This is a genomic window from Streptomyces sp. NPDC016845 (assembly GCF_044332585.1).
Taxonomy (GTDB): domain Bacteria; phylum Actinomycetota; class Actinomycetes; order Streptomycetales; family Streptomycetaceae; genus Streptomyces.
Window position 1 is genome coordinate 1 of record NZ_JBIRPI010000031.1, and the last position, 56529, is coordinate 56529.

A 56529-nucleotide genomic window follows, 5' to 3' on the forward strand; every position below is an offset into this window, starting at 1 on the left:
ACCAGCGGGGCACCGGCCGCGATGGCCATGTCCATGATCTTGTGGATCTTCGTGGCGTGGGCCTCGCCCAGGGCGCCGCCGAAGATCCGGAAGTCGTGCGCGTAGACGAAGACCGTCCGGCCCTCGACCGTGCCCCAGCCGGTGATCACACCGTCCGTGTAGGGCTTCTTGGCCTCCAGGCCGAAGCCGACCGCGCGGTGGCGGCGGAGCTGCTCGACCTCGTTGAACGACCCCTCGTCAAGCAGCAGCTCGATGCGCTCGCGCGCGGTCAGCTTGCCCTTGGCGTGCTGGGCCTCGGTTGCCCGGTCGCTCGGTCCGCGCAGGGCCTGCTCACGGATCGCGTGCAGCTCGGCCACGCGCCCACGGGCGTCGGTGGGCTCGTCCCCGGGGGCGGAGGCGGTGTCGTCCAAAACGGTCATGTAGTGACCATACGAAGCCGACCAAGGAAAACGGGCCGTCGACTTCGCACAGTCTCCGGCTCGTTTTCCTGGTAGCCCTGAACAGAACCGGCGCCTCATGCAGCCATAGTCACTGCTCAGGCCCCTGTTCGCTTGTAGGGGTCGCACAAAGACGGTCGGCTTCGGAGGGTGAGAGGCCCGTCACACCACCGCCGTCACACCACCGCCGTCACACGACCGCCGTCACACGACCGTCGGCGCGTAGACGGCGCTCGCGCCCAGCTCCTCCTCGATCCGGATGAGCCGGTTGTACTTGGCGGTGCGGTCCGAGCGGGACAGGGAGCCCGTCTTGATCTGGCCGCAGCCGGTGGCGACCGCGAGGTCCGCGATGGTCGTGTCCTCGGTCTCGCCGGAGCGGTGTGAGATGACGACCGCCCAGCCGGCCCGGCGCGCGGCGGAGACGGTGCCGAGCGCCTCGGTCAGCGTACCGATCTGGTTGACCTTCACCAGTACCGCGTTGCCGACGCCCGTCCGGATGCCCTCCCTGACCAGCGCCTCGTTCGTGCAGAACACGTCGTCACCGGTGAGCTGGCAGCGGTCGCCGACGCGGGCGGTCAGCTCGCGCCAGCCGTCGAGATCGGTCTCGGCCATCGGGTCCTCGACGGAGAGGACGGGGTAGGCGTCGATGAGCTTGGCGAGGTAGTCGACCTGTTCGGCGGAGGTGCGGCGGACGCCTTCGCCCGTGTACGCGTAGACGCCGTCGCGGTGGAACTCGGAGGACGCCGGGTCCATGATCAGGCCGATGTCGGCGCCGGGCCGGTAGCCGGTGCGTTCGATGGCGGCCATGACGAAGTCGAGCGCTTCCTCGGCCGTGCGCAGCGCGGGCGCGAAGCCGCCCTCGTCCCCCACGCCGGTGGAGTGCCCGGCGGCAAGGAGGTCGCGGCGCAGGGTGTGGAAGACCTCGGAGCCCATCCGGACGGCTTCGGCGAAGGTCGTGGCGCCGACCGGCGCGATCATGAACTCCTGGAAGTCCAGCGGATTGTCGGCGTGGGCGCCGCCGTTGACGATGTTCATCATCGGCATGGGCAGGGTGCGGGCGTCGGCGCCGCCGAGGTAGCGGTAGAGGGGCAGCCGGTGCGCGGCGGCGGCCGCCTTCGCGGTGGCGAGCGAGACGCCGAGCAGTGCGTTGGCGCCGAGCCGGGATTTGGTGGGGGTGCCGTCGAGGGCGGTCAGGGCCGCGTCGAGACCGGCCTGGTCGGCGGCGTCGCGGCCGATGACGGCCGCCGCGATCTCGCCCTTCACGTGCTCGACCGCGCGGTCGACACCCTTGCCGTGCCAGCGCGCCGGGTCGCCGTCGCGCAGTTCGACGGCTTCGCGGGCGCCGGTGGAGGCGCCGGAGGGGACGGCGGCGCTGCCGAGGGAGCCGTCGGCGAGGACGACGTCGACCTCGACGGTCGGGTTACCGCGGCTGTCGAGGACGGTGCGGGCGGTGACGGAGCGGATGGCCGTGGAGCCGGTCATGGAGTGCATGGGGTGCGTGGAGTGCATGGGGTGCGTGGAGTTCACGGAGTTCCTTCGCTCGGAACGGTGCGGGCCCCCGGCTGCGACGACGCTGGCGCTGAGCCCGACAGGACGGAACTCTACAGCAATGCTGTTCAGTTGTGCTGTTCAGTTCGGCTGCATACTTCCCCACGGGGCCGCGTACGCCGGTGACCTGCGGGTTAGAGTTCCGTATGCCCACCCCGGAAGCCGCCGCCGTCGCCGCCGAACTGCGTACCGCGATGGGCAAGCTCACGCGGCGCGTGAAGCACGAGGACCGGATTCCGCTCGGCCAGGTGGCCGTGCTCGGCGCCCTGGACCGGGACGGCGCCATGACCACCAGCGACCTCGCCACCGACCAGCGCGTACGGCCGCAGTCGATGGCCCGCGCCGTGGGTCTGCTGATGGAGCAGGGCCTGATCACCCGCCGCCCGCACCCGACGGACGGCCGTAAGTCCCTGGTGGAGCTGACCGACGCCGGGCGGGCCGCCCTGGAGACGGAGCGCGGTCGCCGGGCCGGCTGGCTGGCGCAGGCCATCGAGGACGAACTCACCGACACAGAGCGGGAGTTGCTGGCGCGCGGCGCGGCACTCCTGGAGCGCCTCGCCGCGCGCTAGACCTACCTCTGCGGGCGGTCAGCAGCCGCCGCAGTTGTAGTAGAGGACGTCCCAGTGGTTGCCCTCGTCGGCGTAGATGTTGCCCGACCCGGACTTGTACTGGGGTGCGCCGTCGCCGCGCAGCCCTATGTACGTGAAGGTGTTCTTGATGTAGTTGGTGACGCAGGTGTTCTTGCCGTAGTCGAGCTTGTAGCCGTTCCAGTGCGAGTACGTGCCGCTCGCGTGGCCGGTCTCGGTGCCGCCGGTGATGTTGAGGGCGCAGCCGGTGGCGCGCTTGAGGGTCTGGGCACCCTGGGCGGTGGCCAGGTTGAGCTGGTCGAAGGATGTACAGGTGCTGACGTTGCGGTTCGAGCAGCCGCCCGAGGACGACCAGGTGACACCGACCGAGCTGAACATCGAGGTCGCGGTGGAGTGACTGATCTTGGTGGCGGCGGACGCGTCGGTCGCCGAGACGAGGACGCCGAAGCCGGGGGCGGCGAGGGCGCCGGTGGTGAGCGCGAGCGCGGTGAGCGCGGAGCGGATGCGCATGGGGTTTCCTTCCTGCCGGGCGTGGGGTGGTGCAGGGGGAACAGGAAGATGGTCCCGGGTTCTACGCGCGTGGGGTAGTGCGCCTTCAAGATCCACTCGATGTAATCGGATGAACACTCGGCGCATGATGTTGAAAGTTGAACATCATCGCGCTACAGTCGCACTCAGTTGATAGTTCAACATTCAACATCGAGCGGCATCCACGTGCCGACCGTCCCCAAGGAGCACGTCATGGGCATCTTCAACCGCAAGAACGAGACCGGCGCCGACACCACCCCGGCCACCGTCGACCCGGAGCTGGCCGCCGTCACCGGTGACTACACCGTCGACCCCGCGCACACGACCCTCGGCTTCGTCGCCCGGCACGCCATGGTGACCAACGTCAAGGGCGGATTCGCCGACTTCACCGGTGAACTGCACCTGGACGGTTCGGACCCGGCCAAGTCCACGGCCTCGTTCGACGTGCGGATGGCGAGCATCGACACGGGCAACGCCGACCGGGACGGCCACCTCAAGAGCGCCGACTTCTTCAAGATCGACGAGTTCCCGACAATGACGTTCCGTACGACGTCGGCCGAGTCGCTCGGCGGCTCCGACTACCGCGTCACCGGCGACCTCTCGATCCTCGGCACCACCAAGCCGATCACCATCGACCTGGAGTTCAACGGCTCCGCGAAGGACCCGTTCGGCAACGAGCGCGTCGGCTTCGAGGGCAAGGCCGAGCTCCTGCGCTCCGAGTGGGGCCTGACCTGGAACGCCGCACTCGAGACCGGCGGCGTCCTGATCTCCGACAAGATCAAGCTGAACTTCGACATCTCGGCGATCAAGAAGGCCTGAGCCGGCACGGGGGCATCAGCGAGTTGAGGCGGTCACGAGTCGCGTGGCCGCCAACTCGGCGTACAGGGCGCCCCGTTCGAGCGGTTCGGCATGGGTGCCCTGGGCGCGGGCCCGCCCGTTCTCCAGTACGACGATGCGGTCCGCGTCGACGACGGCGGACAGCCGGTGCGCGATCACCAGGACCGTCGGGAGCAGGTTGTCGCGCAAGGTGCCGGCGAGCTGTCCTCCGACCTGAAGTGGGTGTCGTTACCGCCGGTGAACCGATCGCTACGGCGAGCGTGACCTGCCTCACAAAGCGGCCGTGCATGTCACATCCGGCCCCTCCCCGACTGTCACGACAGTGAGCACCGACGGGAGGCAGTCATGTCCGACAGCACCACCCGCGCCGAGCGTCCTCCGGCGCCCGCGGCAGGCGAGCGCGTCGCCGACTGGGTCGACGGCCGGCTGGGGATCTACGGTCTCGGCCGTAAGTACCTGCGGAAGGTCTTCCCCGACCACTGGTCGTTCCTGCTGGGCGAGGTCTGCCTCTACACGTTCATCATCCTGATCCTCACCGGCGTCTACCTCACGCTCTTCTTCCACCCGTCGATGAACGAGGTGACGTACCAGGGCAGTTACGTGCCGCTCAAGGGCATCCGGATGTCCGAGGCGTACTCCTCGACGCTCGACATCAGCTTCGACGTACGCGGCGGACTGCTCATCCGGCAGATCCACCACTGGGCGGCGCTCATCTTCGTCGCGGCGATGTTCGTGCACATGATGCGGCACTTCTTCACGGGCTCGTTCCGCAAGCCGCGCGAGCTGAACTGGCTGTTCGGCTGGCTGCTGCTGTTCCTCGCCCTCTTCGAGGGGCTGCTCGGCTACTCGCTCCCGGACGACCTGCTGTCGGGCGCGGGCATGCGGCTCATCGAGGGCATGACGCTGTCGGTCCCGATCGTCGGGACGTACCTGTCGTTCTTCCTCTTCGGCGGCGAGTTCCCGGGCGACGACATCGTGGCCCGCTTCTACTCGATCCACATCCTGCTGCTGCCCGGCATCATGGCGGCGCTCGTGGTCACCCACCTGATCCTGGTCTTCTACCACAAGCACACCCAGTTCCCGGGGGCGGGCAAGACCGAGAAGAACGTCGTCGGCCAGCCGTTCTTCCCCGTCTACGTGGCCAAGGCCGGCGGCTTCTTCTTCCTCGTCTTCGGGGTCGTCGCGGCGATCGCGGCCATCGCGTCCATCAACCCCGTCTGGCTCTACGGCCCCTACCGCCCCGACCAGGTCTCCACGGGCGCCCAGCCCGACTGGTACCTGGGCTTCGCCGAGGGCCTGGTCCGGGTCATGCCCGGCTGGGAGATGGTGTTCTGGGGGCACACCCTCAACCTCGGCATCCTCGTCCCGTTCCTCGCGTTCCCGCTCTGGCTCGTCCTCATCGGCGTGTGGCCGTTCGTCGAGGCGTGGGTCACGGGCGACCGCCGCGAACACCATCTCCTCGACCGGCCCCGCGATCGTCCTGTGCGGACGGGGCTCGGGGTGGCCTGGATCGTCGGCTTCCTGGTGGCCATGGGGGCGGGCGCGAATGATCTCTGGGCCACGCACTTCCATCTGTCCGTGAACGCCATCACGTGGTTCGCGCGGGTGGCGCTCTTCGCCGGTCCGGTCCTGGCGTTCATCGTCACGAAGCGTGTGTGCCTCGGGCTGCAACGCCGCGACCGCGACAAGGTGCTGCACGGCCGTGAGACCGGGCTCATCAAGCGGCTCCCCCACGGGGAGTACGTGGAGGTGCATGAGCCCCTGCCCCGCGAGGAGGTGTACCGGCTCACGCAGCACGAGGAGCCGGTCGCCCTGGCGGGCGGGGGTGAGCGCGGGGTGCGGCCCCGGGTGCGGGTGGTGTTGTCCCGGTGGATGTACGGGGACGAAGCCCGCATACCCAAGCCCCGCCCCGAGGAGCTGGAGTCCGGGTCCTCCTCCTCACATCACTGAGGCCCCGCGCTCGAACTCGCACCACACGCTCTTGCCCGGGTCCCGCGCCTCCGTGCCCCACTTGTCGGCCAGCGCGGCCACCAGGAGCAGGCCCCGGCCGTGCTCCTGCTCGGGGCGCGGTTCGTCGGCGGCCACCGCGCCGTCGCCGCTGTCGTGCACCTCGATCCTGATCACCCTGTCCGCACCCATCCCGATGTGCAGTCGGAAACCTCGCCCAGGTGGCACGCCGTGCAGCAGCGCGTTGGTCGCCAGCTCGCTCACGCACAAGAGTGCGTCGTCAAGGCGTTCGGTTGCGCGCCAATCCCGCAACGCCCAGGCTGTGAACGTGCGGGCCGCCGGGACAGATTTGCGTTCGCGGCGGTAGAACGCCTCGCGCTGGTACGGCAGTTGTTCCATGACGCTCACTCTTGTGCGGGTGCGATGTGTGGGGGCAGCGCGACAGGTCGTACATCTGCGTTTGTACGAGTTCGCTCCGCTCGGGGTGGGGTGAGGATGGGCAGGGTGCGCGTATGAAGAAACAGGTCACTTCGTGGCATGCGATCGGGGCGCAGATCGCGCACTTCCGGAAGTACGCGGGGATCACGCAGACGGGTCTGGCGGACCGGTTGCACATCAGCCCGGACAAGATGGCCTCCATCGAGCAAGGGCGGCGGCCGCTACGTATGCCGCTGGCGGCGGAGATCGATGAGGTCCTCGAAACGAAGGGGGCGTTGGAGGTCGCCGTGAACAAGATCCCGGCGCGCGAGAAGCATCCGGTGGTCGTAGCGGACCTGGTGGAGTTCGAGGAGAGGGCGCGGGCGATCCTGTCGTACGAGACGCTGACGGTGCCTGGGTTGGTGCAGACCGCCGCATACGCGCTGGCCAGCTACGAGTATCGGCACCCGCCCCTGCCCGACGAGACCGTGGACGACTGGGTCACCGGCCGAATGGAGCGGCAGCGGATCTGGAAGCGACCGCATCCGCCCTGGTCCACGTTCATCCTGGAGGAGTCGATCCTGCGTCGGCCCATCGGCGGCTTGGAAGTCATGCGAGGCCAGCTCCGCAGGCTGCTGGAACTGAGCGAGCTCCCTTTCATGGGCATCCAGATCATGCCAATGAATCAGGTGCCGCACGCTGGGCTCGCTGGGCCGATGACGTTGCTTCAGAACCCCGACAACGACTTCGCCGTCTACGCCGAAGGCCAGGGCGGGAGCGCAGTCATCGAGGATGCGGACGAGGCGAGTGTCTACCTGGAGAAGTATGGAATGCTGCGGTCGCAGGCACTATCTCCAGTAGAGAGCGCTCGCCTGCTGGACGGACTGCTAGGAGCCACATGAACACCGCAGCACGACCGCACGGCCACGCGTCCAGGGAACTCGCGTGGTTCAAGTCCAGCTACAGCACTGACCAGGGCGGGAACTGCCTCGAAGTCGCCTGCGACTGGCGGAAGTCGACGTACAGCAACAACGAAGGCGGGAATTGCGTCGAGGTCGCCGCACACGCCACCGCCATCCACATCCGCGACTCCAAGAACGACCCCGCCACCGGCGCCGTCCTCACCGTCAGCCCAGGCACCTGGAACACTTTCCTCCGCACACATGCCGCCCGGCCCTGAGAGACGGTGAGGAGCCTCATGAGCGTTGCCGGACCCGCCTGGTTCAAGTCCAGCTACAGCGGTGATCAAGGCGGCAATTGCCTCGAAGTCGCCTGCGACTGGCGGAAGTCGACGTACAGCGGCAGCCAGGGCGGCGACTGCGTCGAGGTCGCCACACACGCCACCGCGGTCCACGTTCGCGACTCCAAGAACGACCTCGCCACCGGCGCCGTCCTCACCGTCAGCCCCCACACCTGGAACCAATTCCTCCGCACACATGTCACCCGGCCCTGAGCGGAGCGTCGACGCCGCGCGCGTCAGGGAGCTGATCCTCGACCCGGACGCCGGGTCCGAGCCGTACGTGCTGCGCGACACCCACGTACGCGGCGCACTCGCCCTGGACGGGGCCGAGATCAGGCGGCTCGTGCGGTTCGAGGGGTGTCGGTTCGACGGGCCGATGACGTTGGAGGGGGCGAGCACGCTCGCGTTCTCCGTGACCGACTGCGAGCTGCCCGGGTTCATGGCGCCGACCGCGCAGATCGGTGGGCGGCTCGATCTGCGGGGGTCCAGGATCACGGGTGGGCGGCGGGGCGCCGTGAACGTCACGCTCACCCACATAGCGGGCGGGCTGATCCTCGACCGGGCCCATCTGATCGCCGCGACGGACGGCATCGCTCTGCACGCGGGCGGTCTGATCATGCAGGGCGGCGTGTTCTGCAAGAACGGGTTCGTGGCGGAGGGGCAAGTACTGTTCCCCGGCGCCGAGTTGCCCGGCGGGCTGTGGATGGACGGCGCTCACCTCACCGGTACCGCTCCGCAGGAGGTCGCCTTCAACGGGGACGCGTTGCGGGCCTCCACCGTCCGGCTGCATCAGGGGTTCCGGGCCGAGGGACGGGTGCGGTTGCGCGGGGCGCGGATCGACGACCTGCTGTCGTTCCACGAGGCCGAACTCCTGGGCACGGGTGGGTCGTTGATGATCGTCGGGGCGCAGGTGGAGGCGCTCGACCTGCGGTTCGCGCGACCGCCCGCGGGCGGTGTGAACCTGGGCAACGCGCGCGCGACCCGCCTCCAGGACCGGCCGGCCACGTGGCGCGCGCCGCTGGGCCTGGACGGGCTGACGTACGACTGGATGGAGCTGACCGCGGCCACCCAGCGCGAGGACACGGCGAACCGGCTGGCTTGGCTGAGGATGCAGTCGGCGTTCACACCCCAGCCGTACGAGCAGCTGGCCGCGTACTACCGGAAGCTGGGCCACGAGGACGAGGCGCGGCGGGTCCTGCTCGTACGGGAGCGCAGGCGGCGGGCGACGCAACGGCCGCTCGGCCGGGTGTGGGGGCTGCTTCTCGAAGCGACGGTCGGATACGGCTACCGCCCGTGGATCGCCGGAATCTGGCTCGCCGTGCTGACGATGCTGGGCTCCCTGGTCTTCCACACCCACACACCGCTCCCCAACAAGCCGGGCGAGGGCGCCCCCTTCAACCCCGTCGCGTACACCCTCGACCTGCTGATCCCGGTCGGCGGACTCGGCCAGCGCGACGGCTGGTACTGGGCCGAGGGCAGCGTGCAGGGGCTCGCGTACGCGCTGATCGCGCTCGGCTGGGTGTTGACGACGACGGTGCTGGCCGGGGTGACGCGGGCGCTCAGCCGTTCCTAGTCAGGCTCTAAGGGGTCAGGACGTCGCGGGCGGCGGTGAGGGCACCGACCGCGCGGGGAAAGTCCTTGAGCTGGTCGAGCAGCGAGTCGAGGGCGGGGAACAGGCACCACGGCGGGACGTCGCGGGCGGCCAGGATGTCGGCGGTCCACGTGATGAACCGGGTGAACAGGTGCGGGTCGTCGACGTAGACGGCCGTGGCGAGGTGGCCGACGATGTGATCGATGTCCTCGACGGTGCGCTCCCGCTGGTAGTCGCTGTACCGGCGCATCTCGGGGAAGCCCTCCTCGACGTCGAGGAGGGTCTGCTTGGTCAGCTGCCGCCTGGTCCGGCGGACCATGGTGTACTCCTGGTCGCCGAGGTGCGGCAGGTCCAGTTCGGGCGGGTGGGCCGTGTGCGCACCGGATCCCGTCAGGTCCTGCCTGCCGAGCAGGGTGGCCGCCGTGGACGCGTCCTCGGCCCATTCAGCCCGCAGCAGGCGCGCGTAATGACCCCCCGGGCCGAACGCGGCTCCTCCGGCGAGTACCGGAACACCGGCACTCCGGCATGCGGTGATCGCGTTGTGGGCGCCGGGCAGCAGGGTCGGGATGGACGAGGACAGCAGCACCGCCCGCGCACCTGTGCGGCGCACGTGCGCGACCAGATGCTCCGTGGGGACGTGCGCCCCGAGGTAGTCGACACGCCAGCCCCGCAGCCGCAGCACCTCGCTGAGCAGGCGTGCGGGCAGGGCGTGCCACTCGCCGTCGACGCACGCCACCAGGACCCTGCCGACGGCAGCGGGGGCGGTCGCGGGCGCGGCGGCGTCGGCCACCGCCGTGACGCACCGGTCGCTGATCGCCGTGGCGGCGTGCTCCTGCGCCACCGTGATGTCATTGGCCGCCCAGGCCAGACCCACCCGCTTCTGGGTCGGTGCGATCAGTTCGAGCAGAACCCGCTCGCCCGCCGCGGCACGAGGCTGTTCAGCGGTCGTGGTGCCCACGGCAGGCACCTGTTCGGATGCGGCCGTCGCCATCGCGTGACGCACGACGGCGAGGGCACGGGCCTCGTCACACTCCTCGAGTGCGCGCCACAGTTGCTCACGCGGCTCTTCGAGCAAGTCGGTGTCGCTTCCAGCGTTCACACCGTTCACCTTCTCCGGTTCGGCTCGTTCAGCGTTGTCGGTCGGTGGTCGTGGGGCGCGCCGATCGCCAGGACGGCCATGTCGTCGTGGCGTCCCTCCCCCACCCACTGGGCGACGATCATCTGCACGCGTTCGGTGATCACCTCGGGTGGCATCCCGGCGCACTGGGACAGCACGGTGCGCAGCCTGTCCTCACCGAACATCACGTCCCCCAGCGGCCCGCCGCGCGCTTCGGTGATCCCGTCGGAGAACAGCAGGCAGGTCTCCCCCGGCTCCAGGGTGACCTCGGCGGTCTCGCACTCGAAGCCGGCGAACGCGCCGATCAGTGTGCCGTGTGTCCGGGCCTCCTCGACCCGGCCGGTGGTGCGCACGACGAGCGGGGCGGGGTGGCCGGCGCTCGACACACGCAGGCGTACCCGGATGTCCTCGCGCACCGCGGTGGCCAGGGCCAGTGTCACGAAGGGCGGCTGCTCCGAGGAGAGGAGCGCGCTGTTGAGGAGGGTCAGCAGGCGCGTGTGGTCGGCGGCGAACGGCACCAGCGCCTTGAGCGCGTTGCGGACCTTGCCGGCGGTGACCGCCGCTTCCAGCCCCTTTCCGCAGACGTCGCCCAGGACCGCGACGGTCTCGGCCTCCGGCGTGTCGGCGGGGTGCAGATCGTAGAAGTCGCCGCCGACGCGTTCGCCTGCCACCGAGGCGCGGTAGCGGGCGGAGAAGCAGATGCCGTGCACCCGTCCGAGGTCGGGCGGCAGCAGGTCCCGCATCAGCACTTGGGTGACGCGCGCCTGGCGGGAGTGGCTGCGGGCGATGGACAGGGCGGCGCCCGCGCGCGCGGCGAAGAGCTGGGCGAAGGACTCCTCGCCGGGGGTGAACGTCGCCTCCTCCCGGCGGCGCAGCAGGATGAGGCAGCCGGCCGGTGCCCCGTGGCCCGGCAGCGGCACCACGGCCACCGACCCGATGTCGGCGGCGGCGTCGGCGAAGCCGTCCGGCACCGCCCAGGGCGGTGTCTGCCGGGGATCGATCCAGCGGGAGGACACCGCGGGAAGCCCCGACAACGCCTCGGCCAGGCCCGGCAGTTGCCCGGGGTCCAGGGTGACGCGCTCCCGCACCACCGGCCCGTCGGCCGTGCACCGGGTCACGGGGTAGCCGTGTCCGTCCCCGGGACCGACGATGACCGCCGCGTCCGCCAGATTCCGCGCCGCCCGCCGCGCGGTCACCTCCATGCAGCGCTCGACGTTCACCGAGGCGAGCAGATCGGAGGAGAGCTCCTGGAGCAGACCGGCTCTGGCCCGCTCGCGCGCCAACTCCAGGGCGGCGGCGGCCGGAGCATGGACACCGACCAGCCACCAGGTCACCGTGGCGTTCACGCACGGCCCGGCGAGCGCGTTCACCCGGCCCCCGCCGAGCCGGCCGGCGGCGCACGCGGAGGGTTTCCCCGCCTCGTCGCCGACGTGCCGGAGGTGAGCCTCGACCAGCCAGGCGGGGGCGACCGCGGCCAGCGCGACACCGACGGCGATCCCGGCCAGCAGCATCGCGGCCTGTTCGTTGTGGGACAGGACGACGCCTTCCGCGTCCGCTGTCACCACGGGGTACGGGTCGGATTGCTGTGCTGCGGTTCTGACACCACGAGAACTGTTCCGCTCCGGCAACGAGACCATCGACTCGGAACCCGCCGACGCGGGTTCCCACCACCTATCCGCTCGCTCGAAGGCAGGTGAGTCGGCCACGTTACCGGCGGCATATGACTATGGGCAGCGGATCGTCATTCCCGGGACAAACTCCTGCCGCCTGGTGAACAATCCGCCCAGCACTCAGCCAGTCGGCCGACAGAACCGGTCGGAGCGGCCGCGATCAGAAGTTGCCGCCGCCGAAGTCACCGCCGCCTCCGCCGAAGTCCCCGCCTCCCCCGAAGTCGCCCCCGCCGCCGAAGTCCCCGAAGTCCGACGCGTCGAAGTCGGCTCCGGAGTAGTCGCCGCCGGTGAAGTCCCCGCCGCCGAAGTCGCCGTAGCCGGAGCCGTAGTCGGCGGCGTAGGCGGGGCCCGACATCATCGAACCGAGCATGGTGCCGACGAGGAGGCCGGGGAGCATGCCACCGCCGAAGTAGCCGCCCGCCCAGGGGCCGTACATGGGCCCGGCGTCGTAGTAGGGGCGGCGCTCGCCCGCACCCGCGTCGACCGTGCGGATCATGGGCTCGGCGCCGTCACGGAGGCGCGTGGCGTCGGCGGCGCAGACCGGGACCTCGCGAGGCGATCCGCCCGGCGGGGTCCACTCCGCGTCCTCGACCGAGGGGCCGTGGCGCGGGTCGAAGAAGCAGGGCGCGCGGCGCTCGGGCAGCGGGCGGCCCTCGCGGCGGGCGGCGAGCAGGGCGAGCGAGAACCGGCCGTCCTCCAGGGCCTGCGTGACGCCGCGCACCTCTTCCGGGCGCTGGGCCGCGGCCATGAACTGCTTGGCCTTCTCGTACGCGTCGAGCGCCCGCTCGTAGTCCGCGCGCATCGTGTCGTCGGCGCCCGCCTCCGCCGGGTGGAAGTCGAGGCGGTCCAGCTCCTCGCCGAACGCGGTGATGTCCTCGTCGACGACGACCCGCAGCCTGTCGAGGGCCTCGCGCCGCTCCGCCTCCTTGCGGCGCCGGTTGCGGCGGGCCAGCGCGTAGATGCCCGCGCCGCCGACCACGACGACCGCGCCGACGCCGATCAGCGGGCCCGCCGAGACGCCGTCGCTCGTGCCGCCCGCACCGCCCCAGGACGAGGGCGCCGACCCCCTGGCCGTGCGGACCGCCGTGGAGACGAAGTCGTCGAGCTGCTCGCTCAGCGGTTCGCCGCGCACGCTCGTCGTCAGGTTCTGAACGGCGGAGTTCGACATGGCCTGGTGGTCGGCGCGCGCTTCGAAGGCGTCGCCGAGCCGCACCCCGTACACGCCGACGACGCCCGTCTTCGTACGGAGGTCGCTGAACAGGTCCTTCTTCGGGAAGTCGGCGGGTAGCACCGCCACCATCACCGGCTTGTCCGCGTTCTTGATCTTTCGTTCGAGCGCGTCGACGTCCGCCGAGGTCAGCTCGGTGGACACGGCCGGATCGACGTACACCGGGCTCTTTTCCAGGGCGTCCGCCACCGTGGAGACGTCCGACGCGGCGAAGGCGGTGGGCGCGGCGGCGAACGTCGCGGCCAGGGCGAGGAGCGGGGCGGCGACGGCCGCGAGGAGAGGCCTCATACCTTGACGCTAACCCGGCCGGGGTGTGAATGGCGGGTCGGGGTGTTCGCGACGTGAACTCTTGACGTGGGCATGGAAGCGCCATTTACTCACGACTTGAACTAAGCCATGAGAGTGCACTGTTGGGACACAGGAGGCATTCGTGCGCACCCCCACACCCCTGCTCCGGCTGATACTGGCCGGGGCGCTCACCACCGCAGGGCTCGCCGGGATCGGGCTCGGCGCCGGTGCCGGTCCGGCACACGCGGCCGGTGAGCAGGTCACCGTCCATCTCACCACCACCGACGACAGCGGCGGCCGCCACGTCACGCGCGGGCTGCAACAGCAGGCCCCGGTCTCCTTCCACGCGGGCGCCGGCGGCAGCGGCACCAACATCGCCGTCGACGAGAACACCCGCTATCAGACGTTCACCGGCGGCGGCGCCTCGTTCACGGACACCGCGGCCTGGCTCATGAACAGCAGCGGCGCCCTGTCGTCGGCCACCCGCGACGCCACGATGAAGAAGCTGTTCTCGCCGGGCGAGGGCATCGGGCTCTCCTTCATCCGCAACCCCATGGGCGGCTCCGACCTCGCCCGCTTCGGCTACACGTACGACGACGTGCCGGCCGGACAGACCGATCCCTCACTCTCCAAGTTCTCCCTCGCGCACGACCAGGCCGACGTCCTGCCCCTCACCAAGCAGGCCAAGCAGCTCAACCCCGCCGCCACGGTCATGGCGTCCCCGTGGACCGCGCCCGCCTGGATGAAGGACAGCGGGCAGCTCAACGGAGGCTGGCTCAAGGCCGAGAACTACGGCGCCTACGCCGATTACTTCGTGAAGTACGTCCAGGCGTACCAGGCGGCCGGCGTCCCCATCGACTACGTCACCGCGCAGAACGAGCCGACCTGCTGCTCGGGCTACCCCTCGATGAGCTGGAACGGCTCCGGGCTCGCCTACTTCACCAAGAGCGAGCTGCTGCCGAAGCTCGCGGGCGCCGGCGTCAGGACCAAGGTTCTCGCCCACGACTGGAACTGGGACACCTACGACGCCTACGCCGCCCCCACCGTGGACGACGCCGCCGTGCGCTCCCACCCGAACTTCGGCGGCGTCGCCTGGCACGGCTACGGCGGCGACATCACCAAGCAGACCGAGGTCCACGACAAGTACCCGCAGCTGGACGCCTTCCAGACCGAGCACTCCGGTGGCACCTGGATCGCCAACCAGCAGCGCGAGGACATGATGAACATCATCGACTACACCCGCAACTGGGCGAAGTCGGTGACCAAGTGGTCCCTCGCCGTCGACCAGAACCGGGGGCCGCACAACGGCGGCTGCGGTACGTGTGACGGGCTCATCACCGTTCACAACGGTGACAGCCGCTCCGGGCAGGTCGACTACAACATCGAGTACTACACGATGGGGCATCTGACGAAGTTCGTCCGGCCCGGGGCTTCGAGGATCGCCTCGACCGGTTCCAGTGCCGTGCCGAACGTCGCCTGGCGCAACACCGACGGGTCGAAGGCCGTCATCGCCTACAACGACACGTCGAGCGCGCAGAACGTCACTCTCAACTGGGGCGGGCAGCACCTCACGTACTCTCTGCCGGGCAGGACATCGGCGACCTTCACCTGGAGCGGGACGCAGGCCGGGGGCGCGGACCGGGTCGGGGCGCTGCGCGGGCTCGGCGGCAAGTGCCTCGACGTGCGGGACGGGTCCACCGCGAACGGGGCCGTCGCGCAGATCTGGTCCTGCGTCGCCGGGTCGCGGAACCAGACCTGGACGGTGAAGGCGGACGGGACGGTGCGGGCGCTCGGCAAGTGCCTGGACGTGAGCGGGGGGTCCACCGCCGACGGGGCCAAGGTGCAGCTGTACGACTGCAATGGGACCGGGGCGCAGCAGTGGCGGTACGAGTCCGGGTCCGGGGATCTCGTGAACTCCGCCTCCGACAAGTGCCTCGATGTGACCGGGAATTCGAGTGCGGACGGGGTCGCTACGCAGCTCTGGTCGTGCACGGGGGCCGGTAATCAGAAGTGGGCCCTGTCGTAGGTGGCCGTCACGGGGCTCCGCCCCGGACCCCGCTCCTCAATCGCCGGAGGGGCTGATTGGTGCCGGTGGGGCCGCGTGGCGCGGTCCCACCGGCAGTGTCGTCACTCGACCGGCTCGACGCCCGCCTTGAGAAGCCCGTACGTGTACGCGTCCTCCAGCGCGTCCCACGACGCCGCGATCACGTTCTCCGCGACGCCCACCGTCGACCACTCCCCCGCGCCGTCCGTCGTGGAGATGAGGACGCGGGTCGTGGAGGACGTGCCGTGCTTGCCCTCCAGGATGCGGACCTTGTAGTCGACCAGTTCCATCTGGGCGAGCTGGGGGTAGATGCGTTCGAGGCCGACGCGCAGGGCCCGGTCGAGGGCGTTGACCGGGCCGTTGCCCTCGGCCGTGGCGACGATGCGCTCGCCCTTGGCCCAGAGCTTCACGGTCGCCTCGTTGGCGTGGGTGCCGTCGGGGCGGTCCTCGACGATGGCGCGCCAGGACTCGATGCGGAAGTAGCGGCGGGCGCGGCCCTCGGCCTCCTCGCGCAGGAGGAGTTCGAAGGAGGCGTCGGCAGCCTCGTAGGTGTACCCCTTGAGCTCGCGGTCCTTGACGCGCTCGACGACGCGGCCGACCAGTTCGCGGTCGCCGGAGATGTCGACGCCGAGCTCCTTGCCCTTGAGCTCGATGGAGGCGCGGCCCGCCATGTCGGAGACGAGCATGCGGATGCGGTTGCCGACGAGGTCGGGGTCGATGTGCTGGTAGAGGTCCGGGTCGACCTTGATGGCGGAGGCGTGCAGGCCCGCCTTGTGGGCGAACGCGGAGACACCGACGTAGGGCTGGTGCGTGGACGGGGTCAGGTTCACGACCTCGGCGATGGCGTGCGAGATACGGGTCATCTCGCTGAGCGCGCCGTCGGGAAGAACCTTTTTGCCGTACTTGAGCTCCAGGGCGGCGACGACCGGGAAGAGGTTGGAGTTGCCGACGCGCTCGCCGTAGCCGTTGGCCGTGCACTGCACGTGGGTGGCGCCCGCGTCGACGGCGGCGAGGGTGTTGGCGACGGCGCAGCCGGTGTCGTCCTGGGCGTGGATGCCGAGCCGGGCGCCGGTGTCGTCGAGGACGGTGTGCACGATCGCCTGGACCTGGGCGGGGAGCATGCCGCCGTTGGTGTCGCAGAGGACGACGACGGAGGCGCCGGCCTCGTGGGCGGTGCGGACGACGGACTTCGCGTAGGCCGGGTCGGCGCGGTAGCCGTCGAAGAAGTGCTCGCAGTCGACGAAGACGCGGCGGCCCTGGGCGACGAGGTGGGAGACGGTGTCGCGGACCATCTCCAGGTTCTCCTCCAGGGTGGTGCGCAGGGCCAGTTCGACGTGCCGGTCGTGCGACTTGGCGACCAGGCAGATCACCGGGGCGCCGGAGTCGAGGAGCGCCTTGACCTGCGGGTCCTCCGAGGCCTTGGCGCCCGCGCGGCGTGTCGCGCCGAACGCCACGAGCTGCGCGTTCCGGAAGTCGATCTCCTTCTGCGCGCGGGCGAAGAACTCGGTGTCGCGGGGGTTGGCGCCGGGCCAGCCGCCCTCGATGAAGCCCACGCCGAAGTCGTCCAGGTGCCGTGCGATGGTCAGCTTGTCCGCGACGGTGAGGTTGATGCCCTCGCGCTGCGCGCCGTCGCGCAGCGTGGTGTCGAAGACGTGGAAGGAATCGTCGAGTTCGTTCATGCTGATCTGGCTCCTGTATGGGATCTCGGTCTACCGGAATGACCGGTTCCACCGTCCATCTATGATCCCGTGCGCTCTCCGCCTGGCATGGGTGGGCCAGAAACGAGAAAAACCTCTCGCGGGTGCGAGAGGTCTGCGCGCGGGTCGAGGACGACGGTGTCCGCCCGTACGTGGTCGTACGAGACGGTCACTGCGGACCGGCGCGCCTGCTGCCAATAATCATTGCCAACGAGAGCACGCCCGCAGTCTGCCACAGCCCGGACGGGGCCCGGACCGTGGTCTCACGATGCGAACGGCCCGTTCCCTACGCGGCGGGCTGCATGGCGGCGGCAACGATCGCGCGTACTTGCGTTCGTTTCGTTCATCGCGCTCATGGTTCTTCGCCGGGCGCCTGTCGCGTGCTCACGCGTCGCGGGCCAGTTCCGCGAACGTCGCCAGCCAGTGGTCGGTCGTGAAGTCGCCGCTGTCGACCGCCGGGAGGCCCGCGGTGAGGTGGGCGTCGGCGGCCTCGGTGAGGCGGGCCCGTACGGGGCTGTCGGCCGGGAGCGCGGCGGCGATGTGGCGCAGGGCCGCGGCCCGGGAGAGGGCCAGCCCGAGCAGGTGGCCGATCTGGGGGTCCGCGTGGTCCGAGACGACCGGTACGTCCAGTACGGGGCAGGGGGCGCCGGTGCGCAGCGCGGGCAGGAAACGGTCCAGCCACGTCTCGAACCCGGCCGCGTCCAGGACCCGGCGCATCGCGTCCGCCTCGGTGAGCGCGGGCGAGAGGAAATCCTGGCCGGAGGGCTCCCAGTGGGCGGGGGCGTCGTGGTCGTCGCCGAACCAGGTGCGCAGGCGGGTGCGGACGCTGTCGAGCGTCGATTCCGGCAGGCCCGCCGCCGCGCCCGTGTCCAGGATCAGGCCGAGTGCGAACGCGCTGTTGCTGTGGACGCCGTGGCGCACCGGGTACGTGGCCTTCGGCAGCCAGGTGGTGAGGAGGCGTTCGACCGCGTCCATGGCCGGGGCGAACGCCGCCTCGTACGGGGTGTTCCGGCACTCCGCCGCCAGCGCGGTCAGCCAGGCCCAGCCGTACGGGCGCTCGAAGCCGGGCCTGTCCAGGAGGTAGGCGGCCTCGGTGGTGAGGTGGGGGAGGGTGAGGTGGCGGTCCAGGATTTCGGTGTACGTCGCCCGGGTCGCGGCGGGGAGGGCCGGGAGGGTCCTTACGAGCAGCCAGTGCATGTGCACGGAGGAGTGCCAGTCGTAGGCGCCGTAGAACGCCGGGTGCAAGGTGCTGGGGCGGGTGTCCTCGTCGGGGCCGGTGGTGAGGTGGGCCGGGAAGTTGGGGAACTCCCGGGTGACGTTGGCTGCCGCCAGCTGGGCGGTGTCCTCCGGCGTGAGCATGGGGTGGCCTCTCGGGGTTGGGGGTGCGGTTCGGCGTTCGCCGGGTCTGGGTTTCATGCCGGGTACGGGTCGTGTGCGGCCGGCCACGCGGTTCCCCGCGCCGCCTCCGGGATGCGCGCCACGTGCGCCATCTCGGCGAGTTCGCCGGGCGCGGGTCTCGTCGCGGTTCCCCGCGCCGCCTCCGGGATGCGCGTCACGTGCGCCATCTCGGCGGGTTCGCCCGGCGCGGGTCTCGTCGCGGTTCCCCGCGCCCTGGAGGCTGCGGCTGCGCCGCGTCTCCCCCTCGGCGCCCGCCCCTGAAATGGCGCACGCAGTGCGCGTTTCAGGGGCGCGGGGAACTGCGCGAGCAACCACGACGTGACCCGCGGATGACGACGCGCATGGGGCGGACGCCAAGGGCGCGGGGAACTGCGCGAGCAACCACCGCCGGCGTGCATCCGGGCTAGTGGGTGGCGCCCTCTGTCGTTCTCAGGTCGGTGCGGGTCGTCGCGGCCGCGACCAGGAGCGCCCGGATGCCGAGGGCGACCGTCTCCGGGGGGAGGGACGGGGCCGTGCCGGCCGGGACCTGGGACGGGGCCCAGGGGACGTGGACGAAGCCGCCCCGGACACCTGGGTACCGGGTCGCCAACAGGTGCGCCAACCCGTACGCCACGTGGTTGCAGACGAACGTGCCCGCCGTGTTGGAGAGCGCCGTCGGCACCCCGGCCTCCCGCATCGCCGCCACGCACGCCTTCACGGGGAGGGAGGAGAAGTAGGCCGCCGGGGCGCCGGGAACGACGGGCTCGTCGATCGGCTGGGCGCCCGCGTTGTCGGGGATGCGCGCGTCGTCGACGTTGACGGCGACACGTTCGACGGTGACGCCGGGACGGCCGCCCGCCTGGCCGAGGGCGACGACCAGATCAGGACGGACCCGCTCCACGGCGGACCTCAGCTCCTTCAGCGACTCCCCGAAGACACAGGGGAGCCGGACCGCCGTCACCGCCAGCCCCTCCGGCGCCGCGGCAGCGACAAGCTCCGCCGCCTGCCAGGACGGGTTCACCGACTCCCCGCCGAACGGTTCGAACCCTGTGAGCAAGACCCGGGTCATGACTGCGTCCTTCCTAGACCGCGAAAACGGCCATGATCACGATGTTGCAGACCAGGAGCGCGAGCCCCGTCGGCAGCTGCGCCTTGATCGGCCCGTACTGGTCCTTCAGCTCGAGCAACGACGCGGGGACGATGTTGAAGTTGGCGGCCATGGGCGTGCAGAGCGTCCCCGCGAACCCGGCGAGCATGCCGATGGCCAGGACTCCGGCCTCGTTGCCGTGCATCTGCTGGATGAGGACCGGCCAGCCGATCGCCGCGGTCATCACGGGGAACGCGGCGAACGCGTTGCCCATGATCACGGTGAACAGGAACATGCCGACGCAATAGGCGATCACGGCGAAGTACTTCGAGTTGTCCGGCAGCACGTCGTTGACGATCTTGCCTACCTGGGTGCCGACACCCGCGACCGCGAAGATCGAGCCGAGCACCGAGAGGAGCTGGGGCAGGAGCAGCGCGGAGCCCATCGCCTCCAGCATCGAGCGCCCGGAGTGGATCGGGACCGAGACCTTGCGCTCACCCGTGACGAACATGCCGACGACCAGCGCGACCATGCAGCCGAGCCCGAGCCCGATCAGCGTCGCCTTGCCGGTCTCGAAGAGGCCCGACTCGTCGAGGAAGGACGCGCAGATGATGGCGACGACCGGGATGGTGACCGCGGGGATGAAGAGCTTGTTGCCGAGCCGGGCCGCCGACGCTTCGCGCTGCTCCTGTGTCGTCGTGACCGGCTCGCCCTTGCCGATGAAGTTGAATCCGGCGAGCACGATCAGCGCGAGGACGGCGACGCCGAGCGGTTCGGCGGGCAGGGACCAGCTCGCACCGCCCTCGACGACCCCGGTCCCGTAGGGGAAGGTCAGTCCGAGGAGGCCCCAGAACGCGGCGGACGTCCACCGCTTGGGGTTGCTCACGTCCCGCGCCATCTGCACGGCCATGACGACGAAGACGAGACCGATGAGCCAGTAGAGCCATTCGACCTTGATCACTTGGCGGACTCCTCACGGCTCTGGCCCGGCGTCTGCGGCGGCAGCGGCAGGTCGTTCTCGGCGGCGGCCAGCGCCATCTCGCGCTCCAGCTGCTTGTCGAGGAGCAGCAGCCTGGCACCGTGGATGACGAAGGCGCAGAAGGCCAGCGGGATGGCCCACAGGGCGAGTTGGGTCGGCTCCAGCTCCTGGTGGTAGGTGGAGTTCACGAAGCCGGTGATCAGCAGGATGGAGCCGATCGCGATGAAGCAGTCCTCGCCGAAGAAGACGCCGACGGTGTCCGCGGAGGCCGAGTAGGAGCGGACCTTCTCGCGCATCTTGTCGGGGAGGGCCGCGCCGGTGGTGCGTTCGGCGGCGGCCTCGGCCATGGGGGCGACGAGCGGGCGCACGGTCTGCGCGGGGCCGCCGAGGTTGTTCAGGCCGAAAGCGGCCGTGACCTGGCGGACGAGCAGGTAGACGGTGAGGAAGCGGCCGGCGCTGAGCTTGCCGAGCTTTCCGATGAGGGTGCGGGCCTGCTCGCGGAGCCCGTAGCGCTCGAGGAGACCGATCACCGGGAGCACGATGGCGAAGACCGTGACCGACCGGCTGTCCGCGAAGGCGTGGCCGAAGGCCGCGAGGATCTCCTGCGGGTTCATCTTGCCGAGCAGTCCGGTGGCGATGCCGGCGACGCCGACCACCAGGACGGGATTGCGGCGCGTGACGAATCCGAGGATCACCACGAGCACGCCGAGAAGCACGATCATGCGGCTGCCTTCTTTGCCGACGAGGGCATGGGGGAGCACTGGGCGGCATGGAAGCGGAGGGTCCTCTTCTTCCATGGGGGATGCACGGACCCTAGGTGATCGTTGAACGATCGAACAAGAGGTAAACAGAGGTTGTGGCGCATCACCCATCAAATCGACCCCTTGTCGGATTGTTGAACGATCGCTTACGTTGAGCGGGTGATGCAGGTGATCCAGGACGACAACCCAGACGGCGCGGACGACGCGGCCCTGATCGACCTCAACGCCGATCTCGGCGAAGGTTTCGGCCGCTGGTCCCTCACCGACGACGAGGCCCTTCTCTCGGCGGTGACCAGCGCCAATGTCGCCTGCGGCTTCCACGCGGGCGACCCCTCCGTCATGCGCCGGGTCTGCGACCTGGCCGCCGAGCGGGGGGTGCGGATCGGCGCGCAGGTCTCCTACCGGGACCTCGCCGGGTTCGGCCGCCGCGCCATGGACGTACCGCCGGACGAACTGGCGGCCGAAGTGGCGTACCAGATCGGAGCGTTGCGCGTGTTCGCACAGGCGGCCGGGGCCGAGGTGACGTACGTCAAACCGCACGGCGCGCTCTACAACCGGACGGTCCACGACGACGCCCAGGCCCACGCCGTGATCGCCGGGGTGCGGCTCGCGGGCGGCGCCCTGCCGGTCCTGGGCCTGCCCGGCTCGAAACTCCTCACCGCCGCCGGGGAAGCGGGCCTCACCCCCGTACGGGAGGCCTTCGCCGACCGCGCCTACACCCCCGGGGGCACCCTCGTGCCCCGCCGCGAACCCGGCGCCGTGGTCGAGGACGCCGACACGGTCGTGCGCCGCGCCGTCGGTTTCGCCGTGGACGGCGGCGTCGAGGCGGTCGACGGTACGCGCGTCGCGGTCGCCGCCCGCTCCCTGTGCGTGCACGGCGACACCCCGGGCGCCGCCCGGATCGCCGCCCGGGTACGCAGCGCCCTCGAAGAGGCCGGTGTCACCGTGGGCGCGTTCACGTGAGCGCGGACCTGGTGGTCCGCCCGGCGGGGCGGCACGCGCTCCTCGTCGAACTCCCCGACGCCGAGCGCGCCGGCGCCTTCCACGCGGAACTGCTGCGCCGCCGGGCGGACGGCACCCTGCCGCCGGTCACCGAGATCGTCCCCGGCGCCCGTACGGTCCTGCTCGACGGCGTTCCCGACCCGGCCGCGCTGACCCGCCGCCTCACCGCGTGGACCGTCCCCGCCGCTCCCCCGGCCGACGGCGACGTGGTGACGATCCCCGTCGAGTACGACGGCCCCGACCTCGCCGAGGTCGCCGCGCTGTGGGGCATCCCCGAGGACGAGGTGGGCGCCCGTCACGCCTCGTACACCTACCGCGTCGCCTTCTGCGGCTTCGCCCCGGGCTTCGGCTACCTGACGGGCCTGCCCGAGCCTTTGCACGTCCCCCGCCGCTCGACCCCGCGCACCAAGGTCCCGGCGGGAGCGGTGGCCCTCGCGGGCCCGTACTCGGCGGTCTACCCGAGGGCGACCCCGGGCGGCTGGCAGATCATCGGCACGATGCCGGACCCCTCCCGCCTGTGGAACACCGAGCGAGAACAGGCCGCCCTCCTCACCCCTGGAACCCAGGTCAGATTCAGCCCCCTGGGGGCGCGGGGAACCGCGCGAGCAACCACACACGACGCCCAGTCGGCATCCGACACCTCACACCACGGCGAGCGGCCGAACTCGAGCGAACGATGACAACAAAACTGACGGTGACCCGCCCCGGCGCCCTGACCACGATCCAGGACGCGGGACGACCGGGCCACGCCCATCTGGGGGTCCCGAGGTCAGGCGCCCTGGACGCTCCCTCGATGGACCTGGCCAACAGACTGCTGGGAAACCCGGAGGGCGCCGCCGTCCTGGAGACGTCCCTCACGGGCTGCGCCCTGCGCCCGGACGCGGACATCACCGTGGTGATCGGCGGCGCCCCCTGCCCGGTCACCGTGAACGGCCGCCCCGCCCCCTGGGGAACCCCCGTCCGGGTCCCGGCCGGGGCCACTCTCGACGCCGGACCCGCGACCGCCGGCATCCGGACCTACGTGGCGATCGCGGGCGGCATCGCGGCCGACCCCGTCCTGGGCAGCCGCTCGACCGACCTCCTCTCGGGCCTCGGCCCGGCCCCGCTGGCGCAGGGCGACCTCATCCCCGTGGCCCGGACCACCCGCACCGCACCGCCCGCGCTCCCCGTCGCGCCCCCCTGGCCCGCACCCCCCGCCGAACTCGTCCTCCCGGCCCGCTTCGGCCCCCGCGCCGACTGGTTCACCGACACGGCCCGACGCACCTTCCTGAGCGCCGCCTACTCGGTCTCGGTGCACAGCAACCGGATCGGCCTGCGCACCGAGGGCCCGGCCCTCGAACGGGCGACGGAGGGTGAGCTGCCCAGCGAGGGCATGGTGCTCGGCGCGGTGCAGGTGCCGCCGGACGGGCGCCCGGTGGTCTTCCTGCACGACCACCCGACGACCGGCGGTTACCCGGTGATCGCCGTCGTCGAGGAGGAGGCGCTGGCGGCGGCGGCGCAGGCGGTACCGGGCACGCCGGTACGCTTCGCGCCCTGCTGACCTCACGGCCGGGCGGCGGTCAGCCCCTCGTCGACGAACTCCCGCACATGAGCCAGGACTTGGCCCCGCTCAGCCCCCGGCAGCCCGATCGCCACATGGATGGAGAACCCGTCGAGCAGCGCCCGCAGCCGCGCCGCGTACCGGTCGGGGTCGATCTCGCGGAGTTCGCCGCGCGAGACGCCCTCGGCGAGCAGCGCCACGAGGTCGTCGTGCCAGGCGCGTTCGATGGCGGACTGCCGGGTGCGGGCCGAGGTGCCGGCGGCGGTGCTGTGCGAGCGGTTCCACACCTCCAGCCAGAGCGTCCAGTGCGGGTCGCGCGGGCCGCCGGGCACGTACAGGTCCACGTAGGCATCGAGCCGCTCGCGCGCACCGCCGGGGCCGGACAGCAACTGCCGCCGCCGCTCGCCGAGTCGGGCCTCGCTCCACTCGAGCGTCCGCAGCAGCAGCTCGTCCTTGGAACCGAAGTGGTAGGCGAGGTGCCCGCTGCTCATGCCGACCTCGCGGCCGAGCGCGGCCATCGTGAGCCGTTCGAGACCGCTCTCGGAGATCATCCGCATGGTCGTGGCGAGCACGCTGTCCAGGGGCGGGGCCGGGGTGTGGCGGTGTTGACGGGTCACGTCAGCAGCCTGCCACGGGCTGCTGCTGGGTGACGCAGTGGATGCCACCGCCTGCCGCGAAGATCGTCCGGGCGTCGACGAGGGTGACCGTACGGGCCGGGAAGAGGCGGCGGAACAAGGCCGCGGCCTCTTCGTCGCGCGGGTCGTCGAAGGCGCACAGGACGACGCCGTCGTTGCAGAGGTAGTGGTTGATGTAGGAGTGATCCACCCAGCCGTCGTCGTCCGCGAGGACGGTCGGGGCGGGGACCTCGACGATCTCCAGGGGACGGCCCCGCGCGTCGGTGCGTCCGGTGAGGGTGCCGATGATCTCGCGGCTGACCTCGAAGTCGGGGTGGGCCGGGTCGCGCTGTGAGTGGACGAGCACGACGCCGGGCGCGGCGAACGCGGCGACGATGTCGACGTGCCCCCGGGTGCCGTACTCGCCGTAGTCGCCGGTGAGGCCGCGCGGCAGCCAGATCGCCTTCGTCGTCCCGATACGGGCGTGGATCTCGGCCTCTACCTGTTCCTTCGTCCAGCCCTGGTTGCGGTCGGGGTCGAGCTGCACGGTCTCGGTCAGCAGGACCGTGCCCTCGCCGTCCACGTGGATGCCGCCGCCCTCGTTGACCAGGGGTGAGGAGTGGGCGGGGACACCGGTGAGGCCGGCGATGTGGCGGGCGACCCCGCAGTCGTGCTCCCAGCGGGCCCAGCCCTGGGCACCCCAGCCGTTGAACACCCAGTCCACGGCGGCCAGTTCACCACTGCCGCGGTCCTTGACGAAGGTCGGGCCGATGTCACGCATCCAGGCGTCGTCGAGGTCGCGCTCGACCAGACCGATGTCCGCGGACAGGAGCGCGCGGGCCGAGTCGAGCTGACCCGTGCCGACCACCATCGTCAGCGGCTCGTGGCGGCGTACGGCGTGGGCGACGGAGGCCCAGGCGGTGCGCGCCTCGGCCAGCTCCCGCTCGTCCGAGAAGGTGGGGTTGGGGCCGGGCCAGGCCATCCAGGTGCGCTCGTGCGGGGCCCATTCGGGCGGCATCACATAAGTCATCGCGGGCCTTCAGAGGAAGTAGAGACGGTTGAGGGAGACGGACTCGGCCGGTTCGGAGCGCAGCGGTTCGCCGTCCAGGGTGACCAGGCCGGTGCGCTGGTCCACGTCCACCGCGCCGGTACGGGAGTTCAGGCGCAGGTCGGCCGGGCCGATCCCCCGGGTGCCGCGCACGGCGACGCGGCGCCTGCGCGTCGGCATCCCGTCGCCTCCCTGGTCGGCGGCGGCCTGGGCGACGAACGCGACGGACAGCTCGGCGGCGGTCGCGCCGAAGGCCCCGAACTGCGGGCCGAGGACGAGGGGCTCGCAGGTGTCGGTGGCCGCGTTCGGGTCGCCGACGACCCCGTACGCGGGAAAGCCCGACTTGAGGACGAGCTGCGGCTTCGCGCCGAAGTACTCGGGGTGCCAGAGCACGATGTCCGCCATCTTGCCGGCCTCGATCGAGCCGATCTCGTGGGAGAGGCCGTGGGCGATGGCGGGGTTGAGGGTGAGCTTGGCGATGTAGCGCAGGACGCGCTCGTTGTCGTGGCCGACGCCCGGGCCGCCCAGCTCGGCCTTCATCTTCCCGGCCAAGGCGAAGGTACGGCGGACGGTCTCGCCCGCGCGGCCCATGCCCTGCGCGTCGGACGAGGTGATGCCGATGGCGCCCAGGTCGTGCAGGACGTCCTCGGCGCCCATCGTCCCGGCGCGGATGCGGTCGCGGGCCATGGCGGCGTCGCCGGGCAGGTCGGTCTTGAGGTCGTGGACGGAGACGATCATCCCGTAGTGCTCGGCGACGGCGTCCCGGCCGAAGGGCAGGGTGGGGTTGGTGGAGGACCCGATGACGTTCGGGACACCGGCCATCTTCAGCACGTTCGGTACGTGACCGCCGCCGCACCCCTCGATGTGGAAGGCGTGGATGGTCCGCCCCTCCAGGACCTTCAGGGTGTCCTCCACCGACAGGCACTCGTTCAGGCCGTCGCTGTGCAGCGCGACCTGGACGTCGTGCTCCTCGGCGACGCGCAGCGCCGTGTCCAGGGCGCGGGTGTGCGCGCCCATGTCCTCGTGGACCTTGAACCCGCAGGCCCCGCCCTCGGCGAGCGCCTCCACCAGCGGCGCATCGCGCGAGGAGGAGCCCCGGCCGAGGAAGCCGATGTTGACGGGCCAGGCGTCGAACGCGGCGAACGCGTGCTTCAGCGCCCAGGGTGAGTTGACCCCGACGCCCCAGACCGGGCCGAACTCCTGCCCGATGACCGTGGTGACCCCGGAGGCGAGCGACGCCTCCATGATGCGCGGGGAGAGCAGGTGGACGTGGGTGTCGACGGCCCCGGCGGTGGCGATGAGCCCTTCGCCGGAGACGATCGTGGTGCCCGTACCGACCACGACATCGACCCCGTCGAGGGTGTCCGGGTTCCCGGCGCGGCCGATCGCGTGGATGCGGCCCTCGCGGATCCCGATCGAGACCTTGCGGATGCCGAGCACGGCGTCGACGACCACGACGTTGCTGATGACGATGTCGCAGGTCTCGCGGACTGCGGCGGCCTTCAGGTGCAGGCCGTCGCGCGCGGTCTTGCCGAACCCGGCGAGGAACTCGTCCCCGTACGCCTGCGAGTCCGACTCGACCTCGATCGTGAGCCCGGAGTCGCCGAGGCGGAGCCGGTCGCCGGCGCGGGGGCCGTGCGTGCTCGCGTACTCGTACGGGGTGAGGCGGCGGGCCTCCGCGGGGTGGCCTCCCGGGCGGCTCACCGGCCCGCCTCCCTGGTGTCGGCGGTATCGACATCGACTCCGAGATATCCGCAGGCCGCCGCGCGTCGCAGCGCCTCCTCGCGGGCGCCGGGCGCGTCCAGCGGGCCGTCGACGAGCCCGGCGAAACCGATCGCGACCCGGGCGCCGCCGATCGGCACGAGCCCCACCTCGTGGCTCTCTCCCGGCCCGAACCGCACGGACGAACCGGCGGGCACCGCGAGCCGCATCCCGTACGCCTCGGAGCGCGGGAAGTCGAGGCGCGGGTTGGCCTCGAAGAAGTGGAAGTGGGAGGTGACGGAGACCGGGACGGTCGCCGTGTTGGTGACGGTGAGCGTCGACCGGGGTGCGGGCTCGGCGTGTCCGGGTCCCGGCAGCAGCGCGCCGGGCGCCTCCTCGCCGAGGCCGCCGCCGATCGGGTCGCCGACCACGGCGAGGCGCGAGCCGTCGTCGAAGACGGCCTCCACGTGCACCTCGGTGACCACGTCCGCGACGCCGGGCAGCACGTCGCCGGGGCCGAGCACGGAGCGCGCCGCCTCGATCGCCTCGGCGAGCCGGCGCCCGTCCCGGGCCGCCTCGCAGACGGTGTCCGCTATCAGGGCCGTCGCCTCGGGCACGTTGAGCCGCAATCCGCGCGCTCTGCGGGCCCGTGCCAGCTCGGCCGCGCCGAACAGCAGCAGCCGGTCGCGCTCGGTGGGGGTGAGTCGCACGCGGGGCACCTCCTTGGGGTCGGATGGTTTGAACGGCATTCTAAGTACTTTGAACGCCACTCTAAACGGAGCGTCCCCGCGGCGGCTACCGTGGCCCCGTGAACAGCGCCGAGCCGACGAACAGCCCGCGCAGCCGCCGGGAGCGGCCTGCGAAACCAGCCCTGAGCAGGGACGGCATCGTCGCCGCCGCCGTACACGTCCTGCGCACCGAGGGGCTCGGCAAGGTGACCATGCGCCGCCTCGCCCACGAGCTGGACACCGGCCCCGCCTCGCTCTACGTGTACGTACGCAACACCGACGAGCTGCACGCCGCCGTCCTCGACGCCCTCCTCGCCGAGGTGGACCTCGGCCGCGAGGTCGACGGACGGATCCACACCTACGTCGCCGTGCGCGCCCCCGAGGAGTGGCTCGGCACGATCGACTTCTCGGACACCGGGGCCGCGCGCGCCGCCGTGCTCGCGCTCTTCGACGGCTGGGACGACCGGCCGCGCGCCCTGATCGCGGACGCCACCGGGCCGCTCGTGCCGCGCCACATCCACGCGCTGCCGATCGGGGTGGAGTGGGAGCGGGTACCGGGCGTCACGCTGCTCGGCGACGCGGCGCACCTGATGTCGCCGTTCGCCGGTGAGGGCGCGAACCTCGCCATGTTCGACGGCGCCGAGCTGGCCCGCGCGATCGTCGAGCACCCGGGCGACACGGAGGCGGCGCTCGCCTCGTACGAGAAGGAGATGTTCCCGCGCGCCGCGGAGACGGCGGCCGATTCGGCGGGCAACCTCACGCTGATGTTCGGGCCGGACGCGCAGCAGAGGCTGTTCGACATGTTCGCGGGGTTCGACGAGGCCGCCACAGAGGAAGCCGCACAGAGCTGAGCGCCCGCCTTCGCGCAGGCGGGCGCTCCGGGAAGAACTCAGCCCAGCTGGTGCATCCAGCCGTGCGGGTCCTTCGCCGTGCCGCGCTGGATGTCCAGGAGCGCGTTGCGCAGCTTCATCGTGACCTCGCCGGCCTCGCCGCCGGACTGCTGCCACTCGGAGCCCGCGCGCTTGACCGTGCCGACGGGCGTGATGACGGCGGCCGTGCCGCAGGCGAAGACCTCGGTGAGTTCACCGGAGGCGGAGTCGGCCTGCCACTGCTCGATGGAGACGCGGCCCTCCTCGGACTTGTAGCCGAGGTCCTCGGCGACGGCGAGGAGCGAGTCGCGGGTGACGCCCGCGAGCAGCGAACCCGTGAGGGACGGGGTGACGATGCGGTCCCCGTACACGAAGTACAGGTTCATGCCGCCCAGCTCCTCGACCCACTTGTGCTCGACGGCGTCGAGGTAGGCGACCTGGTCGCAGCCCTTGGCGGCGGCCTCGGCCTGGGCGAGCAGGGACGCGGCATAGTTGCCGCCGGTCTTGGCGTCGCCGACGCCGCCCGGGACGGCGCGGACGCGGTCCTCGGAGAGCCAGATGGAGACGGGCTTCACGCCACCGGGGAAGTAGGCGCCGGCCGGGGACGCGATGACGATGAAGAGGTACTCGTTCGCGGGCTTCACGCCGAGGCCGACCTCGGTCGCGATCATGAACGGGCGCAGGTAGAGGGATTCCTCGCCGCCGTGCGCGGGCACCCAGTCGCGGTCCTGGCGGACGAGCGCGTCACACGCCTCGACGAACGTCTCGACGGGCAGCTCGGGCATGCCGAGGCGCCAGGCCGAGTGCTGGAAGCGCTTGGCGTTCTTGTCGGGGCGGAACGTGGCGACCGTGCCGTCGGGCTGGCGGTACGCCTTGAGGCCCTCGAAGATCTCCTGCGCGTAGTGCAGGACGTTGGTGGCCGGGTCGAGGGAGAGCGGGCCGTAGGGGATGAGCTGGCCGTCGTGCCAGCCGCGGCCCTCGGTCCAGCGGACCGTCACCATGTGATCGGTGAAGTGGCGGCCGAATCCCGGGTTGGCCAGGATCGCCTCGCGCTCCGCGGCGGACAGCGGCGTGGCGGTGGGCTTGAGCTCGATCGTGGGCGTCGTCATGGTTGCGTGTCCTTCACCGTTGGTTGTGACGGACCGCGTTCACGCCTGCACTCCTTGTACTAGGACGTCCGAGCTTTTCTCCGTACATCGCGGCCCCACGTTCGATTATCGCTCTTGGGGTGGGGTGCTCGGAACGGGCCCAGAGGGTGAGGTGTGGTGCGGCCCGGGGCTGATAGTGGCACCCGGGGCCGCCACAGGAGAAGCCGCCGGGCGCTTGATGCGACCCGGCGGCTTGTGTTGCTACGAGAGTGAGCGCCGGGTCAGCCGGCTACTCGGGCGGCGAGCGCGTCGCCGATCTCTTCCGTGGTGCGGGGCGCGGTGCCGCGCTCGCCGAGGTCGGCGGAGACGGCCGTCTCGATGCGCTCGGCCTCGGTCTCGTACCCGAGGTGGCGCAGGAGCAGCGCGACGGACAGGACGGTGGCCGTGGGGTCGGCCTTGCCCTGGCCCGCGATGTCCGGGGCCGAGCCGTGCACGGGCTCGAACATCGAGGGGAACTCGCGGCTCGGGTTGATGTTCCCGGAGGCCGCGACGCCGATGCCGCCGGAGACGGCCGCGGCGAGGTCGGTGATGATGTCGCCGAAGAGGTTGTCGGTGACGATCACGTCGAACCGGGCCGGGTCGGTGACGAGGAAGATCGTCGCGGCGTCGACGTGGATGTAGTCGGTGGTGACCTCGGGGAACTCCTCGGCCACCTTGTTGAAGATGTTCGTCCACAGGTGGCCCGCGAAGGTCAGCACGTTGTTCTTGTGGACCAGCGTGAGCTTCTTGCGGGGGCGGGCCTGGGCGCGGGCGAAGGCGTCCCGGACCACGCGCTCGACACCGAAGGCGGTGTTGACGGAGACCTCGGTGGCGACCTCGTGCTCGGTGCCCTTGCGGATGGTGCCGCCGTTGCCCGTGTACGGGCCCTCGGTGCCCTCGCGGATGACGACGAAGTCGATCTCCGGCTGGCCGGCGAGCGGCGTCGCGACACCCGGGAGCAGCCGGCTCGGGCGCAGGTTCACGTGGTGGTCGAAGGCGAAGCGGAGCTTGAGCAGGAAGCCGCGCTCCAGGACGCCGGAGGGCACGCTCGGGTCGCCGATGGCGCCGAGCAGGATGGCGTCGTGCTTCTTGAGGGCGTCGAGGTCGGCGTCGGTGAGCGTCTCACCGGTCGCGTGGTAGCGCCTGGCGCCGAAGTCGAACTCCTCGGTCTCCAGCTTCACATCCTGCGGGAGGACGGCGGAGAGGACCTTGAGACCCTGGGCCACGACCTCCTGGCCGATGCCGTCACCGGGGATCACTGCGAGATTGATGCTGCGAGACATGTTTCGCACCGTACTCGCTGTCCCATGGGATGACACGTCGTGTCCAGAATCCGGACATCCGTCCCCGGGGACCTCCGGGCGGTGACTTCCTGTCAGCCTGCGTTCATCCGTACGTGCCCCGGGTGTTGGGCCGGGGCGGGCACCACGCTGTCATGGACCTTCCCGACTTCGGCATACCGGCACCGCTCGCGCGCCGGATGAGCATGGCCGAGCAGTACGAGTACCTGCGGAGCCGCGTGACGCGGCGGCGGGCGCTGGTGACGGCGGGCGCGGTGGCGGGCGGCGCGCTCACCGGCTGCTCGTCCGGGGCACCGGGCACCTCGGCGCCTCTCACGTCCAGGACTCCCGCCTCCGCCGTCCCGCCCTTCGGACGCCACCTCGCCTTCGGGTCCGACCCGCGCACCCAGATGCGGATTTCCTGGCAGACGCCGCTCGCGGTCCGCGCACCGTACGTCCGCGTCGGCACCGCACCCGGCGACCTGAGCCGGAAGATCGAGGCGGAGGTCCGCGCGCTGCACACGCCCGGCGGCTACGACGGGACACGCCTCGCGCTCGACCAGTTCTACGTGCACGCCGCCCTGGACGGCCTGCGCCCAGGCACGACGTACTACTACGGCGTCGGCCACGACGGCTTCGACCCGGCGTCCCCCGCGCACCGCGCGACCGTCTCCGCGTTCCGCACGGCGCCCGCGGCGAGCCCGGCCTCGTTCACCTTCACCGCCTTCGGCGACCAGGGTGTCGGCAGCGCGGCGGCGGCCGGCGACCTCCTCGTGCTGCGCCAGGACCCGGCCTTCCACCTGCACGCGGGCGACCTCTGCTACGCCGACGGCACCGGGCACGGCAAGACGACGGACGGCTACGACCCCGGCGCCTGGGACTGGTTCCTCAAGCAGAACGAGCAGGTCGCACGGACCGTGCCGTGGATGGTCACCACCGGCAACCACGACATGGAGGCCTGGTACTCCCCCGACGGCTACGGCGGCCAACTGGCGCGCTGGGCGCTGCCGGACAACGGATCCGACGCGCGGTCGACCCCGGGCGCGTACTTCTTCACATACGGCAACGTCGGCGTCGTGGCCCTGGACTCGAACGACGTCTCGTACGAGATCCCCGCCAACCTCGGCCACAGCGACGGCCGGCAGACGGCCTGGCTGGACCGGACGCTCGGCGCGCTGCGCGCCTCGCGCGGCGTGGACTTCGTGGTCGTCTTCTTCCACCACTGCGCGTACTCCACGTCCACGCACGGCTCGGACGGCGGGGTGCGGGCGGCGTGGCTGCCGCTGTTCGCCCGGCACCAGGTGGACCTGGTGATCAACGGGCACAACCACGTCTACGAGCGGACCGACGCCGTCAGGGACGGCGCGGTCGGCCGTGAGGTACCGGTCGGCGGCGCGACGGATCCGACGCGGGACGGGATCGTGTACGTCACCGCGGGCGGCGGCGGACGCGATCTGTACGGCTTCCAGCCCGGCAGCGCCGAGAGCTTCGAGGGGCGCGAGCGGCCCCACGAGCCCGTCGGCAGCCTCGTGTGGAAGAAGGGACGGCGGGCGACGGACGAGACCGTCGCCTGGTCACGGGTGCGCTACCGCGGGTTCTCCCTGCTCAAGGTGGAGGCGGAGAGCGGTGCGCGACCGCGCCTGAAGGTGTCGGCGCTCGCCCGGGACGGGCGGCGGATCGACCACTTCGAGGTGCGGCGGGGGTCTTGACGTGTCAGTGGCCGGTCTCGCCGCCGTTGTCCCTGCGGTCCAGGGCGCGCTGGAGGGCGGCGGCGGCGATCTTGGCGGTCTGACGGTCGGCTTCGCTCGACGGGGAGACGTGACGGACTCGGCGGCGGGCGGGCGTCGCAGTGGCCATGACGGATCGACTCCTTGAGATCACGGGGATATCGAGGGCCGGAAGAGGCGGGGAGCGCGGGGCCGCAGGGGTTGCCTGCCAGGTGCTCCGGCTCGCTGCCGCCATTCGCCAGGTAAGCGATACGTTCGGCTCCTACAAAGCTAGGACAGGACTCCGGTTCTGTCTCCACAGTTACTCGGACTTCCTACTATCTGAGACGGACCTCACCCCAGAGCCTCACAGCAGGTCGCCTTCGCGCCAGTCGAAGAGGAGCGACTGCATGGGGTCCAGACCCCGCGCGACCAGGGCGGGGAACAGGTACGGCGGGTCCTCGTCGGCCGGGAGCACGATCGTTCCGGCAGGGCCGTACGCCGCGAACGGCCCGCTCCACTCGGTCCAGCCGCGCGCCACGTACATCGGGGCCCCGTCGGAGGACGCCGAGAGCGCGCCGATGTCGTACGCGGCCATGATCACCCGCTCCAGGGCGCCCGTCACCCGCCCGCCCAGCCCCGTGCGGCGCACGTCGGCACGGACGGCGACGGACTCCACGTAGCCGACGCGCAGCGTCCGCCCGTCGTGCACGGCGCGGCGCTGGGCGACGCTGCCGTGGGCGAGGAGCGCGCCGGAGTCGTCGTGCACGAGGGCGTGCATGCCGCCGAGGCCGTGCGCCCAGTCGGCGTCGGAGAAGTCACCGTCGAAGGCGTCGTCCAACAGGGCGCGGGCGGCGGTGAGTTCGGAGGCGGTGAGGTCGGCCGTGTGGGCGGTGCGCAGCGTGGTCACCGGCACACGGTACTCAGCGTCCTCGCGCCGGGCACCCAGATATCTCAGGCACGATGGAGTGCAGCACCGGCCGGGCGGTGGTGGACCGGCGGGCCCCTGGGAGGAGTCCCCCATGCGCGTGATCAGCCAGCGCCGCTTCGGCGGACCCGAGGTGCTCGAGGTGGTGGAGGCGGCGCGGCCGGTGCCCGGCGCGGGCGAGGTCCTGGTGCGGGTGCACGCGGCGGGGGTGAACCCGGCGGACCGGCTCGCCCGGTCCGGCGAGGCCCCGGTCTTCGGCGACCCGCCGTTCACGCTCGGCCTCGACGTCTCCGGGGTGGTCGCGGGGACGGGCCCGGACGTCCCCGCGTTCCGGCCCGGCGACGAGGTGTTCGCGATGGTCCCGGGCGGCGGCTACGCCGAGTACGTCACCGTGCGCGCCGACGCCCTCGCGCCGAAGCCCGCCAGCGTCGACCACGTGCACGCGGCCGCCGCGCCCCGGGCGTGCCTCACCGCGTGGCAGGCGCTCGTCGACCTCGGCCGGGTCGCGCCGGGCCACCGGGTGCTGATCCACGCGGCGGCGGGCGGCGTCGGGCACATCGCCGTACAGCTCGCCAAGGTGCAGGGCGCGTACGTCATCGCCACCGCCCGCGCCGAACTGCACGGCTTCCTGCGCGACCTCGGCGTCGACGAACCCCTCGACCACACGAGGACGGACTTCGCGCTGACCGTGCGCCAGGTGGACATCGCGTTCGACCTGGTCGGCGGCGACTACGGGCCGCGCTCGCTCGCCACCTTGCGCCCCGGCGGGCTGCTCGTCCCGGCGGTCCTGACCGGGCTCGGCGTCACGCCCGAGGAGGCGGCGGCCCGTGGAGCGCGGCTGCGGCCGGTCGTCGTACACCCCTCGGGCAGCACGCTCGAAAAGGCGGCGGCGCTCATGGCTGCGGGCCGGTTGCGTCCGCACGTGTCGGCGGTGCTGCCCCTGGAGGAGGCGGGCAAGGCGCACGAGGTGGCGGCGGCGGGCCGGACGCAGGGCCGGATCGTGCTGACGGTGTAGCGCGTACCCGGATACCGCACACATGGATACCGCGCACCTGGATACCGCGCACCTGGATACAACACCGCCCTCGGCCGGGGTGGGGCCCGTGGCCGAGGGCGGGGTCGGAGGGGGTGGCGAGGCCACCGGGCGGGCGTCAGCCCATGTGCGGGTACGAGTAGTCGGTCGGCGGGACCAGCGTCTCCTTGATGGCGCGGGTCAGCGTCCAGCGCATCAGGTTCTGCGGGGCACCGGCCTTGTCGTTGGTGCCGGAGGCGCGGCCGCCGCCGAAGGGCTGCTGGCCGACGACGGCGCCGGTCGACTTGTCGTTGATGTAGAAGTTGCCCGCGGCGTAGCGGAGCTTCTCCATCGTGTACGCGGCGGCGGCACGGTCGTTGGAGATGACCGCGCCGGTCAGCGCGTAGTCGGACGCCGACTCCATCTGCTCCAGCATGGCGTCGTACTGGTCGTCCTCGTACACGTGGATGGCGAGGATCGGGCCGAAGTACTCGGTCGTGAAGACCTCGTTGGCCGGGTCGGTGCACTCGATGACGGTCGGGCGCACGAAGTAGCCGACCGAGTCGTCGTAGGTGCCGCCCGCGACGATCGTGCAGGAGTCGTCCGCCTTCGCGCGGTCGATCGCGGCCTTGTTCTTGGCGAACGAGCGCTCGTCGATGACGGCGCCGATGAAGTTCGACAGGTCGGTGACGTCACCCATGGTGATGGAGTCGACCTCGGCCGCGAACTCCTCCTTGAAGCCGTCGTTCCAGATCGACGCGGGGATGTAGGCGCGCGACGACGCGGAGCACTTCTGGCCCTGGTACTCGAACGAACCGCGGGTCAGCGCCGTCTTGAGGACGGCACGGTCGGCGCTCGGGTGGGCGACGACGAAGTCCTTGCCGCCGGTCTCGCCGACAAGGCGCGGGTAGGTGCGGTAGTTCTCGATGTTGTTGCCGACCGTCTTCCACAGGTGCTGGAAGGTCTTGGTCGAGCCGGTGAAGTGGATGCCGGCCAGGTCGCGGTGGTTGAGGGCGACCTCGGAGACGGCGAGGCCGTCACCGGTGACAAGGTTGATGACGCCCTTGGGGAGACCGGCCTCCTCCAGGAGCCGCATCATCAGCACGGCGGCGTGCGTCTGCGTCGGGGACGGCTTCCAGACCACCACGTTGCCCATGAGGGCCGGGGCGGTGGGCAGGTTGGCGGCGATCGCCGTGAAGTTGAACGGCGTGATCGCGTAGACGAAGCCCTCGAGCGGACGGTGGTCCATGCGGTTCCACACGCCCGGCGAGTTGGCCGGCGGCTGCTCGGCGAGCAGGTTGCGGGCGTAGTGGACGTTGAAGCGCCAGAAGTCGACGAGCTCGCACGGGGTGTCGATCTCGGCCTGCTGGGCCGTCTTCGACTGGCCGAGCATCGTGGAGGCGGCCAGCGTCTCGCGCCACGGGCCGGACAGCAGCTCGGCGGCGCGCAGGATGATCGCGGCGCGGTCGTCGAACGACATCGCGCGCCACGCCGGGGCGGCGGCCAGGGCGGCGTCGACCGCGTCCTTGGCGTCCTGCTCGGTGGCGTTGGCGTACGTACCGATGACGGCCTTGTGGTTGTGCGGCTGCACGACGTCGAAGCGCTCGCCGCCGCCCATCCGACGCACACCGCCGATGGTGCAGGTCAGGTCGATCGGGTTCTCGGCCAGCTCCTTGAGCTTGGCCTCCAGGCGGGCGCGCTCCGGCGAACCGGGGGCGTAGCCGTGCACCGGCTCGTTGACCGGGGCGGGGACTCGGGTCACGGCGTCCAGCGTCATGGTCCGTATCTCCTTCGGGGGGTCGGGAGGTTTTCGGGAAGCTATGGGGCCCTGCGAACAGGCGGAGCGGGGCGTCCGCTCAGTCCTTGGTGAGGATCGAGCGCGCGAAGAAGAGCAGGTTGGCGGGCTTCTCCGCGAGGCGGCGCATGAAGTACCCGTACCAGTCGGTGCCGTACGCGGTGTACACACGCATCCGGTGGCCTTCGGCGGCCAGGCGCAGGTGCTCCTCGCTGCGGATGCCGTAGAGCATCTGGAACTCGTACTCGTCCAGCTTGCGTCCGGCGGTCCGGGCCAGCTCCTGCGCGATGGAGATCAGGCGCGGGTCGTGGGACCCGATCATCGGGTAGCCCGAGCCCTCCATGAGGATGCGCGTGATCCGCACGTACGCCTTGTCGATCTCGGCCTTGTCCTGGTACGCGACCTCGGCGGGCTCCTTGTAGGCGCCCTTGACGATGCGGACGCGGCTGCCGGCGGCGGCGAGGCGGCGGGCGTCGTCCTCGGTGCGGAAGAGGTAGGCCTGGATGACGCAGCCGGTCTGCGGGAAGTCCTTCCGCAGCTCCTCGTGGATGGCGAACATCGAGTCGAGGGTGGTGTGGTCCTCGGCGTCCAGGGTGACCGTGGTGCCGATGGCGGCGGCGGCCTCGACGACGGGCCGCACGTTGGCGAGCGCCAGCTCATGACCGTCGGCGAGCGCCTGGCCGAACATGGAGAGCTTCACGGACATCTCGGCCTTCGGGCCGAGGCCGAGCTCCTCGAGGCGGCCGATCAGCTCCAGGTAGGCGTCGCGCGCGGCGTGCGACTGCTCGACGGTGGTGATGTCCTCACCGACGACGTCGAGGGTCACTTCGAGCCCCTTGGCGGCGGCGTCCTCGATGACCGGCACGACCTGGTCGACGCTCTCGCCGGCGATGAAGCGGGCGACGACCTGCTTGGTGCCCGGCGCCGCCGACACGAACGAGCGCATCTTGTCACTGCGCGACGCGGCGAGGATCAGGGGAGCCAGCACGGGGCACCTCCAGGGAGCATGAGTTGAAGGGTGGCCGAACCACCACAAACAGGGAACGGCACGGGGAACCACCGTGAAATCTAAGGATCCCGCCGATCCTGTGCCATCGACAGCTGTCACGCATCTGCGTTCGCCACCTCAGACATCTGTATGAAGAGACGGGTGAGGTGCGAGAGACTGGAGGGGTGAAAGGCGACTATCAGGAACTCGTCGACGAGATCTCCGCGCTGCTCGGCGCGCCCGCGACCCTGGAGAACCGCGACTTCCGGCTGATCGCGTTCGGCGCGCAGCTCAGCGACGCGGACGCCGAGACCGACTTCGACGCCTCGGCCCTCGACCCGGTCCGTACGCGGTCGATCCTGACCCGCGGCTCCACGGCGGCGGTCCGCGCCTGGTTCGAGGGGTTCGGCATCACCCGGGCGACGGAACCGGTCCGTATCCCGGCCACACCGGAGGCCGGGGTCTATCGCGGCCGCATCTGCCTCCCGGTACGCCACCGGGGCATCGTCCTCGGCTACGTATGGCTGCTCGACGACGATCCGGGACCGACGCCGGACCAGCTCGACGCGGCGATGGAGGTGGCGGGCCGGATCGGGGCGCAGCTCGCGGACGAGGCGCAGGCGGGCGCGGACCTGACCCGCGAGTTCCACTCCGTGCTGACCGCCGAGCGCGGCTGGCAGCGGGACATGGCGGTGGCGGCGCTGCGCACGGCGCTCGGCACCCGCGCGGAGGGCCTGCACACGGTGGTGTGTGTCGCCCCCTGGCCCTCGGCCGACCCGGACAGCGTCTCAGGGGCGTCGTCGGTCCGCTCCCTCCCGGCGGCGGACGCGCTGTGCACCGTGCCGTGGGGCGTGACGGGCCAGTGCCTGGCGCTCCTGGTCCGCCTGCGCTCGGCGGAGGTCCTGTCCCCCGCGCTCACGGCGGCGGCGAAGCTACGGGCGCGGGCCGGCACGGACCCGGTCGCGGCGGGCATCGGCGCCCCGCGCACGGACCTCGCCGAGCTGGCGACGGCCTGGCAGGAGGCGACGGCGGCGGCGCGCACGGCCCTGGCCGACCCGCGCCTCGGCCCCGACACGCAGTGGTCGGCGATCGGCCCGTACCGCCTCCTCACGGCGCTGCCCGCGGAGGCGGCCCACGACCCGGTGGTGGCCCCCCTCCTCGCCCCGGCCCACCACCTGCTGGCCCGCACCGCGGAAACGTTCCTGGACTGCGCGGGCCAGGCCGGCCGGGCAGCCGCCGCCCTCGGCATCCACCGCCAGACCCTCTACTACCGCCTGTCCCGCGTCGAACAGCTCACAGGGCTCGACCTGCACGAGGGCGAGGACCGGTTGCTGCTGCACATGGGGTTGAAGGCGGCACGGCTCTGACGGCAGGCAGGCACGCCTCCGGGGACCGGCCGCGCGTCCCACCGGGCCACGCGTCCTACCAGGACGACGTCCCGTGCACGGTGTCGCAGGAGAGCACGGCGCACCCCGTGCGGCCGGCGGCGTCGAGGACCGCGCGCCGTGCCGCGGCGCTGTCGGCGCGCGGGAAGGCGACCCGGAGCGTGTGCCCGTAGGCGGTCTCGTACGTGAACAGCCAGCCGGTGCGCGCGGAGAGGAAGCGGTCCTGGCGGTGGCTGTCGTGCTCGTACGATCCCCGGTCCGCGGTCGGGCCGAGGGCGGTCCGAAGGATGCTCAGCCGTTCGTCGTAGGCAAGGCGTCCCTCGCCGAGCCGGATGTAGACGTGGTCCATGGGGAGCGCCGCGTCGAACCACGGGGCCAGGTCCGGTTCGACGGCGAGGATCTCGCTGGAGACGCGGCGGTCGGTCCATCCGTCGAGGAACTCGGCGGCCGAGCAGTCGAAGCGCTCATGGTCGTCGTCGCGGGACCACACGATCACGGGCCAGGACGCGGGCGCCCCCTCGGTCAGCCAGCACACGTGTCCCCCGCAGTCGGTCACCGCCCAGGCGAGCAGCCCGCCCGGCTCGGGAAAGAGGGGGTAGGGGTAGTCCTCGGGGGCGGACTCCCGCAGTGGGCCGTAGTCCTCGGCGAGGTCCGCCGCGAGCCGCACCGGGTTGGCATCGCCGAAGGGCGTACACAGGCAGAGCGCGTCCCAGAAGTCGCCGCGGCCGTAGGTCTCCACCAGGCGTTTGTAGTCGTCCGGCAGGCGGGTGCCCAGCGTCCGCTCGGCGGCGGCCCAGTCGCCCCGGCCGTCGACCGCCACGGCCGGTGGCGGCAGCCGTGCGATCAGACGGTCCACCGGACCGGGGCTCGCCGTCACGCGCCCGCTCCGCCTTCCGCCTGCCGGGAGGACTCCATCAACTGCCGCAACCCTTCGGTCAGTTCGCCCGCACTGGGCGAGAACTCCGCGTCGAAGGTGTGCTGGGCGATCAGGCCGAGGACCAGGACCGAGCAGAACTTGCCGAGGGTGTCCACGCTCGGGTCGTCGGGCGGGGGCTCCTCGCCGCCCATGATCATGCCGATGAAACCGCGGCCCGCCTCGCGCTGAGCCGCCGAGAGGTACTCCCGTACGGCCGGGAGCTTGTCGCCCATCGTCAGGAGTTCGACGCTCAGGTGCCAGATGGAGCCGGGCTTGCCGAGGCTCTCGGTGATGCCCGCCATGACGGCCTGGAAGCGCTCCAACGAGCCGTCGGCACCGGAGAGTTCCTGTGGCGCGCCCCAGGTGTCCGCCGCGCTCTCGGCGAGCGCCACGTACGCCTGCGCGAGCAGCGTGTCCTTCGAGCCGTAGTGGTAGCCGATGGACGCCAGGTTGGTCCCCGACTCCCGGACGATGTCGCGCGCGGTCGTGCGCACGAAGCCCTTTTCCAGGAGGCAGCGCTTGGCGCCCTCGAGCAGATCTTCGCGGTGTCCCATGGCGCCACTGTACAGAGAATCCAGACGCGTGTCTTATACGACCGTACTAGACAAGCGTATAAGACGCCCGTACGGTTCCTGTCATGACGAACCCGCCGAGCACGACCACATCTCCCAACTTCCGCGCCGGGCGCCGCGAATGGACCGCTCTGGGCGTCCTGATGCTGCCGCTGCTCCTGGTGTCGATGGACGTCTCCGTCCTCTACTTCGCGATCCCCGCGATCAGCGCGGACCTGGCGCCGAGCGGCACGCAGCAGCTGTGGATCTTCGACATCTACGCGTTCGTGCTCGCCGGGCTGCTCATGACCATGGGGTCGCTCGGCGACCGGATCGGCCGGCGCAAGCTGCTGCTCATCGGCGCTGCCGCCTTCGGAGCGGCCTCGGTCCTTGCCGCGTACGCCGACAGCGCGGAGACGCTCATCGCCGCGCGGGCCCTCCTCGGCATCGGTGGCGCCACCCTCATGCCGTCGACGATGGCGATCGTCCGCACGATGTTCACCGACCCCGGCCAGCGCACGAAGGCGATCGGGCTCTGGTCGGCCGTCATGACGGGCGGGATCGCGCTCGGCTCGGTGATGAGCGGCGTCCTCGTCGAGTACTTCTGGTGGGGCTCGGTCTTCCTGGTCAACCTGCCCGCGATGGCGCTGCTGCTCGTTCTCGGCCCGATTCTGCTGCCGGAGTCCAAGAACCCCGAGCCCGGCCGCTTCGACCTGCTGAGCGTGCCGCTGTCGATGGCCGCCGTCCTGCCCGTCATCTACGGCGTCAAGGAGCTCCCGTCCGAGGGCTGGAACGTGCGCTACGTCGTCTCGATCACCGTCGGCCTGCTCTTCGCCGCCCTCTTCGTGCACCGCCAGCGCACCGCGAGGTCCCCGCTGATCCCGCCCGCGCTGTTCAGGGGCCGGGGCTTCGCGCCCGCCGTGGTCCTCAACCTCGTCTCGTCCTTCGGCGTGATGGGCTCGGCGTTCTTCACCACGCAGTACCTCCAGTCCGTGCTCGGCAAGAGCTCCATGTCGGCCGCGCTCTGGTCACTGCTCCCCACGGTCCTGGTCGGGGTCGCGGCACCGGTCGCCGCGCGCCTCGTCGAGCGGGGCGTGCACCGCGGCCACGTCGTCGCCGGCGGCTTCACCGTCGCCGCCTGCGGATACGCCCTGCTGACCTTCGCCGGTACGGATTCCCTGTGGCTGGTCCTGGCCGGCGCCGGGGTCATCGGCGCCGGGATCGTCACCGTGATGTCCCTGATGACGGACCTGGCGCTCGGCGCCGCCCCGGTCACCCACTCCGGCTCCGCCGCCTCGCTCCTGGAGACCGGCTCGGAGTTCGGCGGAGCCCTCGGCATGGCCGTCCTCGGCTCCATCGGCACGGCGGTCTACCGCCACGACATCCCGGCCGACGCGCCCGACGCCGCCCGCGAAACCCTCGGCGGCGCCCTGGCGACCGCACACCACCTGCCGTCCGACGCGGCCCGCGCCCTCACCGCCACCGCCCAGGACGCCTTCACCGACGGCATGCAGGCGGCGGCGGTCGCGGGAACGGTCCTGCTCCTCGGCGCGGCGGCCCTGGCGGCGCTGACGCTGCGCAAGGTGGCCGTTCGGGAGTCCGCCCCCGAGGAGTACGGCGCGAGCGACCCGGCGAGCGACCCGGCGACGGTCTGACGGGCATCCGCCGACCCACCGGTGTGCGCCGCAGGCCGTGCCAGGATGGCACCGTGGCACAGACTTTCGACACGCCGTTCATCGGCCGGGCGGGCGAACTCGCCCGGCTCACCGGCGTATCCGACCGGGCCGCCGCCGGGGAACCCCGCGCCGTCCTGCTGGCCGGGGACGCCGGTGTCGGCAAGACCCGTACGCTGACGGAGGCCGCGGCGCACGCCGCCGGGGCCGGGATGACCGTACTGACCGGACACTGCGTCGACCTCGGCGACGTGGGCCTGCCCTACCTGCCGTTCACCGAGATCCTGGGCGCGGCGGCGTCCGACGAACGGCTCGCCCCGGCCTTCGCCGGGTACCCGGCGGTCGACCAGCTGCTCGGGGCCGCCTCGGGGAACGGCGCCGCGACCGACCCGGGCAGCCGCTTCCAGCTCTTCGAGGGCGTCGCGGGCCTTCTCGCCGAACTGACCGCGCTGACCCCGCTCCTCCTGGTCGTCGAGGACCTGCACTGGGCCGACCAGTCCTCCCGCGACCTGCTCCGCTTCCTGCTCAGCCGGGGCATCCTGCAACGCCCCACCCCGGCGGGGCCGCCGCACCGCCTCGCCGTCTTCGCCTCGTACCGCGCCGACGACCTGCACCGCCGCCACCCCCTGCGCCCCCTGCTCGCCGAACTCGTCCGGCTGCCCGCCGTCGAACGCCTCGACCTGCGACCGATGGCCGACGCCGACATGGCCCGCCTCGTCCGCGCCCGGGGCACCGGGCCCGTCCCCGACAGCACGGTGCGCCGCATCGTCGACCGCGCCGAGGGCAACGCCTTCTACGCGGAGGAGCTGCTCGCCGCGCTCCCCGGAGCCGACGCCCCCGGCGGGCCGGACGGCCTGGGCGGGCTCGGCGGCCTCGCGGACGTCCTGCTCATCCGCATCGAGCAGCTCACCGAGACCGCCCAGCAGGTGCTCCGCACGGCGGCCGTCGCAGGCCGCGAGGTCGGCCACGACCTGCTGCGCGGCGCCGTCCAACTCCCCGAGGCCGAGCTGGAGTCGGCGCTGCGCGAGGCCGTCGGGCGGCAACTGCTCGTGCCGGGCGACGGCGCCACGTACTCCTTCCGCCACGCCCTCACCCGCGAAGCCGTCTACGCGGACCTGCTGCCCGGCGAACGCGTCCGCCTGCACGGCGTCTTCGCCCGCCTCCTCGCCGCCGAGGGCCACGCACCGGCGAGCGCCGCCGAACGCGCCCACCACTCCCGCGAGAGCCACGACCTGCCCGACGCGCTGACCGCCTCGCTCGAAGCCGCCGACCACGCCCAGCGCGTCCGCGCCCCCGCCGAGGAGCTGCGCCACCTGGAGACCGCGCTCGAACTGTGGTCCGTGGTCGACGCCGCCGCCCGCCCCGAACACGGCGACTCGGTCACCCTCACCCTGCGCGCCTCCGCCGCGGCCGCCCGCGCGGGCGAACCCCACCGCGCCGTCCAGCTCACCCGCTCCGCGCTCGCCCGCGCGGGATCGGACGCCGACTCCGAACTCGCCGCCCGCGTCCGCTACACCCTCGCGGGCAACCTGATGCGGATCGACAACCTGAAGGCCGCGTTCACCTACAGCAGCGAGGCGCTCGCCCTCATCCCGGCCGAGCCGCCCTCCCCCACCTGGGTGTGGGCCGCCGCGACGCACGTCATGGCCGCCCGGTACGTGGGGCGCGACGAGGACGCCGAGCGCGTCGCCCGCCAGGCGCTGGACGTCGCCGAACGGCTCGGGCTCACGGACGCCCAGGCCGACCTGGACATCTCCCTGGTCGGCCTCGAAGCCCACAACCGGCGTACGGCGAAGGGGCGCGAGCGCCTCGTGCACGCCCGCGAGCTGGCCGTACGCGCCGGGAACCTCGCCGTCGAGATGCGCGCCCTCTACAACCTCGGACTCGGCTGCTACGAGTCCGGCGACCTGGACGCGAGTCTGGTCTGGCTCGCCGACGGCCTCGACCGCGCCCGCCGCGCCGGTCTCGTCTCCTCCCCGTACGCTCTGGAACTGCGCTACCTGCAGTCCGTGCTCCTCTACACGCTCGGCCGCTGGGACGAGTGCGTGCGCGCCGCCCACGCCGACGCCGAACTGCTCCCGGCCGCGGGCGCGTTCGCCACCGCGCCCGCCCTCTACGTCACCCTCGCGCGCGGCGACTTCGCAACGGCCGCCGCCGGGGCCCACGCCCTGCTCGGCCCCGGCGCCGACTGGATGGCGGCGCTCGTCGCCGGCGTCGTCCTCATCGACGAGGCGGCCCTGCGCGGCGACGCCGAGGACTGCGTACGCCGCATGGACGCCGCGACCGAGCGGCTCGTGGAAGGCGCGGGCTCGGAGCGGCCCGACGCCTTCGTGCGGCTCGCCGCGCTGACCCTGGCGGCGGTCGCCGACGCGGCGCAGGAGGCCCGCCTCACCGGCGACACGGACACCGCCGCACGCTGGGCACGGACCGCCACCGGCCTCGCGGACCTGGCCCGGGCGACCGCGGCCCGGGGCGAGGACGGCACCGAGCAGGGGCCCGAGGGCCTGGCCTGGCTGGCACGCGCCGAGGCCGAGGAGGTCCGCGCCACCGGCGGCCCGTCCGTCGGCGCCTGGGAGCGGGCAACCGCCGCGTTCGGCTACGGCGAACCGTACGAACTGGCCCGCTGCCGCCGCAGGCTCGCCGAGGCGCTGCTCACCGCCGACCGCCGCGAGGAGGCCGCCGAGCAGACGCGCGCGGCCCGGACGGTCGCGGAACAGCTGGGCGCGGTGCCGCTGCGCGAGGCGCTGGACGCGCTGGCCCGGCGCGGCCGTTTCGCCGAGGCGCCGGGCGCGCGGGAGCGGATCGCCGCCCTGACCGCCCGCGAGAGTGACGTGCTGCGGCTGCTCGGCCGGGGGCGCACCAACCGCCAGATCGGCGAGGAGCTCTTCATCAGCGGCAAGACGGCGAGCGTCCACGTCTCGAACATCCTCGCCAAGCTGGGCGCGACGAGCCGTACGGAGGCGGTGGGCATCGCCTACCGGGAGGGCCTGATCGAGCGCACACCGTCGTGAGACGCGCTGAGGGCCGGGCCACCCTCTCGGGTGACCCGGCCCTCAGTATGCGTCTGCCGTGCGTCAGACCAGGTTGACCGAGCGCGCCGACGTCGCGCCGATCTCCGCCGCCACCTCGCCCAGCACGTTCTGCGGCACCGAGTCGTCGACGGTCAGCACGGCGAGCGCCTCGCCTCCCACGTCGGCGCGGGCGACCTGCATGCCGCCGATGTTGATGCCCGCCTCGCCGAGGACGCGGCCGACCGTGCCGACGACACCGGGCCGGTCCTCGTAGCGCAGGACGACCATGTGGTCGGCGAGCGCCAGGTCCACGTCGTACTCGCCGACGGCGACGATCTTCTGCAGGTGCTTGGGACCGGCCAGCGTGCCGGAGACCGAGACCTCCTGGCCGTCGGCGAGGGTGCCGCGCACCGTGACGACGTTACGGTGGTCGGGCGACTCGGAGCTGGTGGTCAGGCGGACCTCGACACCACGCTCCTGCGCGAACAGCGGGGCGTTCACGTAGGACACCGTCTCGTCGACGACGTCCTCGAACACGCCCTTCAGCGCGGAGAGTTCGAGCACCTTCACGTCGTGCTGGGTGATCTCGCCGTACACCTCGACGTCGAGGCGGACCGCGACCTCGCCCGCGAGCGCGGTGAAGATCCGGCCGAGGCGCTCGGCGAGCGGCAGGCCCGGCTTGACGTCCTCGGCGATGACCCCGCCCTGCACGTTCACCGCGTCCGGCACCAGCTCACCGGCGAGCGCGAGCCGCACCGACTTGGCGACGGCGATACCGGCCTTCTCCTGCGCCTCGTCGGTCGAGGCGCCGAGGTGCGGGGTGCAGACGACCTGGTCGAACTGGAACAGCGGGGAGTCCGTGCAGGGCTCCTTCGCGTACACGTCCAGCCCGGCGCCCGCGACGCGGCCCTCCTTGAGCGCCGAGTACAGCGCCTCCTCGTCGACGATCCCGCCGCGCGCGGCGTTGACGATGCGCACCGACGGCTTGACCTTGTGCAGCGCGTCGTCGCCGATCAGGCCCAGCGTCTCGGGGGTCTTGGGCAGGTGGACGGTGATGAAGTCGGAGACCTCGAGCAGCTCGTCGAGCGAGAGGACCTTGACGCCCATCTGCGCCGCGCGCGCGGGCTGCACGTACGGGTCGTAGGCGACGACCTTCATGCCGAACGCGGACATGCGCTGCGCGACGAGGGCGCCGATGCGGCCCAGGCCCACGACGCCCAGGGTCTTCTCGGCCAGCTCCACACCCGTGTACTTGCTGCGCTTCCACTCGCCGCCCTTGAGGGCCTGGCTGCCCTGCGGGATGTTGCGGGCGGTGGCGATGAGGAGGCCGCAGGCGAGCTCGGCGGCGGTCACGATGTTCGACGTCGGGGCGTTGACCACCATCACGCCGGCCTTGGTGGCGGCGGACACGTCCACGTTGTCCAGGCCGACGCCGGCTCGTGCGACGACCTTCAGCTTCTTCGCGGCGGCGACCGCCTCGGCGTCGACCTTGGTGGCCGAGCGGATCAGGATGGCGTCGACATCGGCGATGGCGGGCAGCAGCTCCGCGCGGTCCGCCCCGTTGCAGTGGCGGATCTCGAAGTCCGGGCCCAGCGCGTCGACGGTGGCGGGCGACAGCTCTTCAGCGATGAGTACGACGGGTTTGGCAGCAGTGCTCACGTGAGTCCTCACAAGTCCCAATGCGGACGGCCGTCCCGACGGCCGCAAGCGGTGGAGGGGTGGGTGCATGGCCGCGTGGAAGACGCACGACGCTGTGGGCCCGACGCGAATTAGTTCAGCAGTGTAGTGGCGCGCGGGAGAGCGGCTTGCGCCTCCCTGGCAGGATCACTCGTCCGTGGCTGGACGGCGTGGACAACGCGGCTATGGCGAACGGGGCCGCGGCAACTGCCGCGGCCCCGTCGTCCGAGGCTTACGCCTCCTCGTCCACCCAGCTCATGAGCTTGCGCAGCTCCTTGCCGGTGGTCTCGAGCAGGTGCTCGGAGTCCTGCTTCTTGTACTCGTTGTACTTCTTCAGACCGCCGTGGTACTCGTCCATCCAGTTGCGGGCGAAGGTGCCGTCCTGGATCTCGGCGAGGATCTGCTTCATCTCGGTCTTGGTGGCCTCCGTGATGATGCGCGGGCCGGTGACGTAGTCGCCCCACTCGGCGGTCTCGGAGATCGACCAGCGCATCTTCTCCAGGCCGCCCTCGTACATGAGGTCCACGATGAGCTTCAGCTCGTGCAGGCACTCGAAGTAGGCGATCTCCGGCTGGTAGCCGGCCTCGGTCAGCGTCTCGAAGCCCGCCTTGACCAGCGCGGCGGTGCCGCCGCAGAGCACGGCCTGCTCGCCGAAGAGGTCGGTCTCGGTCTCCTCGGTGAAGGTCGTCTTGATGACGCCGGCGCGGGTGCCGCCGATGCCCTTCGCGTAGGACAGCGCCAGCTCGAAGGCCTTGCCGGTGGCGTCCTGCTCGACGGCCGCGATACACGGAACGCCGCGGCCCTCCTCGTACTGACGGCGCACCAGGTGGCCCGGGCCCTTGGGGGCGACCATGCAGACGTCGACGCCGGCCGGCGGCTTGATGAAGTCGTAGCGGATGTTCAGGCCGTGCCCGAAGAACAGCGCGTCGCCGTCCTTCAGGTTGTCCTTGATGTTCTCCTCGTAGACCTTCGCCTGGATCGGGTCCGGCACGAGGATCATGATGACGTCGGCCTCGGCGGCGGCCTCCGACGGGGTCACCACGCGCAGGCCCTGCTCCTCGGCCTTGGCCTTGGACTTGGAGCCCTCGTGCAGACCGACGCGGACGTCGACACCCGAGTCACGGAGCGACAGCGCGTGGGCGTGGCCCTGGCTGCCGTAGCCGATCACCGCGACCTTGCGGTTCTGGATGATGGACAGATCGGCGTCGTCGTCGTAGAACAGCTCGGCCACTGGGGTTCTCCTTGGTGTGCGGTGTTGCGTCCCACCGTACGGCGGGGGCGGAAGGAAAGTTTTCAGGTCTCGCTATGCGAGCAACCGGGGCTGCTACGCGCTGCGCTCGAGCGCCCGCAGGCTCCGGTCGGTGATGGAGCGCGAGCCGCGGCCGATGGCGATGGTCCCGGACTGGACGAGCTCCTTGATGCCGAAGGGTTCCAGCATCTTGAGCATCGCCTCTAGTTTGTCGCTGGAGCCGGTCGCCTCGATGGTGACGGCCTCGGGCGAGACGTCCACCGTCTTGGCGCGGAAGAGCTGCACGATCTCGACGATCTGCGAGCGCGTCTCGTTGTCCGCGCGGACCTTGACGAGCACGAGCTCGCGCTGGACGGCGGAGCCCGGCTCCAGTTCGACGATCTTCAGGACGTTGACCAGCTTGTTGAGCTGCTTGGTGACCTGTTCGAGCGGGAGTCCCTCGACGTTCACGACGATGGTGATGCGGGAGATGTCGGGGTGCTCGGTGATGCCGACGGCGAGCGAGTCGATGTTGAAGCCGCGGCGCGAGAACAGGGCCGTGATGCGGGCGAGCACACCCGGCTTGTTCTCGACCAGGACGGAGAGCGTGTGCTTGGTGGACATGGCGGATGTTCCTCTTCCTGACAGCTCTCAGTCGTCTTCGTTGTCGCCGAAGTCGGGGCGGACGCCGCGCGCGGCCATGACCTCGTCGTTGGAGGTCCCGGCGGCGACCATCGGCCACACCATGGCGTCCTCGTGGACGATGAAGTCGATCACGACGGGGCGGTCGTTGACCGCGTTGGCCTCCTCGATGCACTTGTCGAGGTCCTCGGGGCGCTCACAGCGGATCGCGTAGCAGCCCATCGCCTCGGACAGCTTCACGAAGTCGGGGACGCGGGTGCCCTTGTTGGGCGGGGTCTCGCCGTCCGGGCCCGCGTGCAGCACGGTGTTCGAGTAGCGCTGGTTGTAGAACAGGGTCTGCCACTGGCGGACCATCCCGAGGGCGCCGTTGTTGATGATGGCGACCTTGATCGGGATGTTGTTCAGGGCGCAGGTGGTGAGCTCCTGATTCGTCATCTGGAAGCAGCCGTCGCCGTCGATCGCCCAGACGGGCTTGTCGGGCGCGCCCGCCTTGGCGCCCATCGCGGCGGGGACCGCGTAGCCCATGGTTCCGGCGCCGCCGGAGTTGAGCCAGGTGGCGGGGGTCTCGTACTGGATGAAGTGCGCGGCCCACATCTGGTGCTGGCCGACGCCCGCGGCGAAGATCGTGCCCTCGGGGGCGAGTTGGCCGATGCGCTCGATGACCTGCTGCGGGGAGAGCGAGCCGTCGTCCGGCTGGTCGTAGCCGAGCGGGTAGGTCTCGCGCCAGCGGTTGAGATCCCGCCACCAGGCGGCGTAGTCGCCGGTGTGGCCGTCGGCGTGCTCCTTCTGGACGGCCTGGACCAGGTCGGCGATGACCTCGCGGGCGTCGCCGACGATCGGCACGTCGGCGGCGCGGTTCTTGCCGATCTCCGCCGGGTCGATGTCGGCGTGGATGATCTTCGCGAACGGGGCGAAGCTGTCCAGCTTGCCGGTGACGCGGTCGTCGAAACGGGCGCCGAGGGCGACGATCAGATCGGCCTTCTGCAGCGCGGTGACGGCGGTGACCGCACCGTGCATGCCCGGCATCCCCACGTGCAGCGGGTGGCTGTCGGGGAACGCGCCGAGCGCCATCAGGGTGGTGGTGACGGGCGCTCCGGTGAGCTCGGCGAGGACCTTGAGCTCGGCGGTGGCCCGCGCCTTGAGGACGCCGCCACCCACGTACAGGACGGGCCGCTTCGCGTTCGTGATCAGCCGCGCGGCCTCGCGGATCTGCTTGGCGTGCGGCTTGGTCACCGGGCGGTAGCCGGGCAGGTCCGTCTGCGGCGGCCAGGAGAACGTCGTCCGGCGCTGCAGGATGTCCTTCGGGATGTCCACGAGGACCGGGCCCGGGCGGCCGGTGGAGGCGATGTGGAACGCCTCGGCGATCACCTTGGGGATGTCCTCGCCCTTGGTGACCAGGAAGCTGTGCTTGGTGATCGGCATGGTGATGCCGACGATGTCCGCCTCCTGGAAGGCGTCCGTGCCGATGGCCTCCGAGACGACCTGGCCGGTGATGGCGACCAGCGGCACCGAGTCCATGTTCGCGTCGGCGATCGGCGTCACCAGGTTGGTGGCACCGGGACCGCTCGTCGCCATGCAGACGCCGACCTTGCCGGTGGCCTGCGCGTAACCGGTGGCCGCGTGGCCCGCTCCCTGCTCGTGACGGACGAGCACGTGACGCACCCGGCTCGAGTCCATCATCGGGTCGTACGCCGGAAGGATCGTGCCACCCGGAATGCCGAATACGGTGTCGGCCCCGACCTCCTCAAGCGAGCGAATGAGGGACTGCGCACCCGTGATGTGCTCGACGGGGGCGGACTGTCCTCCGGAACGGGGCCGCGGCTGCGGATGGTGGGCCCCGGTGGCCTGCTCGGTCATCGGCATTCTCTTCTCGATGCTGAGGGTTTTTGCGAGGGTTGTGCAGGAGTGTTGCGGGTTGCGTCCTGTGCCGGTGCAACAAAAAACCCCTCGTGCCGTGAGGCAAGCGAGGGGAGCGCGCCGGGAGCGGTTGCTGGGGATTCCGGTGTGGACCGGTCGGATCCCAGCTTCAGCCGACGCGCTTTCCAAGTACGAGAATTCGGGTGCGCATGGCTCTGACCCTCCCCCCGGCACGCATGGCGTGTCAAGTGGGTGGGACGGGGGTCTCAGCATGTGAGCGCGGGCCGAGCGCCCCCGCGAGCACCGGTTCGGGCGCCCCGAGCGGTACCGGATACTCCCCCGAGCCGAGCGCGCGCCGCAGCCGGTACTCGTCGAGCGGCCCGGAGAACGCCATCCCCTGGCCGTGCGTGCACCCCATCTTCCGCAGCGCGAGCACCTGCTCGGGCAGGTCCACGCCATCGGCCACCGAGGCCAGCCCGAGGTCGCCCGCGATCCGCAGCAGACCACTGGTGATCTTGTGCAGGCGCGCGGACTCGACGACGCTCTCGACGAGCGACCTGTCCAGTTTCAGTACGTCCACGGGGAGGCGGCGCAGCGCGGTGATCGCCGCATAGCCGCTGCCGAAACCGTCGAGGGCGATACGGACACCGAGTCTGCGCAGCGCCGTGAGACGCCGCTCCAGCTCGTCGAGCGGCACTCTCGGGTCGCTGTCGGCCAGCTCGATGACGAGCGAGCCGGACGGCAGCCCGTGCCGGGTGAGCAGCGCCTCGATGGAGCCGAGCGGCATGGCCCGGTCCAGGAGTCTGCGGGCGCTCATCCGGACGACGACCGGTGTCACGTGCCCGCTCTGACGGCGGTCGGCGGCCTGCTCGACGGCCTTCTCCAGCGTCCAGCGGCCCAGCTCGGCGGTGCGCTCACCGTCGTCGGCCACCCGCAGGAACTCGGCGGGCGTGAACAGGATGCCCTGCGACGAGCGCCAGCGCGCCTGCGCGGCGACCGCGGTGATCCGGCCGTCGTCCAGCGAGACGACCGGCTGGTGCAGCAGCGCGAACTCGCCGTCGTGCAGCGCCGTGCGCAGCCGTGTGGCCAGCTCCGCCTTCCGTACGACATCGGCCTGCATCTGTGGCGCGTACAGCTCGACCCTGCCCTTGCCGGCGGCCTTGGCGCGGTACATCGCCAGGTCCGCGTTGCGCAGCAGCTCGCCCGCCGTGATGTCGGGCTCCGCGAAGGAGACCCCGATGGAGGCGGCTACCCGCACGTCCTTGTGCCCGTCGATGGCGTACGGCTGTGACAGCGCCATTCTGAGCCGGTCGGCCAGCTCGTATATCTGCTGCTCCCTGGCGGTGTGGTCGCGACCTCCGTCGCCGACGATGAGCGCCGCGAACTCGTCACCGCCGAGACGGGCCGCGGTGTCTCCGGAGCGTACTGAGTCGGCCAGCCTTCTTGCCGCCTGCACGAGCAGTTCGTCGCCCGCCTGGTGGCCGATCGTGTCGTTGACCTGCTTGAAGCCGTCGAGGTCGATGAAGAGCACGGCGGTGCCCCGGTCGGTGGCCCGCCGCCCGGTCAGGGCCTGGCTCACCCGCTTGGTGAACAGCGCCCGGTTGGGCAGATCGGTGAGCGGGTCGTGTTCCGCATTGTGCTGCAACTGCGCCTGGAGGCGGACCCGCTCGGTGACGTCTCTGCTGTTGAGGATCAGTCCGCCGTGGTGGCGGTTGATCGTGGACTCCACGTTCAGCCAGGCTCCGGTGCCGGAGCGGAAGCGGCATTCGATCCGGGTGGTGGGCTCCTCGATCTGGCCGGCCGCGAGGAACCTGCGCACCTCGTGCATCACACGCCTGAGGTCCTCCGGATGGATGAGCGAGGCGAGTTCGGAGCCGACCAGCTCCTCGGCGTCCCGGCCGTACACCCCGGCGGCGGCCGGGCTGACGTATCTGAGGATCCCGTTCGGAGCGGCGATCATGATGACGTCGCTGGAGCCCTGCACCAGGGAGCGGAAGTGGTTCTCCTTCTGCGCCAGCTCGTGGGTGAGCGTGATGTTGTCGAGCAGCATGATCCCCTGGCGCACGACGAGCGCGAGCACCACCGTGCAGGCCGTGAAGAGCACGACCCGGTCGACGCTGTGCCCGTTCAGCACGTTGTACAGAATGCCCAGTGTGCAGACGGCGGCGGCCAGGTACGGGGTCAGCGCGGCCAGCGATCCGGAGATCGGCCGGGTGTGGCTGACCTGGTAGCGCAGTTCGGGGGCCGGAGCCCGCTCCTCGTGCGGCGGATCGCTCGTGGGGCCCACCCAGGGCGCGTACGCGAGCAGCAGCGAACCCGCGAACCAGCCCGCGTCGAGGATCTCGCCCGAGCGGTAACTGGCGTGCAGCAGCGGCGAGGTGAACAGGGCGTCGCACATCACCGTCAGGGCGAGCGCGCCGATCGCGGTGTTCACCGCCGTGCGGTTGCCGGGCGAGCGCCGGAAGTGCAGCGCGAGCACCATGCTGACCAGCGCGATGTCGAGGAGCGGATAGGCGAGCGAGAGCGCGGTGCGCGTGACGCTCTGCCCCTCGGACTCGGCGGTGTGCGCGAGGGCGAGGCTCCACGAAAGAGTGACGAGGGATCCGGCGATGAGCCAGGCGTCGAGCCCGAGACAGGTCCAGCCGGCCTTCGACACGGGCCTCTTCGCGAGGACGAGCAGGCCGATGATCGCGGGTGGTGCGAAGCAGAGGAAGAACAGGTCGGCGAAGCTCGGTGTCGGCACGGGCGCCTTCAGGACGACCTCGTACCACCCCCACACGCCGTTCCCCAGCGACGCCATCAGCGAGGACAGCGCGAACAGGAGCCAGGCGGGTCGAAAACGACTGCGCCGGGAGCGTGCGTACAGGAAGTTCGACACGGCGGCGACGGCGGCGGCGACGCTGAGTCCGAAGTCGCCCATGAACAGCGCGACTTCCTCGCTGCCCCAGCCGAGCGCGGAGCCGGTGGCGTATGCCGCGCACAGGAGGGTGAGGGCCACCTGCGGGCCGGTGCTCGCGCCGCTGCCGCGTGGCCCGAGGTGTGCCGGTACCGGAGGCCTGGCCTGCAGGGGGGCACCGAGAGCGGGGGTCTGCGTCGGCTGGGCGGTCATCGGGCCGCCCCGGTCCGCGCCGCTCCGGTGTCCCGCTCGCCGGGTCCGGTGTGCGGATGCCGTCGGCGGCTGCCACGGGAGCCACAGCGGTGCGTGTGGCTCCTGCGGCAGTTCGTACTTCGGCCGCGCATCAGTGCGTTCGAGGGTCGCCGTCGGCGGTTCCGCCGCGTCGGATCGTTCACCCATAGGCCGTGCATCGCCCGTTCGCCCCCCTCGCCATCCGTCACTCTTCCCCGGCGCCCGTGTACCCGTAGCGGCGCCTCCCCAGTCGGGACGATACACCAGGATCGTCACTCAGGGACATAGTCTCTCTACGCTCCGTGACCGCCAGCGCCGACGGAGGCACGCGGTGCAGCCGGTCGGGCGCGGAGCGTGTGCGCCGGGCCGCGGGCAGCCCCGCGGGCGGTGCCCGGGGAGCCGGTGCGGCCGGTGCGGCCGGTGCGGCCCGTGCGTCCCGTGTCAGCCGGTGGTGTGCACGACGTTGCCGAGCGGTTCCCCGGCGGCGTAGCGGGTGAGCTGGGCGGCGAGGAGCCGCTTGGCCCGGGGCAGGAAGGCGGAGGTGGGACCGCCGACGTGCGGGGAGATCAGCACCCCCGGAGCCTGCCACAACGGGTGCTCCCGGGGCAGCGGTTCGGGATCGGTGACGTCCAGGGCAGCGGTGAGACGACCGCTCTCCACCTCCGTGAGCAGCGCCTTGGTGTCGACGACGGGGCCGCGGCTGACGTTGACGAGCAGCGCCCCGTTTTTCATCCGTCCGAGGAAGTCGGCGTCGACGAGGCCACGGGTGTCCTCGGTGAGCGGCGTGGCCACGACGACGATGTCGGCGTCGGGCAGAAGACCCGGCAGATCGGTGAGCTGGTGCACGGGCCCGCGCTCCGCCGTGCGCGCGGAGCGCGCGACGCGCGCCACCCGCGCGACCTCGAAGGGGACGAGCCGGTCCTCGATGGCCGAACCGATCGCGCCGTAGCCCAGGATGAGCACATTCTTGTCCGCGAGCGCCGGGCGGAAACCCGAGCGCCACTCCCCGCGCTCCTGTGCGCGGACGAAGTCCGGGATGCCGCGCAGGGAGGACAGGATGAGGGTCAGCGCGAGTTCGGCGGTGCTGGCGTCGTGCACCCCGCGCGCGTTGCACAACTGGACGCCGGGACGCAGGTACTTGAGCCCGCTCTGGACGTGGTCGACGCCCGCGGAGAGCGTCTGCACCACGCGCAGTGACGTCATGTCCGGCAGGGGGCGCACGGCCGTCTCCGCGCCCTGCATGTAGGGGACGACGTAGTACGCGCAGTCGGACGGGTCCGCGGGGAAGTCCGGCTCACCGTTCCAGAAGCGGTAGTTCAGCCCCTCGGGAAGGCCCGGGATCTCGTCGGCGCGGACAGGCAGCCATACATCTCCAGTCATGGTCAGGAGGCTATGTCAGCCGCGCCGACGTGCAGAGGTTAGGTTGAGGGTCGAGACAGGGAGGGTCACGGGCAAGTGGAGCGCAAGGCGATCGGGGCGGCGGCGCTCGAGGTGGGGGCGGTCGGACTCGGCTGCATGCCGATGAACTGGGCGTACACCGGCTCGCGACGGCGCGGCGAGGAGTCCCTGCGTACCGTGCACGCCGCGCTGGACCGGGGCTGCAGCCTGCTCGACACCGCCGACATGTACGGGCCGTTCACCAACGAGCTGCTGCTCGGCCGGGTCCTCAGAGAGCGGCGCGCGGACGTGTTCATATCGACGAAGGTGGGGCTGCTCGTCGGGGAGCAGCACATCGTCGCCAACGGCCGCCCGGGGTATGTGAAGCGGGCCTGCGACGCCTCTTTGCGGCGTCTCCAGACGGACGTCATAGACCTGTACCAACTGCACCGGGCCGACCCGGAAGTACCGGTCGAGGAGACCTGGGGCGCGATGGCGGAGCTGGTGGGCGCGGGCAAGGTGCGCTCGCTCGGACTGTGCGCGATGGGTGCGCTCGGCGCGGTGGGCGCGCGGGGCGGGCGCCGTGCCGGCCGGGCCGGAAGGTACGCCGGAACGATTCAGCAGCTGGAGCGGATCCAGCAGGTCTTCCCCGTCAGCTCGGTGATGGCCGAGTTGTCGGTGTGGTCGCCCGAGGCGCTGGAGTCACTGCTGCCGTGGTGCGCGGTGCGCGGGGTCGGGCTCCTCGCGGCTATGCCGCTCGGCAACGGGTTCCTCACCGGGACGCTGACCCCGGGCCAGGGCTTCGAGCCGGACGACGTACGGGCCCGGCACCCCCGCTTCACCGCGGAGATGATGGCGGCGAACCAGCCGATCGTGGCGGGTCTGCGCCGGATCGCGGCCCGCCGGGGCGAGGGCGTGACCCCGGCGCAGGTCGCTCTCGCGTGGGTGCTGGCACAGGGGCCGAACGTGGTGCCGGTGCCCGGGGCGAAGCACGAGCGCTGGGCGGTGGAGAACGCGGCGGCGGTCGAGCTGGCGCTGACGGGGGCGGAGTTGCGGGAGATCGCGGGGTTGCCGGCGGCGCAGGGGTCTTGGGACTGAGGGGCTGCGGGACTGAGAGGCCTTGGGACTGAGAGGGCTCTGGCCTCTGGCGGGCTTCGCGCGGGCTGACGGGTGTCGGCTCGGGCCTCTGGCGGGCCGACGCTGTCCCGCGCTCTTCTGATCCGGCCGGGCTTTGAGGAAGCGGGGCGCGGGATCAGCGGGGGAGATCGGGAACTTGCGGGGGACGAGCGGTGTATGAACGGTAGAACCGTCGCGTCGAAGGGACCTTGATCGTGCAACGTCAGCAACGTCAAGCTGTGCGGCCCGCA

51 protein-coding genes (1 of these 51 only partly in view) are annotated in these 56529 nt (G+C 71.4%); 19 read left to right on the forward strand and 32 right to left on the reverse strand.

Features of this window, described 5'->3' with window-relative positions; translation table 11 throughout:
- Positions 1–419, reverse strand: a 419-nt coding sequence (locus tag ACH4RC_RS38295) for a carboxyl transferase domain-containing protein (protein WP_398209075.1), incomplete at its 3' end; no start/stop codon positions are given.
- Between the two features lie 222 nt (positions 420–641).
- The gene (gene eno / locus ACH4RC_RS38300) at positions 642–1928 is read right to left on the reverse strand and encodes a phosphopyruvate hydratase (protein ID WP_398209159.1); all 1287 of its coding nucleotides are present in this window, start codon (positions 1926–1928) and stop codon (positions 642–644) included.
- 203 nt (positions 1929–2131) lie between these two features.
- Between eno and ACH4RC_RS38305 the strand changes: the two genes are divergently transcribed.
- Positions 2132–2554 (forward strand): MarR family winged helix-turn-helix transcriptional regulator, encoded by a 423-nt coding sequence (locus tag ACH4RC_RS38305; RefSeq protein WP_398209077.1) that lies wholly within the window; start codon positions 2132–2134, stop codon positions 2552–2554.
- An 18-nt stretch (positions 2555–2572) separates the two neighbouring features.
- On the opposite strand, the gene ACH4RC_RS38310 is transcribed toward ACH4RC_RS38305, so the two are convergent.
- Complete coding sequence (locus ACH4RC_RS38310) at positions 2573–3082, reverse strand: hypothetical protein (RefSeq protein WP_398209079.1); 510 nt, start codon at positions 3080–3082, stop codon at positions 2573–2575.
- A gap of 231 nt (positions 3083–3313) precedes the next feature.
- On the opposite strand from ACH4RC_RS38310, the gene ACH4RC_RS38315 reads away from it, so the two are divergent.
- On the forward strand, positions 3314–3919 hold the full coding sequence (locus ACH4RC_RS38315) for a YceI family protein (RefSeq protein ID WP_398209080.1): 606 nt from the start codon (positions 3314–3316) through the stop codon (positions 3917–3919).
- Between the two features lie 15 nt (positions 3920–3934).
- On the opposite strand, the gene ACH4RC_RS38320 is transcribed toward ACH4RC_RS38315, so the two are convergent.
- Positions 3935–4126 (reverse strand): hypothetical protein, encoded by a 192-nt coding sequence (locus ACH4RC_RS38320; protein WP_398209082.1) that lies wholly within the window; start codon positions 4124–4126, stop codon positions 3935–3937.
- A 156-nt stretch (positions 4127–4282) separates the two neighbouring features.
- Here ACH4RC_RS38320 and ACH4RC_RS38325 point away from each other — a divergent pair, with 156 nt between their 5' ends.
- Positions 4283–5887 carry a cytochrome bc complex cytochrome b subunit gene (locus ACH4RC_RS38325; protein ID WP_398209084.1) on the forward strand — a complete coding sequence of 535 codons (1605 nt, stop codon included), beginning with the start codon at positions 4283–4285 and terminating at the stop codon, positions 5885–5887.
- Here ACH4RC_RS38325 and ACH4RC_RS38330 read toward each other — a convergent pair.
- Entirely contained in the window at positions 5876–6283 is a 408-nt protein-coding gene (locus ACH4RC_RS38330; RefSeq protein WP_398209085.1) for an ATP-binding protein, read from the reverse strand. The genes ACH4RC_RS38325 and ACH4RC_RS38330 overlap by 12 nt on opposite strands.
- Before the next feature lie 113 nt (positions 6284–6396).
- On the opposite strand from ACH4RC_RS38330, the gene ACH4RC_RS38335 reads away from it, so the two are divergent.
- Genes ACH4RC_RS38335 through ACH4RC_RS38350 form a run of 4 tightly spaced genes read left to right on the forward strand, consistent with a single transcriptional unit; the run spans position 6397 to position 9114 of the window.
- Positions 6397–7203: a helix-turn-helix domain-containing protein gene (locus ACH4RC_RS38335; protein ID WP_398209087.1), complete on the forward strand. Its 807-nt coding sequence runs from the start codon at positions 6397–6399 to the stop codon at positions 7201–7203.
- Positions 7200–7481, forward strand: coding sequence for a DUF397 domain-containing protein (locus ACH4RC_RS38340; RefSeq protein ID WP_398209089.1), 282 nt, complete (start codon positions 7200–7202; stop codon positions 7479–7481). The genes ACH4RC_RS38335 and ACH4RC_RS38340 overlap by 4 nt, the downstream gene beginning before the upstream one ends.
- A gap of 18 nt (positions 7482–7499) precedes the next feature.
- On the forward strand, positions 7500–7754 hold the full coding sequence (locus tag ACH4RC_RS38345; protein WP_398209091.1) for a DUF397 domain-containing protein: 255 nt from the start codon (positions 7500–7502) through the stop codon (positions 7752–7754).
- On the forward strand, positions 7738–9114 hold the full coding sequence (locus ACH4RC_RS38350; RefSeq protein ID WP_398209093.1) for an oxidoreductase: 1377 nt from the start codon (positions 7738–7740) through the stop codon (positions 9112–9114). The genes ACH4RC_RS38345 and ACH4RC_RS38350 overlap by 17 nt, the downstream gene beginning before the upstream one ends.
- A gap of 7 nt (positions 9115–9121) precedes the next feature.
- Here the strand turns inward: ACH4RC_RS38350 and ACH4RC_RS38355 are convergent, their stop codons facing one another.
- The 3 genes from ACH4RC_RS38355 to ACH4RC_RS38365 all read right to left on the reverse strand — a co-directional run bounded on the left by ACH4RC_RS38355 (position 9122) and on the right by ACH4RC_RS38365 (position 13435).
- Positions 9122–10231, reverse strand: a complete 1110-nt coding sequence (locus ACH4RC_RS38355; protein WP_398209095.1) for a B12-binding domain-containing protein — start codon at positions 10229–10231, stop codon at positions 9122–9124.
- A 5-nt stretch (positions 10232–10236) separates the two neighbouring features.
- Positions 10237–11886: a PP2C family protein-serine/threonine phosphatase gene (locus tag ACH4RC_RS38360; RefSeq protein WP_398209097.1), complete on the reverse strand. Its 1650-nt coding sequence runs from the start codon at positions 11884–11886 to the stop codon at positions 10237–10239.
- Between the two features lie 193 nt (positions 11887–12079).
- Positions 12080–13435 carry a hypothetical protein gene (locus ACH4RC_RS38365; RefSeq protein ID WP_398209099.1) on the reverse strand — a complete coding sequence of 452 codons (1356 nt, stop codon included), beginning with the start codon at positions 13433–13435 and terminating at the stop codon, positions 12080–12082.
- Between the two features lie 142 nt (positions 13436–13577).
- On the opposite strand from ACH4RC_RS38365, the gene ACH4RC_RS38370 reads away from it, so the two are divergent.
- On the forward strand, positions 13578–15461 hold the full coding sequence (locus tag ACH4RC_RS38370; protein WP_398209101.1) for a ricin-type beta-trefoil lectin domain protein: 1884 nt from the start codon (positions 13578–13580) through the stop codon (positions 15459–15461).
- 101 nt (positions 15462–15562) lie between these two features.
- On the opposite strand, the gene cimA is transcribed toward ACH4RC_RS38370, so the two are convergent.
- The 6 genes from cimA to ACH4RC_RS38400 form a co-directional block, all read right to left on the reverse strand.
- Positions 15563–17158 (reverse strand): citramalate synthase, encoded by a 1596-nt coding sequence (gene cimA, locus ACH4RC_RS38375; RefSeq protein ID WP_398209103.1) that lies wholly within the window; start codon positions 17156–17158, stop codon positions 15563–15565.
- 402 nt (positions 17159–17560) lie between these two features.
- Complete coding sequence (locus tag ACH4RC_RS38380) at positions 17561–18535, reverse strand: DUF2891 domain-containing protein (RefSeq protein ID WP_398209105.1); 975 nt, start codon at positions 18533–18535, stop codon at positions 17561–17563.
- Positions 18536–18588: 53 nt separating this feature from the next.
- A complete protein-coding gene (locus tag ACH4RC_RS38385; protein ID WP_398209106.1) occupies positions 18589–18732 on the reverse strand; it encodes a hypothetical protein in 144 nt (47 codons plus the stop codon).
- A 245-nt stretch (positions 18733–18977) separates the two neighbouring features.
- Positions 18978–19622, reverse strand: a complete 645-nt coding sequence (pcp, locus tag ACH4RC_RS38390) for a pyroglutamyl-peptidase I (protein ID WP_398209107.1) — start codon at positions 19620–19622, stop codon at positions 18978–18980.
- Positions 19623–19635: 13 nt separating this feature from the next.
- The gene (locus tag ACH4RC_RS38395; protein ID WP_398209109.1) at positions 19636–20601 is read right to left on the reverse strand and encodes a DUF979 domain-containing protein; all 966 of its coding nucleotides are present in this window, start codon (positions 20599–20601) and stop codon (positions 19636–19638) included.
- Positions 20598–21341: a DUF969 domain-containing protein gene (locus ACH4RC_RS38400; protein ID WP_398209111.1), complete on the reverse strand. Its 744-nt coding sequence runs from the start codon at positions 21339–21341 to the stop codon at positions 20598–20600. The genes ACH4RC_RS38395 and ACH4RC_RS38400 overlap by 4 nt, the downstream gene beginning before the upstream one ends.
- A 249-nt stretch (positions 21342–21590) precedes the next feature.
- Between ACH4RC_RS38400 and ACH4RC_RS38405 the strand changes: the two genes are divergently transcribed.
- The 3 genes from ACH4RC_RS38405 to ACH4RC_RS38415 are packed head-to-tail and all read left to right on the forward strand — an operon-like array spanning position 21591 to position 23922.
- On the forward strand, positions 21591–22343 hold the full coding sequence (locus ACH4RC_RS38405; protein WP_398209161.1) for a LamB/YcsF family protein: 753 nt from the start codon (positions 21591–21593) through the stop codon (positions 22341–22343).
- Complete coding sequence (locus ACH4RC_RS38410; RefSeq protein ID WP_398209113.1) at positions 22340–23062, forward strand: allophanate hydrolase subunit 1; 723 nt, start codon at positions 22340–22342, stop codon at positions 23060–23062. Before ACH4RC_RS38405 ends, ACH4RC_RS38410 begins: the two co-directional genes overlap by 4 nt.
- A complete protein-coding gene (locus tag ACH4RC_RS38415) occupies positions 23059–23922 on the forward strand; it encodes a biotin-dependent carboxyltransferase family protein (RefSeq protein ID WP_398209114.1) in 864 nt (287 codons plus the stop codon). The genes ACH4RC_RS38410 and ACH4RC_RS38415 overlap by 4 nt, the downstream gene beginning before the upstream one ends.
- A 2-nt stretch (positions 23923–23924) precedes the next feature.
- Here the strand turns inward: ACH4RC_RS38415 and ACH4RC_RS38420 are convergent, their stop codons facing one another.
- The 4 genes from ACH4RC_RS38420 to ureA all read right to left on the reverse strand — a co-directional run bounded on the left by ACH4RC_RS38420 (position 23925) and on the right by ureA (position 27995).
- On the reverse strand, positions 23925–24479 hold the full coding sequence (locus ACH4RC_RS38420; protein ID WP_398209163.1) for a TetR/AcrR family transcriptional regulator: 555 nt from the start codon (positions 24477–24479) through the stop codon (positions 23925–23927).
- A gap of 61 nt (positions 24480–24540) precedes the next feature.
- Positions 24541–25566, reverse strand: coding sequence for an agmatine/peptidylarginine deiminase (locus tag ACH4RC_RS38425; protein ID WP_398209116.1), 1026 nt, complete (start codon positions 25564–25566; stop codon positions 24541–24543).
- A gap of 9 nt (positions 25567–25575) precedes the next feature.
- Positions 25576–27288, reverse strand: coding sequence for an urease subunit alpha (locus tag ACH4RC_RS38430; RefSeq protein ID WP_398209117.1), 1713 nt, complete (start codon positions 27286–27288; stop codon positions 25576–25578).
- Positions 27285–27995, reverse strand: coding sequence for an urease subunit gamma (gene ureA / locus ACH4RC_RS38435; RefSeq protein ID WP_398209118.1), 711 nt, complete (start codon positions 27993–27995; stop codon positions 27285–27287). The genes ACH4RC_RS38430 and ureA overlap by 4 nt, the downstream gene beginning before the upstream one ends.
- Positions 27996–28093: 98 nt before the next feature.
- On the opposite strand from ureA, the gene ACH4RC_RS38440 reads away from it, so the two are divergent.
- Positions 28094–28864 carry an FAD-dependent monooxygenase gene (locus ACH4RC_RS38440; protein ID WP_398209119.1) on the forward strand — a complete coding sequence of 257 codons (771 nt, stop codon included), beginning with the start codon at positions 28094–28096 and terminating at the stop codon, positions 28862–28864.
- Positions 28865–28902: 38 nt separating this feature from the next.
- Here ACH4RC_RS38440 and ACH4RC_RS38445 read toward each other — a convergent pair whose 3' ends face one another.
- Both ACH4RC_RS38445 and ACH4RC_RS38450 read right to left on the reverse strand, forming a co-directional pair.
- Complete coding sequence (locus ACH4RC_RS38445) at positions 28903–29991, reverse strand: branched-chain amino acid aminotransferase (RefSeq protein ID WP_398209121.1); 1089 nt, start codon at positions 29989–29991, stop codon at positions 28903–28905.
- Positions 29992–30251: 260 nt separating this feature from the next.
- Positions 30252–31292: a 3-isopropylmalate dehydrogenase gene (locus ACH4RC_RS38450; RefSeq protein WP_398209123.1), complete on the reverse strand. Its 1041-nt coding sequence runs from the start codon at positions 31290–31292 to the stop codon at positions 30252–30254.
- Between the two features lie 152 nt (positions 31293–31444).
- Between ACH4RC_RS38450 and ACH4RC_RS38455 the strand changes: the two genes are divergently transcribed.
- Entirely contained in the window at positions 31445–32998 is a 1554-nt protein-coding gene (locus tag ACH4RC_RS38455) for a purple acid phosphatase family protein (protein WP_398209124.1), read from the forward strand.
- 4 nt (positions 32999–33002) lie between these two features.
- Here the strand turns inward: ACH4RC_RS38455 and ACH4RC_RS38460 are convergent, their stop codons facing one another.
- Together ACH4RC_RS38460 and ACH4RC_RS38465 are read right to left on the reverse strand one after the other, a co-directional pair.
- Positions 33003–33146, reverse strand: a complete 144-nt coding sequence (locus ACH4RC_RS38460; RefSeq protein WP_361065280.1) for a hypothetical protein — start codon at positions 33144–33146, stop codon at positions 33003–33005.
- A 216-nt stretch (positions 33147–33362) separates the two neighbouring features.
- Positions 33363–33905 (reverse strand): GNAT family N-acetyltransferase, encoded by a 543-nt coding sequence (locus ACH4RC_RS38465; protein WP_398209126.1) that lies wholly within the window; start codon positions 33903–33905, stop codon positions 33363–33365.
- A gap of 112 nt (positions 33906–34017) precedes the next feature.
- Here ACH4RC_RS38465 and ACH4RC_RS38470 point away from each other — a divergent pair, with 112 nt between their 5' ends.
- A complete protein-coding gene (locus tag ACH4RC_RS38470) occupies positions 34018–34938 on the forward strand; it encodes an NADP-dependent oxidoreductase (RefSeq protein ID WP_398209127.1) in 921 nt (306 codons plus the stop codon).
- Positions 34939–35074: 136 nt separating this feature from the next.
- On the opposite strand, the gene pruA is transcribed toward ACH4RC_RS38470, so the two are convergent.
- Complete coding sequence (pruA, locus tag ACH4RC_RS38475; RefSeq protein ID WP_398209165.1) at positions 35075–36706, reverse strand: L-glutamate gamma-semialdehyde dehydrogenase; 1632 nt, start codon at positions 36704–36706, stop codon at positions 35075–35077.
- A gap of 85 nt (positions 36707–36791) precedes the next feature.
- On the reverse strand, positions 36792–37718 hold the full coding sequence (locus ACH4RC_RS38480) for a proline dehydrogenase family protein (protein ID WP_398209129.1): 927 nt from the start codon (positions 37716–37718) through the stop codon (positions 36792–36794).
- A gap of 185 nt (positions 37719–37903) precedes the next feature.
- Here ACH4RC_RS38480 and ACH4RC_RS38485 point away from each other — a divergent pair, with 185 nt between their 5' ends.
- Positions 37904–39085, forward strand: a complete 1182-nt coding sequence (locus tag ACH4RC_RS38485) for a PucR family transcriptional regulator (RefSeq protein WP_398209130.1) — start codon at positions 37904–37906, stop codon at positions 39083–39085.
- 55 nt (positions 39086–39140) lie between these two features.
- Here ACH4RC_RS38485 and ACH4RC_RS38490 read toward each other — a convergent pair whose 3' ends face one another.
- The gene (locus ACH4RC_RS38490) at positions 39141–39980 is read right to left on the reverse strand and encodes an SMI1/KNR4 family protein (RefSeq protein ID WP_398209131.1); all 840 of its coding nucleotides are present in this window, start codon (positions 39978–39980) and stop codon (positions 39141–39143) included.
- Complete coding sequence (locus tag ACH4RC_RS38495; protein ID WP_398209133.1) at positions 39977–40573, reverse strand: TetR/AcrR family transcriptional regulator; 597 nt, start codon at positions 40571–40573, stop codon at positions 39977–39979. The genes ACH4RC_RS38490 and ACH4RC_RS38495 overlap by 4 nt, the downstream gene beginning before the upstream one ends.
- Before the next feature lie 83 nt (positions 40574–40656).
- Here ACH4RC_RS38495 and ACH4RC_RS38500 point away from each other — a divergent pair, with 83 nt between their 5' ends.
- Positions 40657–42225 carry an MFS transporter gene (locus ACH4RC_RS38500; RefSeq protein WP_398209135.1) on the forward strand — a complete coding sequence of 523 codons (1569 nt, stop codon included), beginning with the start codon at positions 40657–40659 and terminating at the stop codon, positions 42223–42225.
- A gap of 53 nt (positions 42226–42278) precedes the next feature.
- The gene (locus ACH4RC_RS38505; protein WP_398209136.1) at positions 42279–45254 is read left to right on the forward strand and encodes a helix-turn-helix transcriptional regulator; all 2976 of its coding nucleotides are present in this window, start codon (positions 42279–42281) and stop codon (positions 45252–45254) included.
- A gap of 63 nt (positions 45255–45317) precedes the next feature.
- Here ACH4RC_RS38505 and serA read toward each other — a convergent pair whose 3' ends face one another.
- From serA to ACH4RC_RS38535, 6 genes are all read right to left on the reverse strand, one after another.
- The gene (gene serA, locus ACH4RC_RS38510) at positions 45318–46913 is read right to left on the reverse strand and encodes a phosphoglycerate dehydrogenase (RefSeq protein WP_398209138.1); all 1596 of its coding nucleotides are present in this window, start codon (positions 46911–46913) and stop codon (positions 45318–45320) included.
- A 250-nt stretch (positions 46914–47163) separates the two neighbouring features.
- The gene (gene ilvC, locus ACH4RC_RS38515; protein ID WP_398209140.1) at positions 47164–48162 is read right to left on the reverse strand and encodes a ketol-acid reductoisomerase; all 999 of its coding nucleotides are present in this window, start codon (positions 48160–48162) and stop codon (positions 47164–47166) included.
- 93 nt (positions 48163–48255) lie between these two features.
- Positions 48256–48783, reverse strand: a complete 528-nt coding sequence (gene ilvN, locus ACH4RC_RS38520; RefSeq protein WP_361065303.1) for an acetolactate synthase small subunit — start codon at positions 48781–48783, stop codon at positions 48256–48258.
- A 27-nt stretch (positions 48784–48810) separates the two neighbouring features.
- Positions 48811–50658 (reverse strand): acetolactate synthase large subunit, encoded by a 1848-nt coding sequence (locus tag ACH4RC_RS38525; protein WP_398209142.1) that lies wholly within the window; start codon positions 50656–50658, stop codon positions 48811–48813.
- A 244-nt stretch (positions 50659–50902) separates the two neighbouring features.
- Positions 50903–53767 (reverse strand): EAL domain-containing protein, encoded by a 2865-nt coding sequence (locus tag ACH4RC_RS38530; protein WP_398209144.1) that lies wholly within the window; start codon positions 53765–53767, stop codon positions 50903–50905.
- Positions 53768–54226: 459 nt separating this feature from the next.
- Positions 54227–55165 (reverse strand): 2-hydroxyacid dehydrogenase, encoded by a 939-nt coding sequence (locus ACH4RC_RS38535; RefSeq protein ID WP_398209145.1) that lies wholly within the window; start codon positions 55163–55165, stop codon positions 54227–54229.
- 75 nt (positions 55166–55240) lie between these two features.
- Between ACH4RC_RS38535 and ACH4RC_RS38540 the strand changes: the two genes are divergently transcribed.
- Together ACH4RC_RS38540 and ACH4RC_RS38545 are read left to right on the forward strand one after the other, a co-directional pair.
- Positions 55241–56260, forward strand: a complete 1020-nt coding sequence (locus tag ACH4RC_RS38540) for an aldo/keto reductase (RefSeq protein WP_398209147.1) — start codon at positions 55241–55243, stop codon at positions 56258–56260.
- Between the two features lie 257 nt (positions 56261–56517).
- Positions 56518–56529, forward strand: the start of a protein-coding gene (locus tag ACH4RC_RS38545) for a PQQ-dependent sugar dehydrogenase (protein ID WP_398209148.1). It continues 1146 nt past the right edge of the window; only the first 12 of its 1158 coding nucleotides appear in the window; its start codon is at positions 56518–56520; the stop codon falls past the right edge of the window.

What these genes read in the sequence shown, in the direction of transcription:
- ACH4RC_RS38345 (WP_398209091.1), top strand. Translation starts at nt 7,500, where the DNA reads ATGAGCGTTGCCGGACCCGCCTGGTTCAAGTCCAGCTACAGCGGTGAT.
- ACH4RC_RS38495 (WP_398209133.1), bottom strand. Translation starts at nt 40,573, where the DNA reads ATGGGACACCGCGAAGATCTGCTCGAGGGCGCCAAGCGCTGCCTCCTG.
- ACH4RC_RS38350 (WP_398209093.1), top strand. Translation starts at nt 7,738, where the DNA reads ATGTCACCCGGCCCTGAGCGGAGCGTCGACGCCGCGCGCGTCAGGGAG.
- ACH4RC_RS38315 (WP_398209080.1), top strand. Translation starts at nt 3,314, where the DNA reads ATGGGCATCTTCAACCGCAAGAACGAGACCGGCGCCGACACCACCCCG.
- ACH4RC_RS38400 (WP_398209111.1), bottom strand. Translation starts at nt 21,341, where the DNA reads ATGATCGTGCTTCTCGGCGTGCTCGTGGTGATCCTCGGATTCGTCACG.
- ACH4RC_RS38530 (WP_398209144.1), bottom strand. Translation starts at nt 53,767, where the DNA reads ATGACCGCCCAGCCGACGCAGACCCCCGCTCTCGGTGCCCCCCTGCAG.
- cimA (WP_398209103.1), bottom strand. Translation starts at nt 17,158, where the DNA reads ATGAACGAACTCGACGATTCCTTCCACGTCTTCGACACCACGCTGCGC.
- ACH4RC_RS38325 (WP_398209084.1), top strand. Translation starts at nt 4,283, where the DNA reads ATGTCCGACAGCACCACCCGCGCCGAGCGTCCTCCGGCGCCCGCGGCA.
- ACH4RC_RS38360 (WP_398209097.1), bottom strand. Translation starts at nt 11,886, where the DNA reads ATGGTCTCGTTGCCGGAGCGGAACAGTTCTCGTGGTGTCAGAACCGCA.
- ACH4RC_RS38455 (WP_398209124.1), top strand. Translation starts at nt 31,445, where the DNA reads ATGGACCTTCCCGACTTCGGCATACCGGCACCGCTCGCGCGCCGGATG.
- ACH4RC_RS38460 (WP_361065280.1), bottom strand. Translation starts at nt 33,146, where the DNA reads ATGGCCACTGCGACGCCCGCCCGCCGCCGAGTCCGTCACGTCTCCCCG.
- ACH4RC_RS38380 (WP_398209105.1), bottom strand. Translation starts at nt 18,535, where the DNA reads ATGCTCACGCCGGAGGACACCGCCCAGCTGGCGGCAGCCAACGTCACC.
- ACH4RC_RS38525 (WP_398209142.1), bottom strand. Translation starts at nt 50,658, where the DNA reads ATGACCGAGCAGGCCACCGGGGCCCACCATCCGCAGCCGCGGCCCCGT.
- pcp (WP_398209107.1), bottom strand. Translation starts at nt 19,622, where the DNA reads ATGACCCGGGTCTTGCTCACAGGGTTCGAACCGTTCGGCGGGGAGTCG.
- ACH4RC_RS38340 (WP_398209089.1), top strand. Translation starts at nt 7,200, where the DNA reads ATGAACACCGCAGCACGACCGCACGGCCACGCGTCCAGGGAACTCGCG.
- ACH4RC_RS38310 (WP_398209079.1), bottom strand. Translation starts at nt 3,082, where the DNA reads ATGCGCATCCGCTCCGCGCTCACCGCGCTCGCGCTCACCACCGGCGCC.
- ACH4RC_RS38470 (WP_398209127.1), top strand. Translation starts at nt 34,018, where the DNA reads ATGCGCGTGATCAGCCAGCGCCGCTTCGGCGGACCCGAGGTGCTCGAG.
- ACH4RC_RS38330 (WP_398209085.1), bottom strand. Translation starts at nt 6,283, where the DNA reads ATGGAACAACTGCCGTACCAGCGCGAGGCGTTCTACCGCCGCGAACGC.
- ACH4RC_RS38450 (WP_398209123.1), bottom strand. Translation starts at nt 31,292, where the DNA reads ATGTCTCGCAGCATCAATCTCGCAGTGATCCCCGGTGACGGCATCGGC.
- ACH4RC_RS38305 (WP_398209077.1), top strand. Translation starts at nt 2,132, where the DNA reads ATGCCCACCCCGGAAGCCGCCGCCGTCGCCGCCGAACTGCGTACCGCG.
- ACH4RC_RS38420 (WP_398209163.1), bottom strand. Translation starts at nt 24,479, where the DNA reads ATGCGGATGATCTCCGAGAGCGGTCTCGAACGGCTCACGATGGCCGCG.
- ACH4RC_RS38500 (WP_398209135.1), top strand. Translation starts at nt 40,657, where the DNA reads ATGACGAACCCGCCGAGCACGACCACATCTCCCAACTTCCGCGCCGGG.
- ACH4RC_RS38365 (WP_398209099.1), bottom strand. Translation starts at nt 13,435, where the DNA reads ATGAGGCCTCTCCTCGCGGCCGTCGCCGCCCCGCTCCTCGCCCTGGCC.
- ACH4RC_RS38335 (WP_398209087.1), top strand. Translation starts at nt 6,397, where the DNA reads ATGAAGAAACAGGTCACTTCGTGGCATGCGATCGGGGCGCAGATCGCG.
- ACH4RC_RS38535 (WP_398209145.1), bottom strand. Translation starts at nt 55,165, where the DNA reads ATGACTGGAGATGTATGGCTGCCTGTCCGCGCCGACGAGATCCCGGGC.
- ACH4RC_RS38415 (WP_398209114.1), top strand. Translation starts at nt 23,059, where the DNA reads ATGACAACAAAACTGACGGTGACCCGCCCCGGCGCCCTGACCACGATC.
- eno (WP_398209159.1), bottom strand. Translation starts at nt 1,928, where the DNA reads ATGCACTCCATGACCGGCTCCACGGCCATCCGCTCCGTCACCGCCCGC.
- ACH4RC_RS38425 (WP_398209116.1), bottom strand. Translation starts at nt 25,566, where the DNA reads ATGACTTATGTGATGCCGCCCGAATGGGCCCCGCACGAGCGCACCTGG.
- ACH4RC_RS38445 (WP_398209121.1), bottom strand. Translation starts at nt 29,991, where the DNA reads ATGACGACGCCCACGATCGAGCTCAAGCCCACCGCCACGCCGCTGTCC.
- ilvN (WP_361065303.1), bottom strand. Translation starts at nt 48,783, where the DNA reads ATGTCCACCAAGCACACGCTCTCCGTCCTGGTCGAGAACAAGCCGGGT.